The organism is Helcobacillus massiliensis, from assembly GCF_033106145.1.
GTDB classification, from domain to species: Bacteria; Actinomycetota; Actinomycetes; order Actinomycetales; family Dermabacteraceae; genus Helcobacillus; species Helcobacillus massiliensis.
The window spans coordinates 1032116-1089128 of record NZ_CP136959.1; the positions used below are offsets into that span (position 1 = coordinate 1032116).

The following is a 57013-nucleotide window of genomic DNA, read 5'->3' on the forward strand; positions in this document are numbered from 1 at the left end:
AGCGTCGGCCTGTGACCGTCCTGGTCATCGGCGCCGGGCTGATCGGCGGCTCCGTCGGCCTCGCCCTGCGCGCCCGCGGCCGCGAGGTCCTGGTCCGCGACTCCTCACCCGGCACCGCCCGCCTCGCCCGCGAACTCGGCGTCGGTGCCGATGAGGGGGAGTCGACCCCCGGCCTCGTCGTCGTCGCCACCCCACCGGATGTCACCGGGCGCATCGTCGTGGACGCGCTGCGGGAGTTCCCCGACGCGATCGTGTGCGACGTCGCCAGCGTGAAGGAGACGATCCAGCGCGCCGTCCTCGACGCCGCCGCAGCGGACCCGGACCTGGACGCCTCCCGGTACGTCGGCGCGCACCCCATGGCCGGGCGCGAGGTCTCCGGCGTGGTCGCCGCCCGCGGCGACCTGTTCCTCGGTCGCCCGTTCGTGCTCGTCCCGCACAACGGCTCGAGCCGGCGCGCCGTCGATGCGGTTGAGAGGCTCGGCCACGAACTCGGCGGCGTCATCGTCCGCTCCGAAGCCGCCGCGCATGACCTCTCCGTCGCCTACGTCTCCCACGCCCCGCAGCTGGTCGCGAGCCTGCTCGCGCGGCAGCTGCAGTCCGCCGCCGACGGGTCCCTCGCCCTCGCCGGGCAGGGGCTGCGCGACACCACTCGCATCGCCCACTCCGATCCGCGCCTCTGGGTGGAGATCCTCGCGGCGAACGCCCCCGCACTTCGGCCCATCCTGCGGGCCTTCCAGGAGGACCTGGGCCGCCTCGTCGGCGCGTTCGACTCCCTGTGCGACGCCGACGGGCAGGGCACGCCGCGGGCGGAGATCGCCCGCACCATCGCCGACGGCAACCTCGGTGTGGCCCGCATCCCCGGCAAGCACGGCGGCTCCGCAGATTCGTTCGCCGCGTTCACCATCCTCGTGCCGGACAGCCCCGGTGCCCTGGCGCGCCTGCTCAGCGATATGGGCGATGCGGGGATCAACATGGAGGACCTGTGGCTGGAGCATTCGATCGGCCAACCGGTGGGCCTGGCGCACATCAGCGTGCTGAAACGTGATGAGGGGCGCATGGTGGCCATGCTGGAGGAGAAAGGCTGGGCCCGCGCGGGCGAAGAGTAACTATCCTGGAGGCTGTTGCCGAACGAATTGGAGGACCAGTGGACCCCGTAACCATTGCGATCGACGGGCCCGCCGGCTCGGGCAAGTCCACCGTGTCGCGAGAGGTCGCCCTCGCCCTGAGCGGCGGCTATCTCGACACCGGCGCCATGTACCGCGCCGCCGCCTGGTCCTGCATGAAGGCCGGCATCGATCTCACTGACGAGAAGGCCGTCACCGAGCACGTCGGCGAGATGCCGCTGCAGATCATCACCGACCCGAGCGACCCGCGCGTCCTCGTCGGCGAGGACGACATCACCGACGCCATCCGCACCGAAGAGGTCTCCACCCGCGTCAGCGCCGTCGCGACGAACCCGCAGGTGCGGATCATCCTGCAGGAGCGGCAGCGCGCCCTGCTGTTCTCCACCGCTCACCGGCTCGGGTTCTGCGTCGCCGAAGGCCGTGACATCACCACTGTGGTCGCCCCGGAAGCGGACGTGCGCGTGCTGCTGACCGCCAGCGAAGAGGCCCGCATGGCGCGCCGCTCCCAGCAGCTGCAGCTCGAGGACAACGAGGAGACCGCGCAGCGCATGCGCGACCAGGTGCTGCGCCGCGACCGCGACGACTCCACCGTCTCGGAGTTCATGACCGCCGCCGAGGGCGTCACGACCATCGACACCACCCGCCTCAGCATCGACGACGTCGTCAACGCGGTGCTGGAGCTCGTGCCCGGCATCGAACTGGTCGACGACGATGACGACTGGGAGGACGACGACTGGGCGGAGGACGGCGTCGACGCCGACGACGTCCAGCGCACCCAGGCGCTGCGCGCGGGCCTGGACGACTACGACCTCGACGACGAGGACGCCGCCCTGCTCAGCGGGGAGTTCGCGGACTTCCCCACCGAACAGGAGCAGCGCCTCCTGCCCACCCTCGCGATCGTCGGCCGCCCGAACGTCGGCAAGTCGACGTTCGTCAACCGCATCCTCGGCCACCGCGCCGCCGTCGTCGAGGACACCCCCGGTGTCACCCGCGACCGCGTCTTCTACGAAGCGAACTGGGCGGGCCGCGACTTCATGCTGGTGGACACCGGCGGCTGGGAGGACCGGGTCGCCGGCATCGACCACCGTGTTGCCGAGCAGGCGGAGGCCGCGATCGGCCTGGCCGACGCGGTGGTGTTCATCGTGGACGTCCACGTCGGCATCACCACCACCGACGAACAGTTCGTGAAGGTGCTGCGCCGCTCCAAGAAGCCGGTGCTGCTGGTTGCGAACAAGGTCGATGATGAGCGCGCCGAGCTCGAAGCCGCGTCGCTGTGGAACCTGGGCCTGGGGGAGCCGCACATGGTGTCGGCGCTGCACGGGCGCGGCTCCGGTGACGTCCTCGACGCCGTCCTGGAGATCCTGCCCGAGGAGGGCTCCACCCCGGCGAAGCCGGACGGTCCCCGCCGCGTCGCCCTGATCGGCCGCCCGAACGTCGGCAAGTCCTCCCTGCTGAACAAGCTGGCGAAGGAGAACCGCGTGGTGGTGGACAACGTCCCCGGCACCACCCGCGACCCCGTCGACGAGGTCATCACCCTCGCCGGCCGCGAATGGACCTTCGTGGACACCGCCGGCATCCGCCGACGCGTCAACCAGACCGGCGGCGCTGACTTCTTCGCCTCCATCCGTACGCAGGCGGCGCTGGACCGTGCGGAAGTGGCCGTGGTGCTGCTGGAGGCGACCGAGACGATCTCCACGCAGGACATGAAGATCATTGACATGGTCCTCGAGTCCGGCCGCGCCCTCGTCCTCGCCTTCAACAAGTGGGACCTGATCGACGAAGACCGCCGCAAGGAGCTCGAGTGGGAGATCGAGAAGGACCTCGCGCACGTGGCGTGGGCTCCCCGCATCAACATCTCCGCCGAAACGGGCCGCCACACCGACAAGCTGGTGCCGGCGCTGGACCGCGCCCTCGAATCGTGGGATGCGCGCATCCCCACCGCGCGCCTCAACGCGTTCCTCGGCACTCTGGTGGCGGCGCACCCGCATCCGCTGCGCGGCGGCAAGCAGCCCCGCATCCTGTTCGCGACCCAGGCGCGCTCCCGCCCGCCCCGGTTCGTCATCTTCGCCTCCGGGTTCCTCGAGCACGGGTACCGCCGCTTCATCGAACGCCGCCTCCGGGAGGACTTCGAGTTCACCGGATCGCCGATCGAGATCTCGGTGCGGATCCGCGAGAAGCGCAAGCGGCGCTGACCATGACGACCCCCGATTTCATCCTCGCGCTGCGGGAGAAGGTCGGCACGGCGCCGCTGTGGCTGTCCGGCGCCACGGCGGTGGTGCTGACCCCGCAGCGGGACCGCGCCCTGTTCGTGCGCCGCTCCGACAACGGCGAATGGACCCCGGTCACCGGCATCATCGACCCGCTGGAGCATCCCGCGCGGGCGGCCCTGCGGGAGATCGAGGAGGAGACCGGGGTGCGGGCGCGGGTGCTGCACCTGGCTGCGCTGGACACCGTCGGCCCCATGACGTACCCCAACGGCGACGAGGCGAGCTACCTCGACCTCGCGTTCGTGTGCGAATGGAAGGCGGGGGAGCCGCACCCGGCCGACGGGGAGAACACCGAGGCGCGCTGGTTCCCGGCGGATCAGCCGCCGCCGATGAATGATCGCTTCACCCGCGTGTATGCGCGCGCCCTCGAGCAGCTCGAGAACGGCGTCACCACCACGGACCTGCCCGACGACGTCCGCTGACGGCGCGGCGCCGCCCCGGCTGAAGCCCGCGCCTCAGGAGGCGATCTGCGACCGCTTGGCCTCCGCGGCCCGACCCGCTTCCTCAGCGACCGCCTGAGCGCCCGCGCCGGCGGAGGCGGTGACGACCGCACCGATCAGGCCCTCCACCAGCGGCGCATCCGACAGGATCACCCGCTCGGCGACCTGCGGGTCCAGGAACTCCAGCGCCATCTGAGCGGACACCACGGCGGAGCCGATGTCGCACAGCACCACCGCGCCCGGCGCGTCCTCACCGGAGGTGACGGTCTCGATCGCGGCAGAGATGGCGGCGGCGTCGGTGCCGGTGGATCCGTCGGCCGTGCCCGCCGCGATCTCGATCGGCGGGCCCTCACCGCGCACCATCTCCATCGCGAGGTCCACGGCGGCGCGCGCCAGGGCGGGGGAGTGGGACACCACCACGATGCCGGTCATGCTGCTGCTCCCACGGCGGCCTGCAGCGCTTCCAGCAGCAGCACCGCGGACTGCGAACCGGGGTCGATGTGCCCCTTCGCCCGCTCACCCACATAGGAGGCGCGGCCCTTCGTGGCGACCGAGTCGATCACGGCGTCCCGTCCTTCACGCGCGGCTGCGACCGCCGCGGTCAGCATCGCAGTGATATCCGCCCCTTCGGCTGCCGCCTCCTTCGCTGCGTCAGCTGCGGGCCGGAGAGCATCGAGCATCGTCTTCTCCCCGACCTCCGCCTTTCCGCGCTGTGCAACACCAGCCGCTGCGGCGTCGAGGGCAGCGGCGAGCGCTTCGGCATCGAGATCGGCGGCGTCGCCAGCGCCCTGGGCGAAGCGGAGGAAGAACGTGCCGTACAGGGGACCTGAGGCACCGCCGACGGCGGAGACGAGCGACATGCCGACCTTCTTCGCGAGCGCAGCGGGCGTCTCGAACTCAGCGTCGGCGACGGCGTCCGCAGCGGCGCGCATCCCTCGCTTCATGTTGGTGCCGTGGTCCGCATCGCCGATGGCGGCGTCCAGGTCCGTCAGTTCTGCGGCGTGCTCAGCGAGGGAGTCGGCGGCAGTGCTGATCCAGGCGATGAGTTCAGACGTGGTGAGGGTGCTCATCGGGCACCTCCCATCGTGAGTCCGGGCGTGGAGGCGGGGGCGTCCCACAGGTCGGCAAGGTCGTCGTCCAGGCGCAGCAGGGTGATCGAGCAGCCGGCCATGTCGAGGCTGGTGATGTAGTCCCCCACCAGGGAGCGCTGCAGGGGGATCTCCGCTTCGCCCAGGACCGCCGCCGCTTCCTTCGCTACGACGTACAGTTCGATCAGCGGGGTGGCGCCCATACCGTTGACGAACAGCAGCACGCCGCCCTCACCGGGCAGTTCTGCGAGCAGCGGGTCCATCAGGGTGCGGGTGATCTCGGTCGCGCTCGTCAGCTTCTCGCGATGGCGACCCGGCTCACCGTGGATGCCGATGCCGATCTCCACCTCGTCGCTCGGAAGGTCGAAGCTGGGCTTGCCGTTCGCGGGGACGGTGACGGAGGTGAGCGCCATGCCCATCGAGCGGGACGCCTCAGCGGCGCGACGCGCGATCTCGGCGACCTGCTGAAGGCTGTCACCGCGTTCGGCTGCTGCGCCGGCGATCTTCTCCACCAGCACGGTGGCGCCCACGCCGCGGCGCCCCGCGGTGAAGGTGGAGTCCTCGACGGCGACGTCGTCGGCGATGACGACGGTTTCGATCTCGATGTCGGATTCGGCGGCGGCGAGTTCGGCGGCCATCTCGAAGTTCATGACGTCACCGGTGTAGTTCTTCACGATGAACAGGACACCGGCGCCGCGGTCAGCGTGCTTCGCCGCGGCCATGATCTGGTCCGGCACGGGGGAGGTGAACACCTCCCCGGAGCAGGCGGCGTCGAGCATACCCTCGCCGACGAAGCCGGCGTGCAGGGGCTCATGGCCGGAGCCGCCGCCGGAGATGATCCCGACCAGGCCCTCCTTCTTCGGGTGGGCGCGGTGGATCACGCGGTGCTCGGCATCGAGCTGCAGGGAGGGGTGGACGGCCGCCATGCCCGCGAGCGCATCATCGACGATGGTCTGGGGAGTGTTCATCAGGTTCTTCATGACACCAGCCTACGTCTCTGTGACTGTGAGCACAGTGACGCAGGCTGGTGGTGGGCGCCGGTGGCAGCGCCGGATCTCAGGGCTGAGGATCAGTGCTTCTTCCGGCCCTTCCCATTTCCCTTGCCCTTGCCGTGACCGGGCTTGTCCTTGCCCTTGCCGGGCTTCTGATCGGCGTGGTCGGGGCGGTTGCCGCGGCGCGGCAGCACCTGCACCACGGTCGGGCGGGGACCGGTGCCGTTGTAGTCCGGGAAGAAGGAGTGCTGGTCGGCGAAGGTGCCGTCCTCACCGGGGTGCTGGACGGACACGAACACGGACTCGTCGCGGTCGTGGACCACGGGGCCGCAGGTCTCGCCTTCGCGCGGCACGGACAGGAACTGCTCCACACGGCCGCGCTCCTCGCCCTCCAGGGTGACGCGGAAGAGGCCGTCGTTGTAGCCGATGCCGCCGGGGGCGCCGTCGGTGGAGATCCAGAGGTTGCCGACGGAGTCGAAGGCGACGTTGTCCGGGCACGAGATCGGGGAGACCTTGTCCACCGGGAATCCGGAGAAGTACACCGGGTCGCCCTGCGCCGGATCACCGGCCACCAGGAGGATGTTCCACGCGAAGGTCTGCGACGCCTGGTCGCCGAGCTCGTCGATCTCGATCACGTGGCCGTCGCGGTTCTTCGCGCGCGGGTTCGCTTCGTCGGCGGGTGCCTTGCCGGCGGCGCCGCGGTCGGAGTTCTTCGTGCACGCCATGTACACCTTGCGGCTCACGAGGGACGGCTCGACATCCTCCGGGCGGTCCATCTTCGTGGCGCCGACGGCGTCCGCGGCAGCGCGGGTGTTCACCAGCACCTCCTCCAGCGTGAAGCCCTCAACGGCGGACTCGCCGTCCTTCACCAGGACGATCCACTCGCCGGAGCCGTCGAAGGCGCCGTCGGAGGGGAGCTCGGCGCTGCCGGTGATCTCAGCGGCGGGGGAGTTGCCGGTGAAGCGGGCGACGTACAGGTCGCCCTTCTCCAGCAGGGTCATGTTGTGGGCGCGATCGCCTTCGCAGTAGCGGTCAGCGGAGACGAACTTGTAGAGGTACTCGAATGCCTCGTCGTCACCGGTGTAGGCGACGGCGCGGCCGTCCTCACCGATGATGATGTTGGCGCCCTCATGCTTGAGGCGTCCGAGAGACGTGTGCTTGCGGGGTGTGGAGGTCGGGTCCCACGGATCCACCTCGACGATGTAGCCGAAACGGTTCGGTTCGTTCTCGTAGCCGTCGATGCGGGAGTCGAAGCGGTCGTACTTCTTCTCCCAGCCGCGGGCGGTGCCCTCGGTATTGGTGACGCCGTAGCGCTTGTTCGACCCGTAGGAGGCGCTGCCCAGGAAGTAGCTGTGGAAGTTCTCCTCACCGGAGAGGATGGTGCCCCACGGGGTGAGGCCGCCGGAGCAGTTGCCGAGGGTGCCGAGCACGCGGCGCCCCTCCGGATCCTCCTTGGTCTTCACGGCGTCGCTGCCGGCGAGGGGGCCGGTGAGTTCGAAGACCTCGTCGAGGAGGATGCGGCGGTTCAGCGGGGCGTCGACGATGGGGGAGTAGGGGCAGGTGCGGTTCTTGCGCTCCAGCTCCACCACGGACAGGCCGTGAGCGGCCATACCGATCTCGATGACATCGTCGTCGCTGGTGCCCTCGGGCAGCATGATCTGCTCGTTGGTGTATTCGTGGTTGGCGAACATGACGGCCTTCTTCCCGGCCGTGCCCGGCTGCTCCTGGATCGCGGAGTAGTCGTTGTTGTAGCCGAAGGCGCGCTTCTGCTGTTCGGCGGACTGCTTGGCCCAGTCGAACTCGGGTGCGTCGGAGAACAGGCGGTCGCCCCAGCGGATGACGGTGTGCCAGTCGAAGCCCTCGGGCACGGTCAGCTCATCCACGGTGTGCTCGACCGGGGCGATGGCCTCGAAGCGGAGCTTCGAGCCGCCGGGGGCCGACGGCTTCAGACCGAAGGCGGCGCCGGGGGCCTCGGCAGCGGTGGCAGGAGCAGCGCCCTGGGTACCGGCGGCGGCGATGGCGACTGCGGCAGCGGCGCCGCCGCCGAGGAGGGCGCGGCGGGAGAGGGCGCCGGAGGCGACGTCGCGGAAGTAGGAGTTGTCGGAAGTGTTGCACAGTGCGCCGACGCACTGGTTGCCGCACTTGAGCGCACAGGTGACGGCTGAGCGCTTCCCGGCGACGTGGTCCTTCATCAGCAGGGGCAGACGAATGGGCATGGGGGAGAGATCCTTTCGACGGTGACCGGCGCTTCTGCGCACGGCCGCCATCGATGCTGGACCCCGCGGGTGACCCGATGCCCACACTGCGGTGACCGATGGGTAAACAAGCGGCATGAGATCGGCAATGGGTATTGCCTGCCCGTGACGGAACCGCTAGCCCCGTTATCGGAGCGTGACGAAGGGCCCGGGCAGTCGGCATATGCCGCCCGCTCCGGGCCCCGTCGGCTTCCCCCGGTCAGGGCGGGGGAGGCGTGGTCGTCAGTCCTGACGGATCACGATCGCCAGCGGCGTCTGCTGACGCCCCTGGCCCAGCGGGTTGTCCGCGAACATCGCACCGAGGGCCGCTTCGGTGTCGGACACGTCCGAGCCGAGCACGTTGCGGCCGAGGTCGTTGGCGTCCATCACGACAGTGCCCTGGAATCCGGCGAGCACATCCGCGGGCAGATCGAGGCCCCGCACCATGGCGCTGAGGCGGCGGGCCACCGCGTCCGGGTCCTTCGGCGGCAGCTTTGCGGATACGTTGGACGGGTACGCGGAGTACTCGGTGGGGCCGTCGATCGCGCGGACGTTCGCGCCGGCGAGGTCGTAGAACAGGCCCTTGCGGCCCACCAGCTTGCCGACTGCTCCGGCGAGCGCAGCACCGGCGATGCGCGGCAGGCCGGCTTCACGGATCGCCAGCTCCATCGTGAACGGGCTGCCCAGGCCGATGCCGGCGGGGGTGCGGGTCACGAATCGGCTGAGCACGTTTGCGCCGATGGACGGCTTGATCTCCCACGTGAAGTAGGAGCGGCCCTGGGAGATCGCGATGATCTTCTCGCTGATGAACAGATACCAGTCCTTGCCGGCGGGAAGGTCCTCCGGCTTCGCCTGCTGGGCGAAGTCCGCGAGGTACTGTTCGGTGAAGTCCTCGATGCGGGTGTCGCGGTCCACCAGACCGGTCTGGATCGGGTAGCGGCGGTAGGTCTTCTGATCGTGACTGGAGCGGATGTCCAGCTCCTTGCCCGGGTTCGCAACGAACGGGCTCTTGTGCTCGATGACCTTCTCCGCCTTCTTCTCGGCAACGCCGTTCGCGGGGTCGATGAACTGGCGCATCCACAGCTCCACGTTCAGAATGCGCCAGAACAGAAGAGTCCCGTGGTTCTTCGGATGCTTGATGTAGTCCTCGAACAGGGCGATGACGGTCGGAGCATCGAAGTAGGGACGGGAGGCGAACGAATCCGACTTGAAGATCGCGTACAGGGAGTTCTTGATGCGGACGAACCACTCCTGCTCCGGGGTCGTGAAGCCGATCTTGTTGCGGCGCTTGGAGATCATGTCCGGCAGCACCGGGTCCATGGACTCGCGCAGGATGCGCTTGTTCCAGCCGTCGGAGAGGATCGCGTCCTCGCTGAGGGTGAACAGGTAGCGCATGAGCTCCTTGTCCACGAACGGGACGCGGCCCTCGAGGCTGAAGCGCATTGTGTTCTTGTCCTCGTAGCGCAGCAGCGACGGCAGCGAGTTGTGGAACGTGTCCTCGATGAGGCGCATCTTCAGGTTGTCCGAGACGGAGGAGACCTTCTCGTTGCGGAAGCGCTCAGCGAACTCGCTGTTGAGCAGCGGCTCCATGCTGGTGGTGTTGCGCAGACGCATCTTCGCCATGAGCAGTTTGCGGGCGATGTCGCGGGAGCGGAACATCTCCTTGGCGAGGGCGAAGAACTGCTTGCGGGCCTTCAGCTGTCGCCAGTACACGTAGTAGTACGGGTTGTAGCCGGCCATCATCTCGTCCGCGCCCTGGCCGTCCAGCAGCACGGTGACGTGCTTGGTCGCCTCCCGCATCACCACGTACTGGGCGTACGGGCCGGTGGAGATGATCGGCTCCTCCTGGGTGCGCACGAAGTCCTCGAGGTCGGTGAGGAAGCTGCTGGCGTCCGGGTGGATCTTGTGCGCGGCGATCTGGCCGTCGTACCGGTTGAGGAGGGAGTCCACGTAGGCCTCCTCATCGTTGTTCGACTTCGGGAACACGGCGCTGAAGGTGTTCTGGCGGGAGCCGACGGAGTCGTACACGTCGTCGTCACCGCCCTGCTTGAGGTGCTCGGCGATGACGGCCGCCACGGCGGAGGAGTCGAGGCCGCCGGACAGGGACGTGCCGACGGAGACGTCCGCCTGCAGGCGCATGCGGATCGACTCGCGCAGGCGCTCACCGTACTCGTCCCGGACCTTCTCGGAGTAGGGGGTGCCAGGAGTCTTCGCCAGCTCCTTCAGGTCCTCTTCGAGGGTGGTGTACTTCTCGGCACTGAGCCCGCCCTCGGTGATGGTGACGACCTCACCGGAGCGGACGCGGCGGATGTCCTGGAAGAAGGTCTCATCGCCTTCGTCCTGCACTCGGAACTTCAGGTAGCGGTAGACGGCGCGGTCGTTCGGCTGGGGCGTGAACTGCTCAGCGGCGAGGATCGACTTGATCTCGGAGCCGAACAGGAGGCGGCCGCTCTGCTCATCGAACCAGTAGTAGACCGGCTTGATGCCGAAGTGGTCACGAGCGATGACCAGGGTGTCGGTCTGCGTATCCGCGATGGCGATGGCGAACATGCCGTTGAAGCGGTCGAACGCCTCGGTGCCCCACTGCATGTAGGAGTGCAGCACGACTTCGGTGTCGCTCGCGGTGGTGAAGGTGTGGCCGAGGGCGGTGAGCTCCTCGCGCAGTTCGGTGAAGTTGTAGACCTCGCCGTTGTACGCCATGGCGTAGCGCCGGTCCTCGCTGTAGAAGGGCTGGGCGCCGCCTTCGTGATCGATCACCGACAGGCGGCGATGCGCCAGGCCGATCGATCCGCCGGTGAAGGTGCCCTCGCCGTCAGGTCCGCGATGGCGCTGCGCATCGTTCATTCGGGCGACGATGTCGCCGGTTGAGGCACCGAAGCCGAAGCTTCCAGCGATTCCGCACATAGATTGTGGCCTTCCTTAGCAGGACTATCCGATTTCCCGATTCTATCGGGGTGAAACAGCAGAGGCGGCCAGGAAAACTCCTGGCCGCCTCTGCATCCACGGTCGGGCTGACAGGATTTGAACCTGCGACCCCACGACCCCCAGTTGTGTGCGCTACCAAACTGCGCCACAGCCCGTGGTCGAACCTCCGTCAACTATAGCGAAGCCCCTGGCCCGGGGCGAATTGAGCTGACGTGACGCTCAGCACCCGTCGGCCGGCAGTGCGTTCTGGGCCCGATGGGAGGGCAGAATGCCCCGATCGAGGCCGATCAGGGCAAAGTCTCCCTAAAATCGGCCACTGTAAGCGCCTTTGCAGGCCTCGGCATGACAAGATGGAACCTCCCGGGCGTGGATCCGCCCGCTTGGCCGACAGAAGGAGAGAACATGTCTGACACGTTCGATGCACTGGACCCGTCGACGCAGACCACTGCTCTGTCCCCGTTGGCGGATGTCGACTTCCCCGATGAGCAGGAGCGCGGGCTCAGCCCGAAGGAGCGCTCCGCCGTTGACGCACTGCCGGCGGACTCCGCTCTGCTGATCGTGCGCAAGGGCCCGAACCTGGGTGCCCGCTTCCTGCTGGACGCGGAGAAGACCGTGGCCGGCCGCCACCCCTCCTGCGACATCTTCCTCGACGACGTCACCGTGTCCCGGCGGCACGTCGCATTCCTCCGTCACGGCGGCCAGTTCGTCGTGCGCGACATGGGCTCACTCAACGGCACCTACGTGGAGCGCGAGCGCGTCGACGAGGCGACCCTGGTCAACGGCCAGGAAGTGCAGATCGGCAAGTACCGAATGACCTTCCACCAGATCGTCTCGTGAGCGCCGCCCACAAGCATCGCGCCTCAGCGCTCGTCAGCATCGGGCAGGTCCGCGCGCAGCTGCGCGAGGAGTTCCCCGACCTGACGCACTCCAAACTCCACTTCCTCGAAGCGGAGGGCCTTATCGAGCCGGTGCGCACCGCATCCGGCTACCGGAAGTACTCCGCAGCCGACGTCGATCGCATTCTCCTGGTGCTGCGCGCTCAGCGCGACCTCTTCTGGCCGCTCAAGGTCATCAAGGAGCACCTCGACGAACTGGACCGTGACGGTTCGCCCGTGCGCAGCCTCAGTGTGCGCGCCCTCAGCGAGGGAGAGCGACGCCCCGCGGTCCGGCTCAGCCGACGCGAGCTCGCCCGAGAGGCCCGAGTGTCGGCCGCCTTCGTCACGGAGATGGAGGAGTACGGGTTTCTGGTGAAGGATGCGCCCGTCTACGACCAGCAGGACCTCGACGCGGTGACCGCCTGCCGCGACCTGGCCGAGCACGGCCTGCAGCCGCGCCACCTCTCGCTGGTGCGCTCCTCCGCACAGCGTCAGGCCCATCTCATCCAGTCGGTGCTCACCCCCTCCTCGCACCGCGATGACTCCGTGGCCGAAGGCGAGGCCGAGGATGCGCGAGCCAGTATGTCGGCGTCGCTGACCTCCCTGCACACCGCTCTTCTGACCAGCGCACTGAACCGCTCGCACTGAACGCGACACGTCGGCGCTGCGTGATTCCCAAAACGGGCCCGGAGTCGGTAGGCTGAGCCCTGTGCCGACCACCTTCCCCGACGGGCGGCACCACCTGGAGGCACCATGAACAATCAGAAGAATCCGCGGTCGGCTCAGAGCACCATCCCGGCTGCTGAGCAGGGCGTCCTGTTCGATGATCTCGTCGACACCCCCGGTGAGCTCGGCTACCGCGGCCCCGCCGCCTGCAAGGCCGCCGGCATCACCTACCGCCAGCTCGACTATTGGGCGCGCACCGGCCTGGTGGAGCCGTCGGTCCGCTCCGCCACCGGCTCCGGTTCACAGCGCCTGTACGGCTTCCGCGACATCCTCGTGCTCAAGGTCGTGAAGCGCCTCCTGGACACCGGCGTGTCCCTCCAGCAGATCCGTGTCGCCATCAACGCGCTGCGCGAACGCGGCGCTGATGACCTCGCCCAGATCACCCTGATGAGCGATGGCGCCTCCGTCTACGAATGCACCAGCGCCCAGGACGTGTTCGACCTCGTGCAGGGCGGCCAGGGCGTGTTCGGCATCGCCGTGGGCCGGGTGGCCCGCGAAGTGGAGAACGACCTCGCGATCCTGCCCAGCATCGACCCGGCGGACGACGCCGGCGCCCTCCTGCGCGACGAGCTCGCCGCCCGCCGCGCACGCCGCGCATCCTGATCGTCAGCGGTCGCCCGCGAGCGGCCGCGCACAGCAGAAGACCCCCGCTTCCTCCAGGTGCGGGGGTCTTCTCGTTTCGTGAGTGGGGGGAGTGGCGCTGGTCAGGAGTGCTGGCGCGAGTCCAGAATCGTGCCGAGCAGCGCGTCGAAGTCCTCCGTCAGCTGCTGCGCCGAGGCGCCCTCATAGGCGTGCAGCGGAACAGCGCCGCCCTGCGCCTGCTGCAGACCGATGCGCTCTTCGAGGATCGGGTCGATCACCTGATCGCCGAACAGGTCCTTCAGCTCCTGCACGCGGAACTGGTGCTCCACGCTGCGTGGACGGTACCGGTTCACCAGCACGCCCAGCGGCTGCAGTCGTTGAGCGGCGCCCTGCGCCTTCAGCTCGTCACCGAGCTTCAATGCGCGGTCAGCGGCGGACACAGCGAAGAAGCCGGGCTCGGCGACCACAATGCTGCGGTCCGATGCGGACAGCGCCATCTGCGTCAGCCCGTTCAGCGACGGTGGGCAGTCCACGAGCACGATGTCGTACTGCTGGGTGCGCTTGTCGAGGGCGTCGCGCAGTCGGCGCAGCGCCCGCCGGTCCAGGGCGGGGGAGTCCAGCCGGGAGGAGCGGTGCGACCCGGGGATGATGTCGAGGTGGCTGCGGGCACCGGAGCGGGCCCACGGAGTCTGGATGACGGAGCGGTCGATCGTTTCGGTGCGTGCGGAGGCGATCACCTCGGCGATGTCGGGTTCGCCGCCGGGCTCGCCGAGGAGTCCGAGGGTGGTGTCAGCCTGGGGGTCGAGATCCACGACCAGAGCGTTCACCCCGCGATGCAGCGCCGCAGATGCCAGGCCGAGGGTCACAGACGTCTTGCCGACGCCGCCCTTGAGGGAATACAGACTCACAACAAACACGGTGTCAGGATACCAACCGTCGGGTGGGCGGGAGCCGTGATCAGGCGGGGGAGTGGCCGGTGTCCTGCCCACCGCCGGTCGGGCCGTTGTCCTCGTCCTCGCTCATCCGGCGCAGGAACTCCTCCACGTCCTCGCTGAGCTCCTCGGCCCCCGGAATACGGTCGCCGGAGGTGGGGATCTGCTGCAGGAAGCCGTCGAGCCGGGCGTAGTTCGCCTCGAACTCGCCGATCATGGTCTGCAGCTGCTCATTGGACTCCAGTGCGGCATCCATCTGACGGCGGACCCCGTCGGCCTTCTCCTCCAGCTGGGCGGAGGGCTCGATCGCGGGGCCGCCGGCTGTCTCCACCGCGGACAGCAGCGTCAGCACCGCGGGGAAGTACTCGACCTCGTGGGCGTAGGAGGGGATGTGCGCGGCCAGGCCGACGACGGCGTGATCGGCTTCCGCCAGTCGCATCGCCAGTACGAGCGGGAACGCGGAGCGCAGGCCGACGGGCCCCGGCATCGGGTTGGAGATCGTCAGGTCCTCCGGGCGGGGCGCGAACGTGGTGACGGGCGTCGGGCGCGTATGCGGGGTGGCGGTCGGGAAGCCGGAGACCAGCACGGTGCGGGTCACGCCGAGCTGCTCGGTGACGATGCGGATCGCATGCGCGGTCCGCTCCCACTGGTAGTTCGGTTCGGGGCCGCGCAGCAGCAGGAACCGCGGTTTCGACGGCATCGACACCTCATGCAGTTCGATGCGGGGCGCTTCGTAGCCGGTGAGGCGGTCGGCGTCCAGGGTGATGCCCGGGCGCACCGCGGTGTAGTCGATGACCTGGTCGGCGTCGACCGTGCCGATGAGGCGGTGCTCGAACGAGGACAGGATGTGTTCATCGATCGTGGCCTGCACATGCCCGGAATCGGTGTAGGAACCGAGGGTGACGAGCATGGTGGGCGCGTCGACGGTGCGGGCGTCGACATCGCGCTCATACGAGAAGAGCGTGGTGGGATCGAGCATGGCTCCTCCGTTCGTGGGCTCAGCGCCCGCAGGGGCGGGGTCTCGGATTCGCCACCTGCTGGTGGCGCCGGTCGTGTCCGATCCAACGTCCTCGGCGCGCCCGCTATTCCCGGCCCCGGGCAGCGGTGATAATGGCCTCATGAGCATTCGCCAGTTCCTGCCGCCCGGCGGCAGCGCCCAGGACTCCTTCGACGCCGGCCGGGAGATCCGCGCCGTCCACCCCCTGGGCGACCACGCCGAACTGGTGATCAAGGAGAACCGCGACCCGCTCACGGTCATCGAACGCACCCACCGCACCCGCATCGAGGACCTCATCGGTGTGCGGGTGAACCGCATGCGGCAGAGCGCCTACGCCTACTACCGCGGCACCGCGGACATGATGTGCGCGGACCTGCGCTACGGCGCCGATTCCGGCATCCGCACCATCATCGACGGCGACGCTCACCTCGGTAACTTCGGCCTATTCGCCTCCCCGGAGCGCCGCCTCATCTTCGACCTCAACGACTTCGACGAAGCCGGCATCGGCCCCTGGGAGTGGGACCTGAAGCGCCTGCTCACCAGTTATGTCCTCGAACTGCGCGAACAGGGCATGAAGAAGTCCGACATCCCTCAGGAGCTGCGGGACATCTCCCGTGCCTACCGCGACATGTTGCTGGCGCTGTTCTACATGGACGCGACCGACCGGTACTTCGCCTCCGTCGGCGCCCCCGACCTGCTCGCCACCGGATACCGCACGTTCTCCAAGGCGCTGACGAAGGCGCGCCGCCGAACCAGTGAGCAGGTACTCGGCAAGATCGCCGAAGAGGACGAACGCGGCCGCCTCCGGCTCGCGCTGCAGCCGCCGCTGCTCATCCCGTACCCCGAGGGGCGGCGCGAGCGCATCCGCTACCGCCTCAACGAATACCTTGAGACGCTGCTGTCGGACCGCGCCCTGCTGCTCAGCCAGTACCGCCTGGTCGATGTGGCGCGCCGCGTGGTCGGTGTGTCGAGCGTCGGCACGCACTGCTCCGTGGTGCTGCTGCAGGGGCCGCAGGGGGAGCCGCTGGTGCTGCAGGTGAAGGAGGCGCTCACCTCCGTGCTGGAGTCCCACGGCGGCCTCACCGGCGTGACCCCGAAGGGAGCGGAGCACGCCTCCCGCCACGCCTACCGCGTCACCGAATCGCAGCGTGTGCTGCAGTCCACCTCCGACCCGTTCCTCGGCCGCACCGTGGACCCCGACGGCCGCAACTTCTACTGGCGGCAGTTCCGCGACATGAAGGGCAGCTTCAACCTCACCAGCGCCGAACCGGGGGAGGTGCGCGCCTATGCCGCGCTGTGTGCCCGCCAGCTCGCCCGCGCGCACGCCCAGTCGCCCGACGGCACCGCCATCGCCGGCTACCTGTACGAAGCCAAGAAGTTCGACAAGGCCGTTTCCCAGTGGGCCGTGGACTACGCCGACGTCATCGAGCAGGACTTCGAGGCGTTCACCCAAGCAGTCAAGGACGGGCGCTTCCCGGTCACCGACGGGTAGGTTCCGCCGGTAGGATCAGCGCCATGGCCATCCCGAAGATCCTCCTGTTCTACAAGTTCACCCCGCTGCCCGATCCGGAGGCGATCCGGCTCTGGCAGCGCACCCTGTGTGAGGCGAACAATCTGCGCGGACGGATCATCATCTCCGAGGACGGCATCAACGCGACCGTCGGGGGAGACCTCGACGATGTGAAGCGCTACGTGCGCACCACCCGCGAATACGCCCCCTTCAAGGACGCCGACATCAAGTGGTCCGACGGGCTCGGCGACGACTTCCCGCGCCTCAGCGTGAAGGTGCGCCCCGAGCTGGTCACCTTCACCGTGCCCGAGGAAGTGAAGGTCACCGCCGACGGAGTCCAGGGCGGCGGGGTTCACCTCAAGCCCGAGCAGCTGCACGAGCTGGTGGAGGCCAGGGGAGAGGAGGTGGTGTTCTTCGACGGCCGCAACGCAATGGAGGCGGAGATCGGCCGGATGCGCGGAGCCGTGATCCCGAACACGGACACCACTCGCGACTTCATCGACGAAATCGAATCCGGCAAGTACGACGATCTGAAGAACCGGCCGGTCGTCACCTACTGCACGGGCGGCATCCGCTGTGAGGTGCTGAGCGTGCTGATGAAGAACCGCGGCTTCACCGACGTGTACCAGATGGACGGCGGGATCGTCCGCTACGGCGAGAAGTACGGCAACGACGGCCTGTGGGACGGGTCGCTGTACGTGTTCGACAAGCGCATGCACATCGAGTTCGGCCAGGGCGCCGAATCGCTCGGGTCCTGTGTGGGATGCGGCGAGCGCACGCCGGTGTTCGTCAACTGTGCGAACCTCGCGTGCCGGAAGCAGTACCTGCGCTGTGAGCAGTGCACCGAGGCCGGGCGTGTGCCCACCTGCGGGCAGTGCGAGGGCGCTCCGGCCTGAGACGAGGGAGGCGCTGGGCCCGATCAGGTTCCAGCGGTCCTGCGCGGGAGCACCCGCTCCCCACTCTCACTTTACATAACGTACATTATCGGCGTTATGCAGAGGGTGTGTTCTGATCACTCGTACCGGTCAGGATCCCATGGCGCTCCAGATCCTCGAGCAGCTCCGCCGATGCCGCCGGATGCACCGCAGCACTCAGATCCGTCAGAACCCGCACACGTGGCCCAGCAGCCACCAGGTCACGTGCCGTGGCCTGCACGCAGAAGTCCAGTGCCAGACCGGTGACATCGGCCTGTACGTCCTCATGTTCCGCGACCCACTCGGCGAACGACTCCGTCGGCCCGCCGGAGGACGGATCGCCGATCACGCCCTCCATGCCGCTGTACGCCGGCATGCCGTAGCCCTTGCGCACGCGGATCACCTCCAGGTCGTCCGACAGGGCCGCGATCAGAGGATGCAGCTCGCCGCCGCTCGTGCCGGCGACGCAGTGCACCGGCCACGTGTCCTGGAAATCGGGCTCATCAGCGAAGTGTCCGCCGTTGTCGCTGCCCGGCTGATGGAAGTCCTGGGTGAGGACGATGGCGTCGTAGTCGTCGGCGTGGGCGCGCGCATAGCGGTCGATGTGCTCGGCGACCGTGTGGCCGCCCTCAATGCCGAGCGCCCCTCCTTCGCAGAAGTCGTTCTGCACATCGACGATCATCAGCAGGCGGGTCATGGGGCTTCTCCTTCGGTGCGGATATCGGAATGGATGGAACTGTCGGCGGCGCGCATGCGTGCCTGATAGCTCGGATCGGTCCGCTTCATCCAGCGGATCACGGCGGCGGTGGCCGGGACGGCGGCGTACTGCACGAGCACCTTGTAGAGGAATCCGAACGCGGTGTAGTTCGCCCAGTCGCCGAGCGTTGTGATGCCGATCGCGGTGGCGGCGATCGTGCAGAAGATGATGGTGTCCACCAGTTCGCCGAGGCCCGACGCTGAGAACAGGCGCGCCATCAGGCCCTTCTCCCCCATGCGCGCCTTCATGCGCGCCACCACCAGTGAATTGACGGTCTGTCCGGCGAGGAAGCCCGCCAGGGACGCCACCACGATGATCCACACCGGACCGAGAGCGACCTCCAGGCCGTGCTGCTTCTCGATGCCGTAGTCGTCGGTGAAGCCGGGCAGGGCGATGATCACCTGGTACACCAGCACCGCGAGCACGTTCAGCACGAAGCTGGTGAGGATCGCGCGGCGCGCCGCAGCGGGCCCGTACATCTCGGTGATGATGTCGCCCATGATGTAGGCGATCGGGAAGAGGAAGAATGCGGCGTCGGTGATGACCGGTCCGATCAGGACGCCCTTGGCGGCCCCGATTCCCGAGAGGATCACCACCACGGCCTGTACGGCCACGAGGATGTCGAAGTGGGAGTTGCCGCGATCGGCATAGACAGCGGTTCTGCTCATAGCGTCAGCCTACGGTTCAGAGCGGATCCACAAAGGTGTCGAGGATGGCTTCGATGACCCGGTTGGTGGTCTCCACATCGCTGGCGCCGTCGAGCTGTTCACTGAGCATGAGGTTCATGAACACGCCCAGCAGGGTCTCCGCCAGCAGTGTGGGATCGAGGGTGAGGCGCGCCTCTCCCCTGGCCTCCGCGGCGCGGAAGGCGTCCGCCACAGCGGTGCGCAGCCGTCGGCGCTGCACTGTGACATGGCGGGCGAAGGACGGATCCCGCAGCGCATAGCTCACCGCTTCGGAGTGCAGCAGGTACCACGGGATGGCGTTCGGCCGGAGCGCTTTGAGGACGGGGAGGTAGCCGGCCGACGGGTTCTCGTGCAGATCCGGCTTCGCCAGGTGGCCGGCGAGGTCGGCGATCACGCGGTCGGTCACGAGCTCGAACGCTTCGATGAAGACGTCGACCTTGGAGCGGAAGCTCGAGTAGAAGGCGCCGCGCGTGAAACCGGCGGCGCTGGTGAGGGCGTCGACGGTGGCACCGTCCACACCGAAGTCGATGAACACCTGAACACTGGACTCCACCAGCTTCGATCGGGTGTTCTCCTTCGAACGCACGGCACTGGTCGGGTCCTGGACCGCTTCGCGCACTTGGCTCACGTCACTTCTTCCCATCATTGAAACAGGTCTCGATGCATCATAGTATCGAGCCCGATACAGTTCTGTATTGAACGGAAGGTGTTCTGTGTCCTCATCCCTCTACCGCCTCGGACTGCGCGCCTCACACACGCCCAAGCGCATCATCCTGATCTGGCTCGGCATCATCGTGCTGCTCGGTGCCCTCGCCGGCGCCTTCGGCGACCGCCTCAGCGACGAATTCGCCATCCCCGGCACCGAGGCTCAGCAGGGCCTGGACAACCTCGAGACCCGCTTCCCGGAGATGTCCGGAACCTCCGGCGAAATGGTCTTCCGCACCACGGACGGCTCCCCCATCGACTCCCACCGCGACGAGATCACCGCGGTGATGAAGGAGATCTCCACCTACAAGGACGTCGTCGCCGCGCCCGACCCCTACGGCGAACACACCAAGGGCGTCACCAGTGAGGACGGCACCGCCCTCATGGGCAGCGTCCAGATGGACGGCGGGCTCGGCTCCTACGACCCCCACAGCATCGAGAAGATCCAGAAGCTGGCATCGGAGCACACCGGCAACGGCCTCGAAGTCATCCCGTCCGGACAGATGCTGAAGGACCCGTCGGTCCCGATCTCCATCACCGAAGCGCTCGGCGTCCTCGCAGCCCTCATCATCCTCGCCGTTTCGTTCCGCTCCCTCGTGGCCGCGTTCATCCCGATCGTCACCGCACTGGTCGGCGTGGGCATCGCGATGCTCCTCATGTTCGCCGGCACCAGCATCCTGACCGTGTCCTCCACCGCGCCCACTCTCGCCGTCATGATCGGCCTGGCAGTCGGCATCGACTACTCCCTGTTCATCGTGTCCCGCCACATCGACCAGCTGCGGGACGGCATGGCCGTGGACGAGTCCATCGGCCGCGCCACCGCCACCAGCGGCAGCGCCGTGGTGTTCGCCGGTATGACGGTGGTCATCGCCCTGATCGGTCTGTTCATCACGGGCATCCCGTTCCTCACCATCATGGGCGTCGTCTCCGCCATCGCTGTGGCGGCGAACGTCGCCGTCGCACTGACTCTCCTGCCGGCGATCCTCGCGCTGCTCGGTGAACGGCTGCGGCCGAAGTCCGCCCGCTCGTCCCGCACCGCGCAGCAGGCCGACGGCCCCGACCATCGCTCAGGCTCGCACGCCGCGAAGCCCGCCCGCACACCCCTGCGGGAGAAGTGGGTCCGCCTCATCACCCGTGTGCCGGCCCTCACTCTCATCGTGGTGCTCGCAGCAACCGCTGCACTCATCATCCCCGCGAAGGACCTGCGCCTCGCCCTGCCCGATCAGGGCACGGAGCCCGTCGGCTCCGCCTCCCGGGTCGGCAACGACGTTGTGGTCGAGGAGTTCGGCGAGGGCTACACCGCGCAGATCCTCGTCACCGCGGACATCGTCAACTCCACCGACCCCGTCGGCGTGGTCGACGAACTCGCCGCGCGCGCGAAGAAGCTCGACGGTGTGAAGACCGTCCAGCTCGCCACCCCGAACCGCGGCGCCGACATGGGCGTGGTGGTCCTCATCCCCGAGCACGGCAGCTCCGACCCCTCCACCGCGAAGCTCGTGGAGGACCTGCGGGACCACGCCGCCGGCTGGGAGAAGGACCTGAACATCTCCCAGGTCACGGTCACCGGGTCAACGGCCGCCGCGACCGACATCACCGCCCGCCTGTCCGCCGCTCTGATCCCCTTCGGCATCTTCGTGGTGGGACTGTCGCTCGTGCTGTTGGCGATCGTGTTCCGCTCCATCTGGGTCCCGATCAAAGCGGCCCTCGGATTCCTTCTGTCCATCGGCGTCGCGTTCGGCGTCTCCGCGATGGTGTTCGAGTACGGCTGGGGCGCTGACATGCTGAACATCGCCGCCACCGGGCCCGTCATCTCCTTCATGCCGATCATCGTGATGGGCGTGCTGTTCGGACTCGCCATGGACTACGAAGTGTTCCTCGTATCCCGAATGCGCGAGGACTTCACCCACACGCGCGACGCGAAGGGTGCGATCACCCGCGGCTTCACCCACAGCGCACCCGTGGTCATCGCCGCCGCCCTGATCATGCTGTTCATCTTCGCGGCGTTCGTGCCCGAGTCCACCTTCGAAGTGCAGCCCATCGCCCTGGCCCTCGCCGCCGGCGTGTTCGTGGATGCCTTCATCGTCCGCATGACCCTCGTCCCCGCGGTCCTCGCCCTCATCGGCGAGCGCGCCTGGCACCTGCCCGCTTGGCTGGACCGGCTCCTGCCGAACATGGACGTGGAGGGCGAGGGCCTCGCCACCGTCCTGGAGCACCAGGCATGGACCCGCGAACACGGCCGAGCCGTGATCCGCCTCAATGAGGTGACCGCTCCCCTGCTCAGCGGAACCGGCACCCTCGGCCCGATCAGCGAGCACGTCCGCTCCGGGGAGATCATGCTGGTCACTGCCCCCACCGCCGACGAACGCGACACCTTCACCCTTCTGAGCGCGGGGCGCCTCCTGCCCGAATCCGGGCACGTGGTGATCGGCGACCGCATCATCCCGCTGGAGACCGGTGCCGCGCAGCAGAACGTGCTGCTCACCGGTGAGGACCCCGTCGGCGCCCTCACCCGCCACCGGCCCTCCGACCCGACCGCCACCGCGGTGGTTCTGCCCAGCCTCGCCGCCCTCGTGGAGGCCGACGGAGGCGTCGATGCGCTCCTGTCCCGCACCCGTCAGGGAAGTGCCGCCGTCATCGCGGCGGACACCGACCCCGCAGCCCTGCTCGACCAGATCGACGATCTCGCGGACGTCCGCATCCTCGACCTGGCCGATCTGAGAACCCGCCCAACCGATGAGAATGCTGAGGTGCTCGCATGAGCCGCCGCCTTCGAACCATCCTCGTTGTCCTGCTCCTGCCGCTGCTGATCGCCGGCGCCGGCCTCTGGGCCCTGAAGGACCGCGCTGACGCCATCGACAAGGTGCCTGCCGCCGTCGTCAACCTCGACGAGGGCACCGAACTCACCCAGCCCGACGGGAAGAAGCAGTTCGTGCCCTTCGGGCGCCTCCTGACGGGCGCCCTCACCCACCCCGAGACCGTTGAGGGGTCCGACTCCCCCGACACCGCCGGCTTCGACTGGCAGCTCACCACCGAGGAGGACGCCCGTGAGGGCCTGGACAGCGGCAAGTACTCCGCCGTGGTCATCATTCCGAAGGACTTCTCGAAGAAGCTCGGCACGATGGGGTCGAAGGACGCGGTCCGCTCCCCCGTCACCGTGATCACCAACGATGCCTCCGGCATGCTCGACTCCCTCGTGGGCCAGGCGATCGCACAGGTGGCGACCTCCTCCATGAACAACCAGCTCGCCGAGCAGTACCTCTCCCAGCTGTACGTCGGCTTCAACTCGGCCCAGAAGGGCATGCAGGACGCCGCCGACGGCGCCGGCGAGCTCTCCGACGGCGCCGGCGACCTTGCCGAGGGGACGAAGAAGAACGCGAAGGGCGCTCGCGAGTACTCCGAGGGCGTCGACCAGTACACCAAGGGCGTGGACAAGCTCGCCGGCGGTGTCAGTGATGCCGCCGGCGGCGCGGGGGACCTCTCCACCGGTGTCGGTGAGCTGTCCAAGGGCATGAGCGGCCTCGCCGACGGCACCGGTGACCTCGCGAAGGGGTCAGCGGACCTCGCCGCGGGCGCTGACCGGTACGCCGACGGTGTCCGCACCTACGGCAAGGGCGTGGACGCCCTGGCCGCCGGTGCCGGCGACCTCGACAAGGGCGCCTCCGGGCTCGCCAAGGGCGCCGGTGACCTCTCCACCGGTGCATCCGACCTCTCCACCGGTATGGAGGACCTCGTGGACGGATCCGATTCCGTCGCGACCGGCGCGGAGAAGCTGGACGCCGCCGTCAACGGTGAGGACGGGCTTGTCCAGGGCGTCCAGCGAGGCGCCGACATGATGAAGGGCAAGGACGGCCAGCCCGGCTTCGTGGAGGGCGCCACCGCCACGGCCGACGGAGCCGAAGCCTTCGCCGGCGGCGTCTCGAAGCTGCAGCAGAGCACCGGGAAGCTCGCCCAGGGCTCCGACGCCGTCACCGGCGGCCTCAAGGACATGAACGGTGCCCTCAACGGCTCCGGCAGTGCGCAGGACCCGGGCCTGCTGCCGATGCTGCAGCAGATGGAGGCCACCTGCGCCGACTCCGGTGCCTCCCCCGAGTACTGCCAGCAGGTTTCGGCCTCGCTGAAGTACGCGCAGGGCATGGACCAGGGCCTCAACGGCGACGGCGGCAAGGGCGGTCTGATCGACGGCTCCCAGCAGGTCACCGACGGTATCCAGCAGATCGACGGCGCCCTCACCGGGACGTCCGAGAAGCCGGGCCTGGTGGACGGCGCGCAGCAGGTCGCCGACGGCACCCGGGCTCTCGCCGACCACGCTCCCGCCATTGAGAAGGGCTTCCGGGATCTGAACACGCACGTCACGGAGCTCGGTGACGGCGTGCACCAGCTGGCGGTGGGCTCCCGCGGAGTCGCCGACGGTGTCTCCGCCTCCCAGAAGGGCGCCGCGGATCTCGCCACCGGTGCGTCCGGCCTCTCCGACGGAGCCGGGAAGCTCGCCAAGGGCACCGGTGACCTGTCCACCGGCGCCGAGAAGCTGTCCGCCGGCACCGGTCAGATCACCGAGGGCGCCGACGGTCTCGCTGCGGGTGCCCGCGGCGTGTCGGAGGGCTCCTCACAGCTTGCGGAGGGCGCCGATCAGCTCGCCGACGGCTCCGGCAGCGCCGCGAAGGGCGCCTCGGATCTGGCCACCGGTATGGGCGAGCTGGACCGCGGCGGTCAGCAGCTGTCGAAGAACTCCGGGGAGCTGTCGAAGGGCGGGCAGCAGCTCGCTGACGGTGCTGAGCAGATCGATGACGGCACCGGGAAGCTCGCTGACGGCAGCGGTGACCTGCAGAAGGGTCTGCAGGACGGCGCGGACCAGATTCCGACGTACTCGAAGCAGGAGCAGAAGGATCTGGCTGCTGCCTCGACGCAGCCCATCTCAGTGGATTCGCTGCGGCAGAATGCGGTGAACGGCGGTGCGACGGGTGCCTTCCCGTTCGTGACTGCTCTGGCACTGTGGATCGGTGCGTTCGGCATCTTCGTGGTGTGGCCGGCGCTGTCGAAGCGTCGCCTGGATGAGGCGCGTCCGATGTGGCAGGTGGCGCTGCTGTCGCTGGTGCCCGCCGTGGTGATGGGCGCCGCGCAGGCGGTGCTGGTGCTGCTGACGCTGCTGGTGATCGGTGTGAACGCCGCCAGCGTGCTCGGAGTGGTGGCGCTGTCGCTGCTGGCGGCGGTGGTGTTCGCCGCGATCCACCAGATGATGCTGACGGTGTTCGGCACCTCGGTGGGCAGGGTCGCGTCGGTGGTGCTGCTGGTGCTGCAGGTGGTTGCACTGGTGGGCATTCTGCCGCTGGAGACCGCTCCGCAGCTGCTGCAGTCGGCGGCGGGTCTGATGCCGCTGACAGTGGCCACGCAGGGCCTGCTGCATGCGGCGCTCGGCGGGTCGGTGGTGTCGATGTCCAGCACCCTGGCGACTCTGCTGCTGATGGGGCTGGTGTCGGTTGCGGTCACGCTGGTGGCGGCGCGGTCGAAGCGCACGGTCACGGTGGACCCGCTCCCCCGCCGACGGGCACACGCTGCCGCATGACGGTCTGACCGCTTCACCGCTGTATCCTCGGCGCCCGTTCCCCTCCCTCAGCAGAAGTTGCGGGAGGTGGAGCGGGCGCCGAGCGGCATAGCGGCGACGTCATCGGCAAGGACGCTGATCACCCCTTCGTCGCTCTTCTCCAGCCGGCCGCGGATGACGACGGCTGGACAGGTGCGCAGCACGGCCCGGTGACGGCCCCAGAACCCTCGTGAGCAGATGACGTTGAGGATGCCCGTTTCGTCTTCGAGGCTGAGGAATGTGGCGCCGCTGGCGGTGGCGGGCCGCTGACGATGGGTGATGATCCCCGCGGTGCGCAGGCGCGTCCCGTGGTCGTGGTCGCGGAGCCGGGCGATGGGGTGGACTCCGTCGGCCTCCAGTGCGTCCCGCAGCAGCGCGACGGGGTGCTCAGCTGGGGAGATGCCGGTGGCCCAGGTGTCGGCTGCCATCAGTTCGGCGTCGCTCATGCCGGGAAGCATTGGGGCGTCAGCGCCGATGTGCACTCCGGGAATGGTGCCGGGGCTCTCGTGGGCGGCGATGCCGGCGGCCCACAGGGCGGCCCGTCGGGACCCGGCGATCTCGTCCAGCGCACCGGCGGTGGCGAGGGCTTCGAGTTGGGCGAGGCTGAGCCGCACCCGCCGGGCGAGGTCGATGACGGAGGCGAACCTCCCTCCCCAGGCGCGCTCGTCCACGATCCTCTCCGCCACGGCGGTGGAGATGCCGCGGACACTGGACAGGCCGAGTCGGATCGCGGGGCCCGCGGCGGCTCGCTCTCCCTGCACCTGCTCCCCCGGTGCGAAGCGGTAGGGGCGGTGGTCGTCGGTGAGCTCAAGGGTGGTGAGGGCGTCGCTGGCGTGGAGGTCGGCGCCGAGGGTGACGACGCCGTGGCGGCGCGCATCCGCGACGAGGGACTGCGGGGAGTAGAACCCCATCGGCTGGGATCGCAGCAGTGCGGCGGTGAACGCCGCCGGGAAGTGCGCTTTGAGGAACGCGCTGGCGTACACGAGGTACGCGAAGGAATAGGCGTGGGACTCGGGGAAGCCGTAGTTCGCGAACGCGAGGATCTTGCGGTAGATCATCTCCGCTGCTTCGCCGTCGATGCCGTTGTTCGCCATGCCGTCGAACATGGCGGCGCGCAGCGCCATCACTTTCGCGCTGGAGCGCTTGGATCCCATGGCGCGGCGCAGCTGGTCGGCCTGGGCGGCGCTGAAGTCGGCGACATCGACCACCATCTGCATCAGCTGCTCCTGGAACAGCGGCACCCCGAGTGTGCGGCCGAGTGACTTCTCCAGCCGCGGGTGGGCGAAGGAGATCTCCTCCTCCCCCATGCGCCGACGGATGTAGGGGTGGACGCTGCCGCCCTGGATGGGGCCGGGACGCACGAGCGCCACCTCCACCACGAGGTCGTAGAATTCGCGGGGCCGCAGCCGCGGCAGGGTGGAGATCTGCGCCCGTGACTCCACTTGGAACACGCCGACGCTGTCACCGGCGCACAGCATGTCGTACACCGCCGGGTCCTCCTGCGGGAGGGTTGCGAGGGTGTAGTGCTCGCCGTGGTACTGGGAGAGGATGCGCAGGCAGTGGTCGAGTGCGGTGAGCATGCCGAGGCCGAGGAGGTCGAACTTCACCAGGCCGGCGTCGGCGCAGTCGTCCTTGTCCCACTGCACAACGGTGCGGTCGACCATGCGGGCGCGCTCCACGGGCACCACGTCGATGACGGGGCGGTCGCACAGCACCATGCCGCCGGAGTGGATGCCGAGGTGCCGTGGGGCGTCCCGCAGGCGCCGCGCCATCCGCTGAACGTCCTCGGGCAGGTCGGCGGTGCCGAGGGAGGTGAAGGAGCGTTCGATCCGTCGCGCGAATGCGTCCTGCTGCCCGGGCGCGTATCCGAGGGCGCGGGAGGCGTCCCGCACCGCCATCCGCGCCCGGTAGGTGATGACGTTGGCGACCTGTGCGGCGTTCTGCCTCCCGTACTTGCGGTACACGTACTGGATGACCTCTTCGCGCCGGTCGGAGGCGATGTCGATGTCGATGTCGGGTGGGCCGTCGCGTTCCGGTGCGAGGAACCGTTCGAACAGCAGCCCGTGCATGACGGGGTCGACCGCGGTGATGCCGAGCGCGTAGCAGACGGCGGAGTTCGCCGCTGAACCGCGCCCCTGAGCGAGGATCTCGTTGTCCCGGCAGAAGCGGATGATGTCCTCCACGATGAGGAAGTAGCCGGGGAAGTGCAGGTCGGTGATGACGCGCAGCTCATGCTCGATCTGCGTCCACGCCCGTTCGTTGTCACTGCCGCGCGGTCCGTAGCGCTCCTGCGCCATCTGGTGGGTGAGCTCCCGCAGCCAGGTCGCTTCGGTGTGCCCGTCGGGCACCTCGCAGGGCGGCAGGTCGGGGGCGAGGAGGGTGAGGTCGATGGCGCAGTCGCGGCCGATGATGGCGGCGTTCGCCACGGCCTGCGGGTACCGCCGGTGGATGTGCGCCATCTCTTCGCCGCTGCGCAGGTGCGCGAGGCGGCTCGGCAGGTGCGGGTCGGCGTCCTCGAGGCTCTGCCCGGCGCGGAGGCTGGCATGGACGTCGGCGAGCTGCTTGTCGGTGGGGGCGGCATAGTGGACGTTGCCGGTGGCGACCAGCGGCAGGTCCGCCCCGGTCGACTCCCTCGCGATGCGGGCCCCTTGGGCGAGGGCGTCGTGCAACTCGTCCTGGAGGCCGCTGTGCTCCAGCGGAAGCTCCACCACCACCGCATCCGTCCCGTACTGGTCGACGAGGCGTTCGATCTGCTCCGCGGCGGCCAGTGCCGCCTGCTCGATATCGCCCGTGGCCAGGTGCGGCAGCACGGCTTGCTGAACGGCGCCTTTGCGGCAGCCGGTGAGGATCAGCCAGTGCCCGCCCCGGGCCGCGTCCTGCAGTTCGGTGCGGTTGTAGCGGGGTTCGCCTTTGTCGGCGCCGTCGAGGTGGGCGCGGGCCATCGCAGCGGACAGCCGACGGTACCCGTCCTGACTGCGGGCCAGCACCAGCAGGTGTTCGCCCTGCGGGTCGTGGCTGCCGGTGCGGGGCGCCGACGCGGCGCTCGGCGGGGAGCCGGCGACGGGCAGGGTGAGCTCTGCGCCGTACACGGTGCGCAGGTTGTGCTCGCGGGCGGCCTGCGCGAACCGGATCGCCCCGTAGAACCCGTTGTGGTCGGTGAGGGCGAGCGCATCCAGTCCGAGCCGGTGCGCTTCGGCGACGAGGTCTTCGGGGCTGGAAGCGCCGTCGAGGAAGCTGAAGTGACTGTGGGCGTGCAGTTCCGCGTACGGAACGGCCCGCTCCGGCTCGTAGGTGGGAGTGCTGTCCTGCTCACCGGTGTGCTCGATGTGGATCTGGGGCCCGACCGGCACCGACCGGTCCGACAGCACCGCTTCGAGGTCCCGCCAGCTGGGCGGCCCGAGGAACCATCTAGTCATACAGCGCCTCGATCCGCCAGGTGCCGCGTTCGCTCAGCAGCACGAGCGCGAGACCGCTCTCCAGCAGCACCTGCATCCGTGCACCGCGGTGAGCACTGGCAGCGTCCGCGCTGCGCCACCATCCCTGGTCGAGGATCTCGGGGGCGCTGAAGCCGGTGAGGCCGACGGGGGCCGTCCCCGCCAGGTGCGGAGGCAGGCCCTGCTCGCTGGTGAGGTGGGTGGGGTCGGCGCTGAGGACACCGCGGGCGGTGACGACGACGTCGGCCCCGTCAGCGTCGGTCAGCTGCACGGGGATGGTCTCAGCGAACACGGTGGCGGGCAAGGGGGCGGCGGGCCTGCCGGGCCAGGGACCCGTCGGCACCGCGGGTGCTTCGCTCTTCCACGGGATGGTGGCGCTGAGGTCCCGCAGGAGCCGGCCCGTCGCGTTCGGCGCGGGGATCAGCACCGCCTGCTCCCCCGCGATCGACTGGGCGCGAGTGAACGCGCGGTGCGCCCGCAGCGCCTTCTGCCCGGTCTGTCCCCACAGGGCGGGGGCGTGCGTCCCGGCGGGCACCACCTGTTCGGGCAGCAGCTGCAGGTGGGTGAGGGCGCCGGTGCGGATGTCGGTGCGCAGTCGGGCGGTCTGGATCCAGCCGTCGCACTGCCAGCGGACCCGGTCCACGATGTCGGCGGTGGTGAGGGCGCCGTCGTGCCGCCAGGTGCGGGCGGTCTCATGCCCGCCGTCGGCGCGGGCGATGACGGTCAGGCGCGTGCACACCGCCCCGTGCCGGCGCAGCTGCTCCTGCAGCTCCTCCGCCATGGGCTTGGCCACGAACGCCGCCTGGTCCACTCGTTCCAGCGGCGGGTCCAGCACTCTGTCCACCTGGATCGGCTGGTCGAGCCGAATGTGCACAGGCGCTGTCGGTTCCTGCCCGTTGGCCAGCAGGTGCAGCAGTGCCACGGCAGGACCGAACCGGTCGGTGACCGAGCGCACCGGCAGGGCGGCGAAGTCGCCGAGGGTGTGCATGCCGAGGCGCTGCAGCAGGTCAACCGTCTCCGGGAGGGACACATCGGTGGTGAGGAAGCGGGAGCTGTGCCCGATCGGCGCCTCCAGCAGCGTCGCGATGGGGTGCGGCGCGAGGTAACGGGCGGCTTCACCGGGGCGCACGATCCGGCCGGTGCGGGCGGCGAGGATCGCCGCGAGTGGTCCATCGGCGATGCCGACGGTGCATTCGAACCCGGTGAGGTCCGCAACCGTGTTGATCAGCGCTTCGGCGAGCTCCTCTTCACTCCCGGCGTGCCGGGCGGGTCCCCGTGCCGGCATCAGCAGCGCCCCGGGTCGCAGCGCCTCGACCCCGGCGGCGACGGTGTCCACAGCAGCCGCCACGGTTTCGAACAGGGCCGCTTCGGCATCCTCGCTGCGGTCCACGAGAACGAGGTTCGGGCAGGTGGCCTGCGCGGACCGCTTCTTCATCCCCGCATGGACCCCGAGAGCGCGGGCGCTCGCGGACGCGGTGAGGACCCGATGGTGGTCCATCACCGCCAGGAGAGCTGCTGCGCGGTCTGTCTGCAGGGTGTGGTCCCGCTGCGCTTCGAGGGCAGTGAGCAGCGGCCAGTCGGGCACCTGGACGCAGACGGTGCGGGTCGCGGTCGTGGGGGTGGCCACGGTGCTGGAAGCGGGTGCGGACATCAGGCGGACCGCACGATCGACAGGGCCGGGCGCTTCGACCGCGACGGCGCGGAGGAAGCAGGCGCAGACGCTGCGGTGGTCAGCGGCGATACGACCATGGCGCCGCTGACGCTGGGCAGAGTGATGTCGACACGGCCCGAGGGGAGGCCACGGTTGGTGACGGCAACGGCGACGTCGTGGTGACGAAGCCGCCCGGAGCCGCGGCGCAGGCCGCGCCAGCGCACATGGTCGGCGCTGATCCGCAGGTCGGCACGGCCGGGCGGGTCCGCCGCGAGCAGCAGAGTGTCCTGTGCGCGGGCGCGGGAGATCGCGGCGCGCCACAGCTGGTCGGAGACGGCGCTGCCGATGACGACGACGTCGACCCCGTCGATCATGGCGGAGACGAGCTGGGAGATGCTGGCACCCGGGTCGGGCAGCAGGGCGAGACGGGCGGGATCCACACCGAGGTCGGCGACAGCGCCGAGGCCGAGGTGCGGCATGCCGATGACGGCGCACCAGGACTCCTCCCCCATGGCGGCGCCGGCGAGGGCGAGCAGGAGCGATGTGCTGCCGGTGACGGCGACGCTGCTGCCGGGCCGCAGGCCGGCGAGCACTGAGGCCAGGGCACTGGGGACGGGCAGGGAACCGGTCTCCACGGGCCGACGGATGCCGCCGGTGAGACCGCTGACGCGCGCTTCGGCCGTGCTGAGGACGGCCTGCGCGCGGGCAAGCCGGTCATCGAACGCGATGCTCACTGCAGTCCACCCCTTCCCCGGATTAGAACGTGCGTCCAATCTAGTGGGGCAAGGCGTGTTCGATCAACCCTGTGTTCGAATGTGGTGGTGTGGATGCGGAAGAAGGCGCGGGCGCAGATACGGGTGCGTATCCGGTACCACCACGCTCAACTGCTTTCGATCATTGCGGAGCAGGGGGCGCTGGGATGCTTGCTGCTGCGCATTGAGAGCAATGCGGCAACCGCGTTGAGCAGGCCAGCGGAACCGATGACGGACCCCAGCACGACCGAGCGGGTCACGACAAAGCCCCAGGTCGATGTCGCCGAAGCAGACTGCGATCCCGAGGGTTGCGATCGATAGTCCAGCGATGAGGTTCTGCGCGGACCGGAAGCGAGCTTGGGGGGCGTGCGCTGTACCTCATGTTCGCCTCTTTCGAATGGCGTCGAGGTGGACCGGGACTGGACCCACGGGCTCGTCGATGGTCCGGGCCGCTGGCTTCCCTCGACTCCCGCCCCTCCTGACTCGAGGCGCCCCCTGAGCCTCCGGGCCCCGGGGTGGGGGGCGATTCGTCATGCCCGGCCGGCGCGCACGCCCTCACGCTTCGGGACCGGCAACCTGAACAGGAACGACTCCGACAGCCGCGTCAGCGCCAGCGGGACGCCGATCCCGACCACGAGCAGCAGCGGGCCCAGGACCCACCACGTCACGTCTCCGATCAGCAGGTACGCGACACCGATCGCAGGGAAGTGGGCGAGGTAGAAAACGATGGACCGCTCACCGATGAACTGCAGGCCCCGAGACCGGGGCGCACGCGGAGCGATCCACACGGCAGCGAGGATCCCCGCGAGTGAGACGAGGAAGCCGGCGATCGACTCATCCGATCCTTTCATCCAGACGGCCGCCGCAACGGCAGCTACGGCGAGCAGACAGGGGGCCCAGGCGCGGACGCCCTGCCATCGGTCCAGCCACCGCGCGAGGGCCGCGCCGGCAAAGAAGAACGAGCCGAACCAGAGCACTCGAACTACCGCGTTCGTGTCCGGGAACTGCGCCAGGATCACCATGGGGATCGGCCACACCCATGCGGGGATCCAGCGGGTCATCGGTGCGACCAGGTAGCAGGCGAGAAGGACAGCCAGGAACCAGAGGTGCCACGCCCCACCGGCCCAGGCCCAGATAGAGACCAACGTCGCGGGCGACAGCAAGACGATGCAGCTGATCACCATCCACAGCACGTACGGCCAGAGGATCCGCTGAACCTTCCCGGCGTAGAAGTCGCGCAGGGGTTTCGCCACAGACCGTGGGAGAAGCAGGCCCGAGAGTGCGAGCATCACAGGCATCCGGAACGGGAGCAGGAAGTCCATGACGGGCTGCCACGCTGGGGACGCACCGCCGAGGACGGCGGGGACCGTGAGCACGTGGTGGACGATGACGAGGATGATCGCCAGCCCGCGGAGCTCATCCATCCATTCGAGTCGCTTAGCCATGTGCGGATCCTAGCCTGACCTCGCGGTATGTGCGCATCGGTCCCGGGTGGGGGTCTCGGGATGGTCAGTACGCCAAACTGTCGCGGAGTTCGGCCGCGCACTCGTCGGACTCGCAGATCGGGCTCCGCGGGGCGGCAGGGTGGTCGCTGCACATCATGCACCAGCGGGTGCGCGGCGGGAGCCCTAGCAGCGTCCGAATCCAGTTCATGCCCGCATCGCAGCGGCCGGGGTCATACCCGCGTCCACTGCCCACCGATCGTCGGCCCGGACCCGCACGCGCATGTCCGCCAGCCGAGCATCGCCCGCGTCGCCCCGCACGGGCACGGCGTGGGGAGCGGCTCCGCCCAGCCCACACGGATCCGCCGGAGCCACGGGTCGGGGGCCGGGATCGCGGTCATGCCGGCTCCCAGCAGCCGGCGTCCTGCGACTCCTCACCGACTGATGCGAGAGGATCCACCGGCGTGGCCGCGTTCCGCTCGAACCAGGGGATCGGCTTGATTCCGGTCTTCATCTCCTCGACGGCGAGGCGGATACCGTAGGCCCAGTCGCGGTCTGCTTGACTGCTCATGGGCAAGAGCCTGCCGCATCCCTCCAACACTCGAGCATGCGTTCGAGAAAAGGCGGCTCAGGGTTTGAGGCTGATGGCGACGGTGACGCCATCGGTGAACCGGGTGATGGCCTCCAGGGATGTGCGCCGGCCCAGCTGGCGGAGCGCATCCTCCACGTCCGCTCCGGCACGGATATCCGCGACAGTGCGGCCGGGCTCATGCGCCAGGGGGCCGCTCGTGCTTCTACTGCCCCTCTCCATCGCCGCAACAGTGCCTTCACCGGCGCCGACCGCGAGAGCGAGCAGGTCCGCAACCGTCGGGAAGGGGAACAGTCGTGCCCACGACCCCAACCAGCTCACCAGCACCCGCGGGCATGATTCACAGAAATTATGGACAGACCGTGACATCCGGCAGCCAGGCGTCCGACGCCGCGGGGCGGTCTCAGGCCAGTGCGAGCTCCGCCTGCCGCTGCCAGAACACAACAGCGCTCGCCGCCGCGACGTTCAACGAGTCCACTCCCCCGCTCATCGGGATGATGATCGTGCCGTCCACTCGCGACAGGGTGGACCGCTTCAGCCCGTGCCCCTCGGTGCCGAGGATGAACGCGACCTTCTCCCCGGGGCCGAGCTCGGCGTCCTGCAGCGGCACCGACCCCTCTTCCAGCGCCAGCGCGTAACTGGTGAACCCGTGCTCGCGCAGCACATCCAGGCCATGCGGCCACGCTTCCAGGCGGGTCCACGGCACCTGGAACACCGTCCCCATGGAGACCCGAATGGACCGCCGGTACAGCGGGTCCGCGCTCGACGGCGTCACCAGCACCGCATCCACTCCGAGTGCCGCCGCGGAGCGGAACATCGCGCCCAGGTTCGTGTGGTCCACGATGTCCTCGAACACCGCCACAGTGCGTGCACCTGCGAGGACCTCCGCCACCGTCGGCAGCTCGGGGCGGTGCATCGCCGCCAGTGCCCCGCGGTGCACATGGAAACCGGTGGTCTGCTCGAGCACGTCCTCGCTGGCCACGAACACGGGGACCGATGGATCCTTCTCGAACAGCGGCGCGAACTTCTCCAGCCACTTCTCACTCATCATGAACGACCGCGGGCGGCACCCCGACCGCAGCGCCCGGTCGATGACGTTGAAGCTCTCCGCCATGAACAGACCGCGCTCCGTCTCCAGAGCACGGCGCAGGTTCACGTCCGTCATCGAGTGGTAGTCCCGCAGGCGCTCATCCTGCGGGTCCTCGAAGCGGATGATCACGAGAGGGTGAGGGCCCGCGCAGTGAAGCGCTCCCCCTTCTTCTCCGCCACCAGGGGCAGGCCGAACGTCTTCGTCAGGTTCTGGGAGGTCAGCACGTCGCTGATCGCGCCGGCCTTCACGATCTCGCCGCCGCGCAGCAGGACAGCGTGCGTGCAGCCCGGCGGGATCTCCTCCACGTGGTGCGTCACCAGCACGGTCACCGGGGTGGCGGGATCCTTCGCGAGGATGCCGAGGGCGCGCACGAGGTGCTCACGGCCGCCCAGATCGAGGCCGGACGCGGGCTCATCCAGCAGCAGCAGCTCCGGGTCCGTCATCAGAGCGCGCGCCGAGAGCACGCGCTTCTTCTCCCCGGTGGACAGCGTGCCGAAGCGCCGATCGGCGAGCTTCCCAGCGCCGAACACGGTCAGGAGGCAGCGCGCGCGCTCCACATCGGAGTCCTCATACTCTTCGCGCCAGCGGCCCACCACCGAGTACCCGGCGGTGACCACAACGTCCAGCACACGCTCACCGGCGGGAACGGAGTCGGCGAGGGCCTGGCTGGCGAGGCCGATCATGGGGCGCAGCTCGAACACGTCGGTGCGGCCCACGCGCTCATCGAACAGGTCCACGGTGCCGGAGCTGGGGTGCATGCGCGCCGCCAGCAGGGAGATCAGGGTGGACTTCCCAGCGCCATTGGGGCCGAGCACCACCCAGCGCTCCCCCTCGCTGATCGTGAGGGAGACGTCCTTCAGCAGGTGCTTCTCACCTCGGCGAACACTGACGCTGTTCAGCTGCGCAACAGGAACCATGCCACCAACCCTACCGCCCGCTCCCCCCACCCTGGAGGCAGGGCGCGCCCGTACACTGGCGCGCATGACGAACCGAACGGTGAGACTGTCCGCCCACGGCGTCGCGGCCGATGAGATCCGCGCCGCCATCGATGTCCTGGTCGCCGCCAACGAGGTTCCGGTGGAGTTCCCGCCCGCCGTCCTGGAGGCCGCTGAACGCGCCGCCGGCTCCTGGCAGAACGGCGAGGTGGAACGCGAGGACCTGCGGGACATCCCGTTCGTCACCCTCGACCCCGCCTCCTCCACCGACCTCGACCAGGCGCTGCACATCGACCCCGATGGGGACGGCTTCCGCGTCCGCTACGCCATTGCGGATGTGCCCGCCTTCGTGCACCTCGGGGACGTGATCGATCAGGAGGCGCGTCGGCGCGGCGCCACCGTGTACCTCCCGGGCCGACGGGTTCCGCTGCACCCCGAGGTGCTGAGCGAAGGAGCGGCATCCCTGCTGCCGGACCAGGACGCTCCCGCATTCGTGTGGGACATGCGCCTGGACGCGGCCGGCGCCGTCACCGCCTGCAGCCTCACCCGTGCCGTGGTCCGCAGCCGCGAGAAGCTCGCCTACGACGCTGTCCAGCACGACCTCGACGCCGGCCAGGGCCACCCCATGATGCTACTCCTGCAGCAGGTCGGCGACCTCCGCATCGAACAGGAGAAGCTGCGCGAGGGCGCCTCGCTGAACACGCCGGAGCAGGAGGTGGAGGAGAACGAGGACGGCAGCGTCCGCCTCGCCTGGCGCACCCCGCAGCCGATCGAGGACTCCAACGCGCAGATCTCCCTCATGACGGGCATGGCCGCAGCGCAGATGATGATCGATGCCGGTGTCGGCATCCTGCGCACCATGCCCGCCCCCACCGATGAGGCCCGCACCCGTTTCCGTCTGCAGGCGGAGGCCCTCGGCATCACCTGGGCCGACGGTCAGCCGTACGGGCAGTTCCTCCGCACCCTCGATTGGCGCAATCCCCAGCATCTCGCGCTGCTCAACCACGCAGGGGTGCTGTTCCGCGGTGCCGGATACCTGCCGCTCGGGGCCCCGCCGGCCGACGACGACGCGGACGAGGCGCCCAGCCTGGAGCAGGCCGCGATCGGCGCCCCGTACGCCCACGTCACCGCGCCGCTGCGCCGCCTCGTGGACCGCTTCGGACTCCTCGTCTGCTGGATGATCAGCACCGACCGCGCCATCCCCGCTGAGCTGCGCGCCGCCCTCGGCGAACTGCCGGAGATCATGAAGTCCACCGGTTCCGTCGCCGGGAAGCTGGAGCGCGAAGCGGTGGATCTCGTGGAGGTGCTGAGCCTGAAGCCGTTCGTGGGCCAGGAGTTCACCGGCACCGTCATCAAACGCTCCGATGGGGAGAAGCCGCGCGTGGAGGTGCAGCTCGTGGAACCACCCGTCACCACGTGGGTGGCCGCCGACGCCGACCTCGGCACGCACGTTCGACTCCGCCTGGAACGGATCGCTGAACCGGAGAAGGACGGCGCGATCCCCACCGCCGAGTTCAGCCTCCTGACGTGACGGCGATCCCTGTGCCGCGCCTGGCGGTGCTGTCCTCCTGGGCGCACGGTCTGCTGCGCGGCCGCCTCTGCGCCGACGGGCTCCTCGACCAGCTCGACGGCCCCGAGTTCTTCTTCGCTCCCCCGTTCGACCCGGCGGCGTGGCTGCTGGACCTGCAGCTGATGCACCGCCCCATCGTGAACCTCGTGCTGCCGCAGCCCGGGCGGATCGCCGGCCTCATCGGCCCGCCCCCGGCGATCGCGGCGGCGCTGGGCACGGGGCAGGCGCTCGTGGTCGCCGACGGGCCCCTCGCCCACCACACCCTCACGGTCCACCGCCAGGATCCGCACCACCGCACCCTCGTGGTGGATCGGCACAACGCCCCACCGAACCGGCCCGTCACGCCGCAGCGGACCGACGGGGCCCGGGAGCACCTGTTCCGCTGCCTGCAGGACGCGGCTGACCGCGCGCAGCGCCTGGACATCGTGCTGGAGGAACCCGTCGGCCCCGCGGAGCTGCCCGACGACTGGTTCCTGATGGAGCCCCACCCCGGGATCGACGCGGGGCATGTGGAAACCGCGCGGATCGCGGGCCGCGCCGCGGTGCAGTGCGAGCGGCTCCTGGAGGACCCGGACCTCGATACGGCGCGACGGGAGTTGGTGCGGGATCTGCATGATGCTGCCCGCAGCGCCCTCAGCGCGGTCCTCTCCTCCTCACCAGTGTGAGCGCGGCTAGACTGCGCAGACGAGAGCCCCGTCGAAAGGACATGCTGTGGTTGACACCGCCTACCGCGGACTGCTGATCTCCGACGTCGACTCCACCTTCCTCACGCAGGAGGTGATCGAACTGGTCGCCGACTACGCCGGCGTGCGCAACGACGTCGAAGAGGTGACGCTGCGGGCGATGCGCGGCGAACTGGACTTCGCCGAGTCTCTGCGCCACCGCGTCGCCGCCCTCAAGGGCCTGCCCGCCACCGTCATCGACGAGGTGCGCGAGCAGCTCGTGCCGACCCCTGGCGCGGTCGAACTCGCCTCCGAGGCGATCGAGCGCGGCTGGCTGGTGGCGCTGGTGTCCGGCGGCTTCGAGGAGATCATCACTCCGCTCGCGGAGCAGGTCGGCATCCAGTCGGTGCTGGCGAATCGCTTCGAGGTGGCCGACGGGCACCTCACCGGCAGGGTCGACGGCCCGATCGTGGACCGCGAAGCGAAGGCGATGCAGGCGCGGTTCCTGTCCGCCGCGCACGGTGTGCCGCGCGAGCGCATCATCGCCCTCGGCGACGGCGCCAACGACATCGACCTCATGGCGGAGGCCGGCCTCGCGGTGGGGTTCCACCCGAAGCCGGCCCTGCGGGAGGTTGTGGACCTCGTGATCGACGGCCCGTCCCTCGACCCGGTGCGTGAGCACCTGGCCCGACTCGACGGGTTCTGAGCGACGGCCCGGCCGTTCGCTGGGCCGTCAGCCGCGCAGCAGCGCGTGCAGGCTCAGCGAATCCTCACCGAGCTCAGCCCACGAGCCGAGGCGGCCGCTGAAGACGCTGACGGACCCCGTCGGCATCCCCAGCCGCACCTGTGCGGTCGCACCCGAATCGGACGACTCCTCATCGGCGAGGTGGGAGGCGAGCGAGGACATGACCGGCTCGTGGCCTATCACCAGCACCACCGATTCGTCGGCGGGCAGGCGGTGGAGCTCCTCGAGCACCTCAGCAGGTCCGGTGGCGTAGAACTCGTCGTGGACGCTGACGTCCCCGTCGAAGTCCGGAAGACCGGGGCGCAGCGCATCCCACGTGTCGCGAGTGCGCTGCGCGGAGGAGACGAGGACTCGGGTCGGGCAGATGCCCTGCGAACGGAGGTAGTCGCCGACGGCGCGGGCCTGAGTGACGCCCTTGGAGGCCAGAGGGCGCTCCTTATCGGTGGGGGCGGAGTTCTCCGCCTTGCCGTGGCGCATGAGCAGAAGCATCCGACTCGGAGGTTCGTCGTTCACAAGTCCTCTTCCTGTGTGATGGTGACGGTCCGAATCAGTGTCCCATACCGAGGCCGCCGTCGACCGGGATGACAGCACCGGAGATGTAGGCGGCGTCATCGGAGGCGAGGAACGCGGCGACCTTCGCAACCTCCTCCGGCTGGGCGAAGCGGCCCGCCGGGATCGCCTTCTGGTACTCCTTCTTCAGATCGTCGCTGAGCTGCTGGGTCATCTCCGTGTCGATGTAGCCGGGGGCGATGACATTCGCGGTGATGCCGCGGGAGCCGAGCTCACGGGTGATGGAGCGCGCCATGCCGACCAGGCCGGACTTGGAGGCGGCGTAGTTGACCTGGCCCGGGGAGCCGTACAGGCCCACCACGGAGGAGATCAGGATGATGCGGCCCTTCTTCTTTCGCATCATGCCTTTGATGGCGCGCTTCACGGAGCGGAACGCACCCGTGAGGTTGGTGCCGAGGACGTTCTCGAAGGAGTCGTCGCTCATGCGCAGCAGCAGCTGGTCGTCGGTGATGCCGGCGTTGGCGACCAGCACCTCGATCGGGCCGTTCTTCTCCTCCGCCTCAGCGAACGCGGCGTCCATGGAGGCGGAGTCGGTGACGTCCGCAGCCACGGTGAGCGCGCCGTCGGGGCCGCCCGTGCCGGAGCGGGAGGTGACGGCGACCTTGTCGCCGAGGGACAGGAAGTGCTCTGCGAGGGCGTAGCCGATGCCTCGGTTGCCGCCGGTGATCAGGACGCTGCGTGCGGTCACCGCGTTCTCCTTCGATGGGGTCATGAATGGGCCCCGCTACCCTATCGCGGCCGCCTGGTGCGCTGATCGCCCCCGCAAACCCGGCACGGTCGTACACTGGTGGCCGCACCCACTGACCGATGCATCCCTGCAGCAGGGGAAGGGACACGACCACTATGGCACTGCGCTTCAACCCACCGCCCAACTGGCCGCCGGCAGAACCGGGCTGGACACCGCCCGAAGGCTGGCAGCCGGACCCCGCGTGGGGCGAAGCGCCCGCCGACTGGCAGTACTGGGTGGAGGACGACGCGGACGACTCCGCCTCCCACGCCGGTGCCGCAGGCTCCGCGTCCGAAACAGGTTCGTCCGCGACGGGCTCCTCCGCGGCGAGCGCCGCCCCCGCGCCGATGTTCGGCGCCGGTGACAGTGAGCCCTCCGGCGCGACCACGCAGAACTGGACACCGATCCAGGCGCAGGGCGTGCCGGAGAAGAAGGGCTTCTTCGCCCGGTTCTGGTGGCTGACCTGCCTGGTGCTGCCGCTGCTGCTCGCGATCCTTGCCGCAATCGCCCTGTCCTTCTACTTCTTCAAGGGCGACGACGAGGCGACAGCTGACCCGTCGCCCAGCCCCAGCTCCAGCTCCAGCGCACCGGCTGACCCGACCACCACGTCTGAGGCCCCGTCACCCACTGAGACTGCTGAGCCCACGCCGAAGGAACCGCTGGTCAAGCCGGACAAGAACGCTGAGAAGAAATCTGTGGTCACCTTCTCCGGCTCCGGTGAGGTGGTCCTCTCCACCCGCTGGTCCGACGGCAGCGACATCAAGACGAGCGACGGCGAACCGGTGGACAAGCCCACCAACGGCACCTACCTCGTGGTGACGGTTCAGACCACCTCGAAGTCCGGAAAGATCCACCAGAACCCGCTGAACGTCCGGGTCAACACCCCGTACGGCGGTGTGGTGGATGTCGCGCGCACCTCCTACAGCCAGTCCGATGAAGCGGGCCTGAACACGTTGGACTACGACCTCGAAGAGGGCGAGTCCGGCACCATGCGCATCCTGTACGACATCAAGAAGGTCCCGGACCTCACCATCACCTGGAACGGTGACAAGTCCGGCGCCAAGTGGGCAGTCCCCGAGAAGTGACCGTGTCCCGCTTCAACCCCGCCCCCGCCTGGCCGGAGCCGCCCAGTGCCGACTGGGAGCCTCCGGCCGGGTGGGTGCCTCCCGCTGACTGGCCCACCCCGCCGGCGGGGTGGCGCTGGAACGCGGAGGAGCTGCCGACGGATGCTCCCCTGGCGCCGAGCGGCTCGCTGCGCGCCAGCGGAGCCCGCCTCCAGCGCGGCACCGACCTCGACTATCCCCTGGCCGTGACCGCACCGGGCGTCCTCGCCGATTCCCCCACCGCCCAGGACATTCCCGAGGCTGAGATCCGCCGCCCATCCCGCCGCGTGGACGCGGTCATCGCGGTGATCAGCACCGGGATCGTGGGCGGCACCGTGTACCTGTTCCTGCGACTCCTCGACCACGCGGCCGTGCTGCCGCAATGACCGACCAGTTCGCCGCTCCCCCGCCTCCGGCTCCGAAGGCCCGCTCCGAGGACGTCTCGCACCGCCTGCGGATCTACTCCATCAACATGGCGATCCGCATGATCTGCTTCGTGCTGATCCTCATCGTGCCCGGCTGGTGGAAGCTCGTGATGCTGGTCGCTGCGGTCCTCATCCCCCTGTTCGCGGTGATGTTCGCCAATGACCAGGACCGCGAGGGGCAGAGCTCCCCTCCGCCCGAGCCGTCGGGCGGACCTCTGCTCCTGGAGTCATCAGCGCCCGTGGTTATCATCGACTCCGACGGCCGCATCATCGACGAGGACAGCACGACCAGCGAAGAATGAAGACCCTGCTCACACCCCGGTGGGCGCTCGCCCTCCTCCTCGTGCTCGCCGCCGTCACCGCGTGCATCCTGCTCGGCCGCTGGCAGTTCCACCGCTACGAAGCGAAGGCTGAGGCCGTCGCCACCATCGAACGCAACTACGACGCCGCACCCGTCGACCCCGCCGGTCCACTCCCCTCCCCGACCTCTGCGCTGCGGGCTGAGGACGACTACACCCAGGTCACCATGACCGGGCAGTACCGGTCCGAGGACACCCTGTTCGTGCGCAACCGCACCCGTGCCTCCCAGGTCGGGTTCCTGCAGCTCGTCCCCTTCACCGACGGCGAGCGCACCCTGCTGGTGGTGCGCGGCTGGGTACCCGCTGCGAAGGTCGAGTCGACACCGGCGGGCTCACCCCCGCTGCCGGACGGCACCGTCACCCTCACCGCCCACCTGAGGCCGACGGAGCCCCGCCTCGGCCGGGCGCAGACCGACGGCCAGGTGCAGTCGATCAACGTCCCCGATGTCCAGGGGCAGACCGGGCCGCTGCCCGGAGTCATGACGGGCGCCTACGGCACGATGATCAGTGAGGACCCGTCGGCACCACCGGCCGATGCGTCCGCGCCGCTGATGCCGGTGGAGCGGCCCGAGACCGACACCGGACCACACCTGTCGTACGCGTTCCAGTGGTGGGTGTTCGCGGCGTTCTTCCCCGTCGGATTCGTGGTGGCGGCGCGCCGCGCCGTCCTGGATGAGCGCGATGCCCGCGCCGAGAGCGGTGACCCAGACGCGGAGGCGGCCGACGGATCTCGGACCGGTGGCCCTTCCGCCCGCAGCGCCGGCGCGAAGCGGCCGCGGCGACGACTCAGCGACGAAGACGAAGAGGACATGCTGGTGACAGGAGAAGGACTGTGAGAAGCGGGTTCATGCCCGGTGAGCTGCCGCGCGGCATCGCCCACCGCGGCTTCGCCCCGGACGGTGACGAGAACACGCTGGAGGCCTTCCACCGGGCCGTCGCAAACGGCGCGGACGTCATCGAAACCGACGTGCACGCCACCGCCGACGGCATCGCCCTCACCGTGCACGATCCGCAGATCCGCTGCGGCGCCACGGGCGACGAGCACACCGTCGCCGAGAGCCGCCTGCAGGACCTGCGCGGAGTGCGCGTGGGCGGCCTCAGCCCCATTCCCACCCTCGAGGACGTCCTCGGGGACCTGGACGTCCCGGTCAACATCGACATCAAAGCGGAGCAGGCGATCCTGCCGACCGCCCGAGCGATCGTCCGCGCCGGCGCGCAGGACAGGGTGTGCCTCGCGGGCTTCACCGGTGCCTATCCGCGGCGGGCGGCGGCGATGATCACCGGCATGACCGGGGTGCGGGTGAGGCGCAGCCCGTCACTCGCGCCGATGGCGGCGATCCGCCTGGCCGACGCGCTCGAACTGCCCGGCACGGATACCCTGCTGCGCCGCTGGGACGCACTGCAGGTGCCGGAGCAGGTGCGGGGTGTGCGGGTGGTGACCGAGCGCCTCATCGCGAAGGCGCACCGGGCAGGCTGCGAGGTGCACGTGTGGACGGTGGATCACCCCGGGGACATGCGGCGCCTGCTGGAGATGGGGGCGGATGGTATTATCACTAACCGCATCGATCTGTGGAATACACAGGTCAGCCCGCGCGTTGACCGGGTGTGAGCAGATCGCCACACGCACCGAATCAGTGGAAGAAGGCTGGAACTAGATGAGCTCTCGCTCGCTGAGAGGAACCCGGCTGGGTTCGCTGTCCATGGAGACCGACGAGGGCGTCCTCGCGGCACCCCGCCAGGAGTCGCCGTACGACTGCCCCAACGGCCACACCACGATCCTCCCGTTCTCCGTGGAGGCGGATGTTCCGCTCGTGTGGGAGTGCCGCTGCGGCGCCACCGCCGTGCTGCGCGACCACGAGAAGCCCGATGAGAAGCCGGGTCGCCCCGTCCGCACCCACTGGGACATGCTGCTGGAGCGCCGCTCCGAGGAAGAGCTGCAGGTCCTCCTGGACAAGCGCCTCGACCTGCTGCGCCGCGGCCGCCTCCACTCCAACCGTCACTTCCTGTGACGCTGTGAGGCTCCGCGCACGCTGAGATGCGCACGCGGTCCGCAGCCTCAGGCGCGGGGGTCCTCCCCCTTCTCACGCACCACGCCGCCCTCGATCATCGGGGGCGGCGTCTGCGTTGCCGCATGCGACCCAGTGGAGGACGCCCGGTCATCCGAGGTCACCACGATCTCCCCCTCGATCACCCCGCCGCGGCCCCGGAAGAACAGCTGCCGACGATTCGCGGACCCCAGGCCCGCCTTCTTCATTGCGGAGTCCTGCACCGGGGTCAACAGCAGAGCGAGGCCCGCCAGGTCCGTGAGGATACCGGGGAAGAAGAACAGCAGCGCCGCCATCAGAGTGAACACGGGACGGGACCGGCGCGAGGAGGAACGGGAGCCGTCGCGCAGCGTGCGGATCAGCGCACCGAGGCGACTCATCGACTGCTGCGTGGCCAGCACCAGCAGGGCGATGCCGATCAGCCAGCCGATCACCACGATGAGAACCGGCCACCAGAAGCTCGTGTTGACCCCGATCGCGATCAGGATCGCGAGCTCCGCCAGGCCGATCAGCAGAATCCACAGCGGCAGCAGGGACATTGCCTTCTCTTTCACCGTCGACTCCTTCGGGCCTGGACGATACGGTCGGCCCATCCTCCCACCGTGGCCTGGAGGCGACGCCCATGATGGGCCGCGCCCCACTGAGTGACCCGAACGAGCGCCTCGCGGACGATCGCGGAGCTCATCTTCGAAGCGCCCTCGGTGCGCTCATCGAAGTCGATCGGGACCTCCACGATGCGGGCCCCGGCACCGTCGGCACGACGCGTCATGTCGACCTGGAAGCAGTACCCCTGGGACGCGACCGCATCCCCGGCCAGGACAGTGCGCAGCAGGTCGGCGCGGAATGCTCGGAATCCCGCGGTGGCGTCGTGAACGGACAGGCCGAGCATGAGGCGTGCGTAGATATTGGCGCCGCGGGACAGCACCTCCCGGTGCGCCGGCCAGTTGTGCACGCGCCCGCCCGGCACCCACCGTGACCCGATGGCGAGGTCCGCGCCGGCGTCCACGGCATCGAGGAGCCGATGCAGCTGCTCGGGGCGGTGGGAGGCGTCTGCGTCCATTTCACCGATGACCTCGTAGCCGCGCTCCAGCGCCCACGCGAATCCCTCCAGGTAGGCGGGGCCCAGGCCCTGTTTGCTGGCCCGGTGCAGGACATGGATCCGTCGGCGGCCCTCGGCGGCCTCATCGCGCAGCGCTTCCTGTTCGGCCCAGGTGCCGGTTCCATCGGGTGAGCCGTCGTCCACGATGAGGGCGTCCACGTGCGGCAGCGCGGTCAGCAGGCGGCGCAGGGTGCCCGGCAGGGCCTCGCGTTCGTTGAATGTGGGGGTGACGATGATGGTCCTCATCGGGTCTTCCTCCTGCGTGGGGGCATCGTGCGTGAGGGCTGTGCGGGGGCGGGGCTGCGCTCCGGAATAAGGGCGAGCAGCACGAGGACGGCGGCGGAGCCGACCACGGGAGCCCACCGGATCAGGGTGCCGAACCGCATCGCCGGGGTGATGCCGGTGTGCAGGGGAACATCCGCCTGCATCGACCCGGCGACCCAATGGTCAAGGGAGGCGATGGTGCGGCCGTTCGGGGTGAACACGGCGGAGTGCCCCACGGTGGAGATGTGCACCACTGAGCGGCCGGAGACCACCGCCATCACCTTCGCTTCGGCGAGCTGCTGGATCGCTTCGTCGGAGTCGCCGAACAGCGCGTTGTTGGACTGCACCACGATCATCTGTGCATCATCGGCGACGACGTCCTGGACAAGGTTCTCGTAGGCGATCTCGAAGCAGATGAGGACGCCGACGGGTGCCCCCGCAACCTGCATCACCCCGACTTCACTGCCGGCGACCATGTCGGTGGCGACGAGTTCGACCTTGTCGGTGATGCGGGAGAAGAACCCGCGCGCCGGAATGTACTCCCCGAAGGGCACGGGGTGGCGCTTCGCGTACTGCTGGGCGGTGGGGCCGTTCTCGTCCACGAGGATCGCCATGTTCCTGCGGTTGTCGCGGCCGTGCGGCACCTGCGCGCCGATGAGGATGGGTGCACCGGCCTGCCGGGAGAGGTCGGCGACCTGAGCCATGCGGGACGGCTGCGAAGGCGCGTTCCAGCCGGTGGAGTCCTCCGGCCACACCACGAGGTCCGGCTCATGCGCGGGCCGGGTCCCGGACGCTGCTGCTCCGCTGTTGGACAGCGCGGTCCGGGTCGCCGCGACATGGTTGTCGAACATCTCCTCCGGCAGGTAGTACGAGCCCGGTGGCGGCGGCTTCACGTTGCCCTGCACCGCGGTGACCGCAAGGCTGCGCGGCTCGGTGGCCGACGGATTCCGCGGAAGCGGCACCACCACGGATGCCGCGATGACCAGAGCTGCCGTCAGCAGCGGCAGGAGAGCCCCGAGCCCGTCGAGGCGGTCACGGCGGCGACCGGCGAGCCCCAGCAGACAGGACGCGACCGCGGCCCCCATCCAGCCGAGCACGACGGCGAGCCCCGGCACCCCGATCCACGGGCCGAGGTTCAGCAGCGGCGAATGGGCGAGGGAGAACGCCGACGCCGCCCACGGCAGGCCGCCCCACGGCACATGCGAGCGGACCGCTTCGGTGCCCGCCCACAGCACACCGATCGCAAGGGCGGGCAGCAGCCCGTGGCCCCAGCGGGCGAGGACCGCGCGGGAACCGAGGGCGAACAGCAGCAGGTAGCAGGCTTCGAACACCGCCAGTGCCGCCCATGGTCCGAGCCCGGCGTAGATGTTCGCCCACGCGAACAGCGGGAGGAAGGCGCACACCCCGAACACGATGGCGACCACTGCAGCGATCGACCGGCGCTCCGTGTGGGAGGCGATGACGAGCAGACCGATCGCCACCGGCAGCAGGAACCACAGGTCCGCGGGTGGGAACGACTGGCTGAACAGGACCCCGCCGACGGCCGCGAGGATCATGGCGACGCCGCCGGGGGTGCGCAGCGAGGTGGGGCGGGAGGTCACTCCCCCGGCTCCAGTGCCTGGGGGGCGTCGAGCTCCCCGGCATCGAACACGACCTCGCCGTCCTTCATGGTGAGCAGGGCGCGCGGTTCGCCGTCGGTGAGGTCCGGCAGCATCGGGGTGCGGGAGCGGGGGTCCGTGGACCAGGTCTGGATGCGTTCGTCATTGCCGCGGACCGTCAGGTCCCACGGCTCCCACACCACCAGGTCAGCGGGCGCGCCCGGGTTCAGGGACCCGGGATGGTGCTGCCCGAGGAGGCGGCGGCCGCCGCGGGTAGCGGCGAGGAACGCGGCCCTTTCGGAGATGCGCTTGTCAGGGTCAGCGTCGATGCTGGCGGCGCGCACCCAGCGCCAGGGTGAGCCGTCCTCCCCTCCGGAGCCGAACGCGATGGCGGTGCCGCCGGAGGCCTCCGCGAGGTAGTCCACCGCGATGTCGATCATCGGCACGATGATGCGCACCCCGTCCTGCATGCCGCGGCCGGAGGCGGCGGGGCCCACATCGGTGATGCCGAGCGCGGCCCGCGGCGCGGCGTACCCGTCGCCGGCGGCGGGGACCGACGGGTCCTCGTGGCCCTCGGCGGAGGCGCCGGAACGACCGGCGATGGTGCGGCCCACCGGCAGGGCGTCCACGAACGACGGGGAGACCAGGCACCCGTCGGCCCGAATCGCGGGTGTGCCGGTGAACAGGGCGCGCGCCGTGGAAGCGGGGCCGGTCCAGGCGATGACGCCGTCGTCGATGAGGACGGCGCTCGCTTCGGGGTCGTCCGAGCTGTACAGAACGATGTCGAGCAGCAGAAGGGGCATGGGCTCTCCTCACATATCCTGGGCGACGATGCCGCGCTGCAGCAGCGAGCGCGCCTGGCGGGCGGTGACGGCAACGGTCAGGGCGTCATCGGAGCCTCCGATGTGCTCCATGTGCTCCAGCAGGTCGATCACCTGCCGCACGTGGCGCACGAAGTCGCCCGGCGCGGCGCCCATCTCCCCTACCGATGACGCGAAGCCCTGACCCAGTGCCCACCGATGCACCGCGCCGGCCATCGTGGCGCACGGCTCCTGGGTGACGTCGAGTCCGCGGGGCCGCTCCTGGGCGTTGATCTGGTCGGTCAGCACGCCGAGGGCGTGCAGAGCACGGCCGAATGCACGGTCGGCGATCTCCTCCGGCGCAGAGTCGTCCCGGCGCGGCTCGTAGCAGAGGGACGAGGCGACAGCGGCCAGCATCGGCGGCTTCAGGCCCGTGAACACCCCCTCGGTGATGCCCTCGCAGATCACGAGGTCGCGGTCGGAGAAGATCCGCTCCAGCAGATGCCCCTTGTCAGTGATCCGTGTGGAGCCGTTATCGGCGCGTTCCACATAGCCGAGGGCATGGAGCACCTCGAGCACCCGATCGAACTCCCGCGCCAGGTAGGAGGTGCGCTGCGTGATCGACCGCAGCGCCTTGTCGCGCTGGCGGGCGGCCTTGCGGTAGCGGGAGATCCACCGCATGTGCGCGTCGATGTCCTCGCAGGAATGGCAGGGGTGCTCCCGCAGGCGGGACCGCAGCTCCAGCAGCACCGTATCCTCAGCGGCGGTGGACGGTTCGCGCTTCGGCGGGCGCGCTGCCGCACCGTGCCCCGCGAGCTGCTTCTTCAGCGCGGCGCCGGTGTCGCGCCGCACCTTCGCCGCCCGCAGACGGTCCGGGTCAGCGGTGCGCATCGTGCCGATCACCGCGGGCCGGGTGCGGAAGTCATCCGCCCGGTACTCGCGGAACTGACCGTCGGTGGTGACGGCGGTGATGTGGGGGCCGTCCACGCGGCGCTCGTTCCAGATCACCACGCCGTAGCCCTGGCGGCGACCACCGGGCAGCTGCACGATGTCACCGCGGCGCAGTTTCTTCACCGCCTGGCGCGCACGGGTGCGCTCCCGCTCCGCGCGGTCCCGACCGAGCGCCTTCTCCCGTTCGGAGATCTGCTCCAGCAGGTCCGCGTACTCGACGATGTCGCCCTGCTCGCAGGTGATCGCCTGGCGGTACTGCTCCGCGGTCTCCTCCAGATCGCGGGCACGGCGCGCCTGGGAGACGACGCTGCGGTCCGTCTGGAACTGCGCGAACGAACTGTCGAGGGTGTCGCGGGCGTCCTCGAGGTTGAACCGGTCCAGCAGGTTCACCGTCATGTTGTACGTGGGGCGGAACGCCGACTTCAGCGGGTAGGTGCGCTTGGACGCCAGACCCGCCACCTCCTGCGCGGACGTGGAGTTCATGACGGCGACCACCGCGTGGCCCTCCGTGTCGATGCCGCGGCGACCCGCGCGGCCCGTCAGCTGCGTGTACTCCCCCGGGGTGATGGGGGCGTGCTCGGTGCCGTTGAACTTCTTCAACTGGTCCAGCACCACTGTGCGGGCCGGCATGTTGATGCCGAGCGCCAGGGTCTCGGTGGCGAACACCAGCTTGATGAGGCCCTCGGCGAACAGGTCCTCCACGATCGTCTTCACCATCGGCAGCTGCCCGGCATGGTGGGAGGCGACACCGGCGAGGGCGGCTCGTTCGATGCGGTGCATGCCGAGGGCGTCGGCGTCAGGCCCGGCGAGGTCGGCGAAGCGGGCGCGGAAGGCGGCCCGGATGCGTCGGCGCTCCTCCGGCGTGGTCAGCTCCACGTTGGCGCGCATCAGCTGCCCCACCGCCTGATCGCAGCCCGCGCGGGAGAAGATGAAGAAGATCGCCGGCAGCAGGTCCGCTTCGGCGAGGGCGTGGACGATGTCCGCTCTGCTCATGCCTCGCGGACGCATCCGCTGCTCGTGGCGGCGCTCGCGGAAGGAGCCGCGGCCCTTCCGATTCCTTCCCCGGTACACGGGGCGCTCGTGTCCGCCGAGGCGCTGCAGCGCGGGGTTGATCTCCCGGTAGCGGGTGTTGACCTCGGGACCGTGGGCGGGTGTCGGGTTGCCGTCGAGGTCGAGGAAGACGTCGACCAGGTCGTGGTCGAACAGGACGTGCTGCCACAGCGGCACGGGGCGACGGTCCGACACGATCACTTCGGTGGTGCCGCGCACCTCATCGACCCAGGCCCCGAACTCCTCAATGTTGGACACGGTCGCGGACAGGGCGACCAGCGCCACGGTGCGCGGCAGGTGGATGATCAGCTCCTCCCACACGGGGCCGCGGAACCGGTCGGCGAGGTAGTGGACCTCGTCCATCACGACGAACCCGAGGTCCATCAGCGCTGGGGAGTCGGCGTACATCATGTTGCGGAGGATCTCGGTGGTCATCACGACCACGTCCGCCATGGGGTTGATGGAGGTGTCGCCGGTGATGAGGCCGACCCGGTCGTGCCCGAGCCACTCCACCAGCTCCTGATGCTTCTGGTTCGACAGCGCCTTGATCGGCGCGGTGTAGAACACCTTCACGCCTTGGGAGATGGCGCGGTGCACGGCGTATTCGCCGACGATGGTCTTGCCGGCACCCGTCGGCGCCGCCACCACGACGGAGGAGCCGCGGTCGATGGCGTCCATGCCGTCGATCTGGAACGGGTCGAGGTCGAAGCTGAAGCGGTCGAGGAATTCGCGGCGGGTGCTCATCAGGTCTCCTGCTCCACGAGGATCCGCACCGCGCCCTTCTTCAGCCGTGCGTTCATCGGCAGGAAGCAGCGGGGTTCGCCGTCGGAGAAGGCGCGCAGCACCGCCCCGCTGGCGGCGGCGGTGTCCTGCAGCCCGATGCGGAGTGACTCGGTGACGGGGATGGTGCGGAACTCAGGACGGTCGATGTGGGTTCCGCGGTACACGCGGGGCAGCAGCCGCAGCAGGCGCGCGCGGCTGAGAGGCGAGACCACGGCGAGTTCGAGGCGGCCGTCGAACGGGTCGGACTGAGGGGAGAGACGCAGGCCGCCGCCCATGGCGCCGGAGTTGCACAGTGCGATCAGCGGGGAGGTGATCTCCTGCCGCTCCCCGCCGTCCACTTCGATCCAGTAGTCGAACGTGCCGTAGGTGAGCGCTTCGCGCAGCACCGCCGACGGGTACCGCAGAGCCCGGGGCGCCGCGGAGACGGCAGCGCGGGCGTTGACGCGGGCATCGAAGCCGAGGTTGACGTTGCCGACGGCGAGGGAGACCTGGTCGCACTCATCGCAGGTCACCGCGATCGCGTCGATCGGAGTGACGGGGCGGGAGAGGGCGTGCAGGAGGATGCGGACCGCTTCGTCCGCATCGCCGATGGGAAGGCCGAGCGCGCGGGCGAGGTCGTTGCCGGATCCGGCGGGCACGATGCCGAGGCGGACGGGGGTGTCCGCGACGATGGAGGCGCCGAGGGCGACGGTGCCGTCACCGCCGACGACGACGAGGGCGGCGAGGTCGTGGGCGACGTCCTGCACGCGCAAACGGGCGACCTCGGCGCTGGGGCCGGAGAGGTCCACGACGGACAGGCCCGCCATCGTCAGCAGATGGTGGACTCGGCGGCCGATGCGGCCGGCGGAGCCGGAAGCGGCGGTGGGGTTCGTCAGCAGGCCGACGCGCAACCGGCTCACCGGTCCGACTCCCGGTAGGAGTCCTCCACAGACTCCGGGAGATCGATGGGAGCGGGGGCGTCCACAATGGTGGACGCGGTGCCGGCGTCCAGGTCCGCCTCCAGCGCGGCTTCGCGCTTGGCACGGCGGCGGTCGTTGACGGCCGAGATGCCGACAGCGGCGAAGAACAGGATGATCAGCGGCACGGACATCGCGATCAGGGTGATCGGGTCCGGGGTCGGCACCAGGACGGCCACGAACACGAACGATAGGAAGATCGCCCAGCGCCAGCCCTTGATCATCGTGCGGGCCGGCAGGACCCCGACCATGTTGAGGGCCACCAGAAGCACCGGATAGATGAACGCCAGCCCGAACGCGAGGACCACCTTGATGACGAGATCCAGGTACATCCCGAACTCCACCAGCTGTGAGACCTCCGAATTGGGGCGGAAGCCCAGCAGCACGGGAACCAGCTTGGTGGTGGCGAAGTATCCGGCGGCGCAGCCGATCAGGAACAGCGGCGCGGAGGCGCCGACGAAGCCGATGGCGTACTTCTTCTCGTTCGTGTGCAGACCCGGCGTGATGAACCGCCAGATCTGGTACAGGACGATGGGGCTCGCCAGGCCCAGGCCGATGTAGACGGCCAGACGGATGTGCACCTCAAGAGTGGTGCCGATGCCGCCGAAGTTGAGGTTGACGTTGTACCCGTCCTTCGCGAGCTGCGCGAACGGGTGGTAGATGGCATCGAAGACCGGGTAGTAGATCCACCAGCCGGCGATGGCGCACACGAGGACCGCCGCGGCGCTGATGAGCAGTCGGTTGCGCAGCTCAAGGAGGTGCTCACCGAGCGTCATCCGCCCTTCGGGGTTCTTCGGTGTTCTCTGCTTCTTCGGCTTCGCGTTCTTCGCCACGCCTCAGGCCATCCTTCATCTCCTCTCGGGCCCGACCATGAGGCCGGGCCCGAGAAGCATGTCAACAGTTGTGGGGTTCAGCGACGGAGGTCGTCGTCCTCCCGACGCGTCTGAACCCGCTCGGTCTCCACGGTGCGCTCGGAGCGGGGATCGTACTCGCGGGTGCGCTCACGCTCCACAACCTGGTCGCCGTCGCGGACGGCGTCGTCCTTGGCGGCGTTGGGGCCGCGGCGCTCATCGTCGTTGCGCAGCTCCTCGACCTCACTCTTGAAGATGCGCATGGACTGACCCAGGTTGCGCGCGAGGCTCGGCAGCTTGCCGGCACCGAACAGCAGGATGGCCAGGACGATCAGACCGCCGATGATCCACGGACTCTTGGGACCCATGATTGATTCTCCACTTGTTGTCGAGCAGGTGTTGCAGTGCCCCTATGCTCGCACAGGCGAGGAGAAGGGACTGCGGCTGTCAGCTTACAGCGTCGCGGCACCGATCACGCTCTCGGAAACCCGGCGGATGCGCTCCCTCAGCTCCGGCGGGTGCAGCGCTTCGGCTGCCCCGGCCGCTTCCAGCACCGCGGTGACGATCGCCTGCTGCGAGGACGAGGTGATCCGCGCGATCACCTCCTGCTCGCCCGGCACCTGCCGCTCATCACGGACGGTGAACGCCTCGAGGATCCACTGCGCTGCGGGATCCAGGCGCAGCCAGATCGGTGCGGCCTTCTCCCACGGGCGCAGCCCCGCCTCGACGGCGGCATCGGTGCCGTCGTCTTCGCGGGCGCCGCTGCCGATCGCGGTGGGTTCGGGTGAGGCGTCGGCGTCGGCCCACGCCTCCACGATTCGGTCGGTGCGGAAGCGCCGTTCGGCCCCCGCGGACTCACAGAAGGCGGTGACGTAGGCGGCGCCGTTCGCGACTGTCACCCCGCGCGGACGGATGCGCCGCACCGATGTGCCGCGCGCGTCCGGCGGCGAGTATCGGATCACCACGGGGCGCTGCCGTGACTGGGCGTCGGTCAGCATCTCAGCGATGCGCCGACGGTCATCGCTGGGTGCCGTCGGCCCCGCCCCCGCCTCTGCGGCAGGCACCGACCCCTCCCCCGCCACCGAGGCGAGGACCTTCCGCGTGGAGGCCACGGCCGACGGGGCCAGGCCGAGCGCGTCTGCGTCCACGAGGTCGAGGCCGAGAAGAAGAGCTGACGCATCCAGCGGCGTCAGCGTCAGCGGACGCTGCAGGGCGTCGGCGCGCTCCACATGGACGCCGTCCTCACTGCTGGTGACGATGAGGTCGCTGTACCCGGCGGAGTAGTCGCCCACGAACATCAGAGCGGTGAGATCCTCCTGCAGCTGCGCCTCAGTGATCCCGAAGTGCGCCGCCATGTCCTCAACAGCGGCACCGGGATTGCGCTGGGCGTACTGCGCCTCGGCGGCGAGCCGCGCCGCCTCGGTGGCGCCGGTGGCGAGGCTGCGCTGCTTGGGCAGTGTCCGTTTCGGCAGCGTCCTGATCTGAGAGGGAGTGAGGTCGGCCTCGCCCTCGTGCAGCGTGTGCACGAGGGCCACCATGGCGCGGATGTCCTCGACCGCCGCAGGGCCGCCCGCCGGCAGGTGCACCCAGGGTGCCGCGGCGAGGACGGCGCGGCGCAGCTCCGTAGGGCGGATCATCCCGGTGATGGTGGGCTCGTGAGCGGACGCGTGGAAGCGGTCGCGCAGGGTGAGCGCCTTGAACGGCTCCACTTCGAGGAGGACCGTGACCGGTGCGTCGTCACCTCTGGTGCCTGCGAGCACCTCCTCCAGAGTGATCGCCGCGGGGCGCGGCTCATCCGCGGCCCGCCCGAGCTTCGGTGTGCTGGTGATGCGGGACAGGCGGAACAGGCGCGGTGCTCGGCGGTCGAGGTCGAACCCGTACACGTAGGTGGCCGGGCCTGCGGCGCCGACCAGCCACGGTTCGATGATGCGGCGCTGCGGGGACGCGGCCCCAGGAGTCCGGTACGCGAACTCTGCGGTGCGGCGCTCCAGCACTGCCTCCAGCAGGGCGGTGGCGGCGGGGGCGGAGCGCAGATCGGTGCGGCCGAGGAGGGATGTGGCGGGCTCAATGCCGTGGGACAGCAGCTTCGCGCGGATCCGTGAACCGATGCCGCCGGTGCTGCTGGAGTCCCAGGCAGAGAGCGCCGCGGCGATGACGGGCTTCTGCGCCGCTGTGAAGGTGACTGCGGTGGTGGCGCTGTCCGTGTCCGCGGCGGGAGCTGAGTACCGGACGGTGGCCGGGTCGAACGGCTCAGAGCCCTGCTGGACGGCGAACCCGGCGGCACGCAGCTGCTGCAGGTCCCGTTCGAACTGGCGCGCCACCGTCCGGGGTGCACCGTCATAGCCGGGGATGAGGTCGAACAGTTCGGCACGGGTGAAGCCGCGGCGGCGGGAGGCGAGAGTCATCATCAGCGACAGGACGCGCTCAACATTGCTCGTGGGCGGCATACCCTCAGCGTAATCTAGGCTGGGTCCATGATCCGATGGGAGACGGGGCGCGTCCTCGAGGAACGGACGCGCTGGCCCGGTGTGCAGCAGCTGATCGTGGACGTCGACGGCGAGCACGTGCGTGCCCTCGTCTACACCGACATGCTGGGCGAGGTCTCCCCCGGGGAGCACCTGGCTCTCAACACGAACGCGCTGCGGCGCGGCCTCGGCACCGGCGGCGACGCCTTCGCTGTGGCCCGGCTCGATGATTCGCCCGGCGTTGGCGGCGCCGCTGACGGTGCGCCGCAGCAGGACGATCCGCCGCTGGGCGGGCACATGATGAAGGCCCGCTACACCCCGATGCAGATGATGGTGGATGCGATCGACGACCCCGAGAGCCCCCATGCGACCGTGATCGATGCCGCCGACTCCCTGCACGGGACCCCCGTGGTGGTGGCGGACCTGCACTCGAGCCTGCCCGCGATCATCGCCGGCATCCGGGCCGAGGCCCCTGCCGCGCGCATCGTCGCGATCCACACCGACTGGGCGGCTCTGCCGGCGCAGTTCTCCCGCGCCGCTGCTGAGCTGCGCGCCGCGGGCCACCTCGCCTCCGTCATCTCCACTGGGCAGGCGTTCGGCGGGGACTGGGAGGCGGTCTCGCTGCCGTCAGCGCTCATCGCCGCGGTGCACGTCCTGGAGGCCGACGCTGTCATCGCGGTGCAGGGCCCCGGCAACCTCGGCACGGGCACCCGTTGGGGCTTCTCCGGCATCCACGCCGCCGAAGCGATCAACATGGCCCACGCGCTGCACGGCCGGGCGATCCACGCCCTGCGCGTCAGCGAAGCCGATCAGCGTCCCCGCCACCGCGGGCTCTCTCACCATTCCCTCACGGTGCTGGAGCGGTTCACGCACGTTCCCGTCGGCCTGCCGGTGCTCGCGGCCGACGACGCCCTCGCCGCCCCGATCGACCAGGAGGTGCGGGAGGCGCTCGCGCCGCTCGGGCGGGAGGTCATCGCGGTGCGGGCCGACGGGCTCCTCGATCAGCTGCGCTCGAGCCCCGTGCGCCTGTCCACGATGGGACGCGGGTTCGCCGAGGACTTGCGGGCGTTCCTGTACCCGGCGCTCGCGGGTCGCTACGCCGGGTCGCTCTTCTCGTAGAGCAGCGCCTGGAACTCCTTCGCTTCGGCGATGCCGCGGGCACCGTCGGTGCGCTGGAACGCCATCAGGCTGAGGGTGTCGCCGGTGTTGAGGTTCGCGGTCGCCCACGGTGCGCCCTCCATGAACGTGAGATCAACGATCTGCGCCCATTCCAGGCGGGTGGTGCTGAACAGGTTCCGCACCGTCACCCGGTCCGGTTCCGCCTTCACGCACACACTGGCCTGACGCCAGCAGAACCAGGAGATGATGGCACCGAGGATGAGGAAGCCGACCCGGTCCGAGATCGCGAACTGCGGGTACGGCAGGATGATCGCCATCACGGTCATCGCCAGCATCATGACCGAGCCGATCGCAAGCGCGTAGATGCGGGCGATGCGGGGGCGGAAGATGCGGATGGGCGACGCGGTGGGCATTCAGATCCTGCAGGCCTGGATGTCGGTGACGAGGATGGCGCGGGCGCCGGCCTCGTAGAGCTCATCCATCATAGCGTTCAGGCCCCTGCGCGACACCATGGACCTCACGGCGTACCAGTCGCGTCCGTGCAGCGGCGACACGGTCGGGGATTCGAACCCCGGGGTGATCTCCACTGCCCGGTCGAGGTTCTCCGCGGCGATGTCGAAGTCCAGCAGCACGTACTCGCGGGCCACGAGGACACCGCGGATGCGGCGCCGGAGCACTTCGAGGGTGTGGGCGCGGGCAGGATCGAGGTCGAGCCCCGGGCGGGAGAAGAGCACCGCTTCGCTGCGGACGATCGGGTCGCCGAAGGTGGCGAGGCCGGCTGCGCGCAGGGTGGAGCCGGTTTCGACCACGTCGGCGATGACGTCGGCGATGCCGAGCTGGATGGAGCTCTCCACAGCGCCGTCCAGGTGCACCACCTCGGCGCTGATCCCAGCGGCCTGCAGGTGGTCGGTGACGAGTCGGTCGTAGCTGGTGGCGATGCGCGCACCCTCCAGCTGGGGGTCCTGGACGTCGCGGGGAGCGGCGAACCGGAACGTGGACACGGCGAAGCCGAGGCGCATGAGGACATCTGCCGGGGTGCCGGAGTCCATCAGCATGTCCTCACCGGTGATGCCGACATCGACCGTGCCGGTGCCGACGTACACTGCGATGTCGCGGGGGCGAAGGAAGAAGAACTCGACCTCGTTCGCCTCATCGACCAGCACCAGTTCCTTCGAGCTGGAGCGCTGCACGTACCCGGATTCGGCGAAGAGTGCGCTGGCGGGTTCATGCAGGGCGCCCTTGTTCGGCAGGGCGATGCGCAGCAGGCGCTTCGGCTCAGAGCTTCCGGTAGACGTCATCGAGACTGATCCCCTTCTTCACCATCATGACCTGGACGTGGTACAGCAGCTGCGAGATCTCCAGGGCGGCATCGTCATCGGTCTCGTATTCGCAGGCCATCCACACTTCGGCGGCCTCCTCCACGATCTTCTTGCCGATGCCGTGCACACCGGAGTCGAGCTCCCGAACGGTGCCGGAGCCCTCCGGGCGTTCGGCGGCTTTGCGCTGCAGTTCCTCGAACAGGGTCTCGAAATTCTTCACGTGGACAGCGTATCGACCCGGTCCCGGCGGTGACGGATGCGCCACCATACGAAAAAGCCGACCAGGGTGAACGCCCCGTAGAACACGTACATGAACGCGCTGGCGAA

54 protein-coding genes and 1 tRNA gene (2 of these 55 cut by a window edge) are annotated in these 57013 nt (G+C 69.4%); 21 read left to right on the forward strand and 34 right to left on the reverse strand.

Going from position 1 to position 57013, the window contains the following annotated elements; translation table 11 throughout:
• The 4 genes in view from R3I40_RS04765 to R3I40_RS04780 are tightly spaced (at most 38 nt apart) and all read left to right on the forward strand, a layout consistent with a single transcriptional unit that may run on beyond the window.
• Positions 1-15 carry the final stretch of a pseudouridine synthase gene (locus R3I40_RS04765; protein WP_285261586.1) on the forward strand. Its footprint begins 879 nt before the window's first position, so 15 of the gene's 894 nt are visible here — the last part of the coding sequence; the start codon falls outside the window, past its left edge; its stop codon occupies positions 13-15.
• Complete coding sequence (locus R3I40_RS04770) at positions 12-1106, forward strand: prephenate dehydrogenase (protein ID WP_285261587.1); 1095 nt, start codon at positions 12-14, stop codon at positions 1104-1106. Before R3I40_RS04765 ends, R3I40_RS04770 begins: the two co-directional genes overlap by 4 nt.
• Positions 1107-1144: 38 nt before the next feature.
• Positions 1145-3316 (forward strand): bifunctional cytidylate kinase/GTPase Der, encoded by a 2172-nt coding sequence (gene der / locus R3I40_RS04775; RefSeq protein WP_285261588.1) that lies wholly within the window; start codon positions 1145-1147, stop codon positions 3314-3316.
• Between the two features lie 2 nt (positions 3317-3318).
• Complete coding sequence (locus R3I40_RS04780; RefSeq protein ID WP_285261589.1) at positions 3319-3813, forward strand: NUDIX hydrolase; 495 nt, start codon at positions 3319-3321, stop codon at positions 3811-3813.
• A gap of 33 nt (positions 3814-3846) precedes the next feature.
• Here the strand turns inward: R3I40_RS04780 and dhaM are convergent, their stop codons facing one another.
• From dhaM to R3I40_RS04810, 6 genes are all read right to left on the reverse strand, one after another.
• The gene (dhaM, locus tag R3I40_RS04785) at positions 3847-4263 is read right to left on the reverse strand and encodes a dihydroxyacetone kinase phosphoryl donor subunit DhaM (protein WP_285261590.1); all 417 of its coding nucleotides are present in this window, start codon (positions 4261-4263) and stop codon (positions 3847-3849) included.
• Positions 4260-4901 carry a dihydroxyacetone kinase subunit DhaL gene (dhaL, locus tag R3I40_RS04790; RefSeq protein ID WP_285261591.1) on the reverse strand — a complete coding sequence of 214 codons (642 nt, stop codon included), beginning with the start codon at positions 4899-4901 and terminating at the stop codon, positions 4260-4262. The genes dhaM and dhaL overlap by 4 nt, the downstream gene beginning before the upstream one ends.
• A complete protein-coding gene (gene dhaK / locus R3I40_RS04795; RefSeq protein WP_285261592.1) occupies positions 4898-5899 on the reverse strand; it encodes a dihydroxyacetone kinase subunit DhaK in 1002 nt (333 codons plus the stop codon). The genes dhaL and dhaK overlap by 4 nt, the downstream gene beginning before the upstream one ends.
• 89 nt (positions 5900-5988) lie before the next feature.
• Complete coding sequence (locus R3I40_RS04800; RefSeq protein WP_285261593.1) at positions 5989-8127, reverse strand: PhoX family protein; 2139 nt, start codon at positions 8125-8127, stop codon at positions 5989-5991.
• A gap of 261 nt (positions 8128-8388) precedes the next feature.
• Positions 8389-11049, reverse strand: coding sequence for an asparagine synthase (glutamine-hydrolyzing) (gene asnB / locus R3I40_RS04805; protein WP_183374389.1), 2661 nt, complete (start codon positions 11047-11049; stop codon positions 8389-8391).
• Between the two features lie 102 nt (positions 11050-11151).
• Positions 11152-11225, reverse strand: a tRNA-Pro gene (locus tag R3I40_RS04810).
• Between the two features lie 247 nt (positions 11226-11472).
• On the opposite strand from R3I40_RS04810, the gene R3I40_RS04815 reads away from it, so the two are divergent.
• The 3 genes from R3I40_RS04815 to R3I40_RS04825 all read left to right on the forward strand — a co-directional run bounded on the left by R3I40_RS04815 (position 11473) and on the right by R3I40_RS04825 (position 13274).
• Positions 11473-11907 (forward strand): FHA domain-containing protein, encoded by a 435-nt coding sequence (locus tag R3I40_RS04815; RefSeq protein WP_183374391.1) that lies wholly within the window; start codon positions 11473-11475, stop codon positions 11905-11907.
• On the forward strand, positions 11904-12593 hold the full coding sequence (ftsR, locus tag R3I40_RS04820; protein ID WP_285261594.1) for a transcriptional regulator FtsR: 690 nt from the start codon (positions 11904-11906) through the stop codon (positions 12591-12593). Before R3I40_RS04815 ends, ftsR begins: the two co-directional genes overlap by 4 nt.
• 105 nt (positions 12594-12698) lie before the next feature.
• A complete protein-coding gene (locus R3I40_RS04825; RefSeq protein ID WP_183374395.1) occupies positions 12699-13274 on the forward strand; it encodes a MerR family transcriptional regulator in 576 nt (191 codons plus the stop codon).
• 101 nt (positions 13275-13375) lie between these two features.
• Here R3I40_RS04825 and R3I40_RS04830 read toward each other — a convergent pair whose 3' ends face one another.
• Together R3I40_RS04830 and R3I40_RS04835 are read right to left on the reverse strand one after the other, a co-directional pair.
• Positions 13376-14170 (reverse strand): ParA family protein, encoded by a 795-nt coding sequence (locus tag R3I40_RS04830; protein ID WP_183374397.1) that lies wholly within the window; start codon positions 14168-14170, stop codon positions 13376-13378.
• Between the two features lie 40 nt (positions 14171-14210).
• Positions 14211-15164 (reverse strand): PAC2 family protein, encoded by a 954-nt coding sequence (locus R3I40_RS04835; RefSeq protein WP_183374399.1) that lies wholly within the window; start codon positions 15162-15164, stop codon positions 14211-14213.
• A gap of 139 nt (positions 15165-15303) precedes the next feature.
• Here R3I40_RS04835 and R3I40_RS04840 point away from each other — a divergent pair, with 139 nt between their 5' ends.
• Positions 15304-16674: a DUF2252 domain-containing protein gene (locus R3I40_RS04840; RefSeq protein WP_183374401.1), complete on the forward strand. Its 1371-nt coding sequence runs from the start codon at positions 15304-15306 to the stop codon at positions 16672-16674.
• A gap of 23 nt (positions 16675-16697) precedes the next feature.
• Positions 16698-17588 carry an oxygen-dependent tRNA uridine(34) hydroxylase TrhO gene (trhO, locus tag R3I40_RS04845; RefSeq protein WP_183374403.1) on the forward strand — a complete coding sequence of 297 codons (891 nt, stop codon included), beginning with the start codon at positions 16698-16700 and terminating at the stop codon, positions 17586-17588.
• 94 nt (positions 17589-17682) lie between these two features.
• On the opposite strand, the gene R3I40_RS04850 is transcribed toward trhO, so the two are convergent.
• Genes R3I40_RS04850 through R3I40_RS04860 form a run of 3 tightly spaced genes read right to left on the reverse strand, consistent with a single transcriptional unit; the run spans position 17683 to position 19677 of the window.
• The gene (locus R3I40_RS04850) at positions 17683-18303 is read right to left on the reverse strand and encodes an isochorismatase family protein (RefSeq protein ID WP_285261595.1); all 621 of its coding nucleotides are present in this window, start codon (positions 18301-18303) and stop codon (positions 17683-17685) included.
• Complete coding sequence (locus R3I40_RS04855) at positions 18300-19031, reverse strand: queuosine precursor transporter (RefSeq protein ID WP_239375331.1); 732 nt, start codon at positions 19029-19031, stop codon at positions 18300-18302. Before R3I40_RS04855 ends, R3I40_RS04850 begins: the two co-directional genes overlap by 4 nt.
• Before the next feature lie 16 nt (positions 19032-19047).
• Positions 19048-19677, reverse strand: coding sequence for a TetR/AcrR family transcriptional regulator (locus tag R3I40_RS04860; RefSeq protein WP_285261596.1), 630 nt, complete (start codon positions 19675-19677; stop codon positions 19048-19050).
• Positions 19678-19762: 85 nt separating this feature from the next.
• On the opposite strand from R3I40_RS04860, the gene R3I40_RS04865 reads away from it, so the two are divergent.
• On the forward strand, positions 19763-22513 hold the full coding sequence (locus tag R3I40_RS04865; RefSeq protein ID WP_285261597.1) for an MMPL family transporter: 2751 nt from the start codon (positions 19763-19765) through the stop codon (positions 22511-22513).
• Entirely contained in the window at positions 22510-25314 is a 2805-nt protein-coding gene (locus tag R3I40_RS04870) for a YhgE/Pip domain-containing protein (RefSeq protein ID WP_285261598.1), read from the forward strand. Before R3I40_RS04865 ends, R3I40_RS04870 begins: the two co-directional genes overlap by 4 nt.
• Before the next feature lie 47 nt (positions 25315-25361).
• Here R3I40_RS04870 and R3I40_RS04875 read toward each other — a convergent pair whose 3' ends face one another.
• The 8 genes from R3I40_RS04875 to R3I40_RS04910 form a co-directional block, all read right to left on the reverse strand.
• Entirely contained in the window at positions 25362-28748 is a 3387-nt protein-coding gene (locus tag R3I40_RS04875) for an error-prone DNA polymerase (RefSeq protein WP_317700122.1), read from the reverse strand.
• Entirely contained in the window at positions 28741-30417 is a 1677-nt protein-coding gene (locus R3I40_RS04880; RefSeq protein WP_285261599.1) for a DNA polymerase Y family protein, read from the reverse strand. The genes R3I40_RS04875 and R3I40_RS04880 overlap by 8 nt, the downstream gene beginning before the upstream one ends.
• Complete coding sequence (locus R3I40_RS04885; protein WP_183374420.1) at positions 30417-31151, reverse strand: DnaE2-dependent mutagenesis accessory factor ImuA'; 735 nt, start codon at positions 31149-31151, stop codon at positions 30417-30419. Before R3I40_RS04885 ends, R3I40_RS04880 begins: the two co-directional genes overlap by 1 nt.
• A 548-nt stretch (positions 31152-31699) precedes the next feature.
• Complete coding sequence (locus R3I40_RS04890; RefSeq protein ID WP_183374422.1) at positions 31700-32614, reverse strand: acyltransferase family protein; 915 nt, start codon at positions 32612-32614, stop codon at positions 31700-31702.
• A gap of 394 nt (positions 32615-33008) precedes the next feature.
• A complete protein-coding gene (locus R3I40_RS04895; RefSeq protein WP_239375316.1) occupies positions 33009-33182 on the reverse strand; it encodes a hypothetical protein in 174 nt (57 codons plus the stop codon).
• A 57-nt stretch (positions 33183-33239) separates the two neighbouring features.
• Positions 33240-33521, reverse strand: coding sequence for a type II secretion system F family protein (locus tag R3I40_RS04900; protein WP_221187092.1), 282 nt, complete (start codon positions 33519-33521; stop codon positions 33240-33242).
• Positions 33522-33603: 82 nt separating this feature from the next.
• Positions 33604-34365 (reverse strand): TrmH family RNA methyltransferase, encoded by a 762-nt coding sequence (locus tag R3I40_RS04905; RefSeq protein ID WP_239375404.1) that lies wholly within the window; start codon positions 34363-34365, stop codon positions 33604-33606.
• A 50-nt stretch (positions 34366-34415) separates the two neighbouring features.
• Complete coding sequence (locus R3I40_RS04910; RefSeq protein WP_285261600.1) at positions 34416-35207, reverse strand: ABC transporter ATP-binding protein; 792 nt, start codon at positions 35205-35207, stop codon at positions 34416-34418.
• A 64-nt stretch (positions 35208-35271) separates the two neighbouring features.
• On the opposite strand from R3I40_RS04910, the gene R3I40_RS04915 reads away from it, so the two are divergent.
• Genes R3I40_RS04915 through serB form a run of 3 tightly spaced genes read left to right on the forward strand, consistent with a single transcriptional unit; the run spans position 35272 to position 38163 of the window.
• Positions 35272-36756, forward strand: a complete 1485-nt coding sequence (locus R3I40_RS04915; protein WP_239375314.1) for an RNB domain-containing ribonuclease — start codon at positions 35272-35274, stop codon at positions 36754-36756.
• A complete protein-coding gene (locus R3I40_RS04920; protein WP_285261601.1) occupies positions 36753-37460 on the forward strand; it encodes an Rv1486c family protein in 708 nt (235 codons plus the stop codon). Before R3I40_RS04915 ends, R3I40_RS04920 begins: the two co-directional genes overlap by 4 nt.
• 46 nt (positions 37461-37506) lie before the next feature.
• On the forward strand, positions 37507-38163 hold the full coding sequence (gene serB / locus R3I40_RS04925; protein ID WP_285261602.1) for a phosphoserine phosphatase SerB: 657 nt from the start codon (positions 37507-37509) through the stop codon (positions 38161-38163).
• Between the two features lie 27 nt (positions 38164-38190).
• Here serB and R3I40_RS04930 read toward each other — a convergent pair whose 3' ends face one another.
• Together R3I40_RS04930 and fabG are read right to left on the reverse strand one after the other, a co-directional pair.
• Complete coding sequence (locus R3I40_RS04930; RefSeq protein ID WP_239375310.1) at positions 38191-38679, reverse strand: SixA phosphatase family protein; 489 nt, start codon at positions 38677-38679, stop codon at positions 38191-38193.
• A 70-nt stretch (positions 38680-38749) separates the two neighbouring features.
• Entirely contained in the window at positions 38750-39484 is a 735-nt protein-coding gene (gene fabG / locus R3I40_RS04935) for a 3-oxoacyl-ACP reductase FabG (RefSeq protein WP_183374449.1), read from the reverse strand.
• 131 nt (positions 39485-39615) lie between these two features.
• Here fabG and R3I40_RS04940 point away from each other — a divergent pair, with 131 nt between their 5' ends.
• Genes R3I40_RS04940 through R3I40_RS04965 form a run of 6 tightly spaced genes read left to right on the forward strand, consistent with a single transcriptional unit; the run spans position 39616 to position 43395 of the window.
• Positions 39616-40584: a hypothetical protein gene (locus R3I40_RS04940; protein WP_183374450.1), complete on the forward strand. Its 969-nt coding sequence runs from the start codon at positions 39616-39618 to the stop codon at positions 40582-40584.
• A 2-nt stretch (positions 40585-40586) separates the two neighbouring features.
• On the forward strand, positions 40587-40988 hold the full coding sequence (locus tag R3I40_RS04945; RefSeq protein WP_183374452.1) for a hypothetical protein: 402 nt from the start codon (positions 40587-40589) through the stop codon (positions 40986-40988).
• Positions 40985-41329: a DUF3099 domain-containing protein gene (locus R3I40_RS04950; protein ID WP_183374454.1), complete on the forward strand. Its 345-nt coding sequence runs from the start codon at positions 40985-40987 to the stop codon at positions 41327-41329. The genes R3I40_RS04945 and R3I40_RS04950 overlap by 4 nt, the downstream gene beginning before the upstream one ends.
• A complete protein-coding gene (locus R3I40_RS04955; RefSeq protein ID WP_285261603.1) occupies positions 41326-42222 on the forward strand; it encodes an SURF1 family cytochrome oxidase biogenesis protein in 897 nt (298 codons plus the stop codon). The genes R3I40_RS04950 and R3I40_RS04955 overlap by 4 nt, the downstream gene beginning before the upstream one ends.
• Entirely contained in the window at positions 42219-42995 is a 777-nt protein-coding gene (locus R3I40_RS04960) for a glycerophosphodiester phosphodiesterase family protein (protein ID WP_239375308.1), read from the forward strand. The genes R3I40_RS04955 and R3I40_RS04960 overlap by 4 nt, the downstream gene beginning before the upstream one ends.
• 46 nt (positions 42996-43041) lie before the next feature.
• Entirely contained in the window at positions 43042-43395 is a 354-nt protein-coding gene (locus R3I40_RS04965; RefSeq protein WP_183374458.1) for an RNA polymerase-binding protein RbpA, read from the forward strand.
• A gap of 47 nt (positions 43396-43442) precedes the next feature.
• Here R3I40_RS04965 and R3I40_RS04970 read toward each other — a convergent pair whose 3' ends face one another.
• The 9 genes from R3I40_RS04970 to R3I40_RS05010 all read right to left on the reverse strand — a co-directional run bounded on the left by R3I40_RS04970 (position 43443) and on the right by R3I40_RS05010 (position 54230).
• Complete coding sequence (locus R3I40_RS04970; protein WP_183374460.1) at positions 43443-43985, reverse strand: FxsA family protein; 543 nt, start codon at positions 43983-43985, stop codon at positions 43443-43445.
• Complete coding sequence (locus R3I40_RS04975; protein WP_183374462.1) at positions 43982-44776, reverse strand: polyprenol monophosphomannose synthase; 795 nt, start codon at positions 44774-44776, stop codon at positions 43982-43984. The genes R3I40_RS04970 and R3I40_RS04975 overlap by 4 nt, the downstream gene beginning before the upstream one ends.
• Positions 44773-46395 carry an apolipoprotein N-acyltransferase gene (lnt, locus tag R3I40_RS04980; RefSeq protein WP_285261604.1) on the reverse strand — a complete coding sequence of 541 codons (1623 nt, stop codon included), beginning with the start codon at positions 46393-46395 and terminating at the stop codon, positions 44773-44775. Before lnt ends, R3I40_RS04975 begins: the two co-directional genes overlap by 4 nt.
• Complete coding sequence (locus R3I40_RS04985; protein WP_183374466.1) at positions 46392-47195, reverse strand: amidohydrolase family protein; 804 nt, start codon at positions 47193-47195, stop codon at positions 46392-46394. Before R3I40_RS04985 ends, lnt begins: the two co-directional genes overlap by 4 nt.
• Before the next feature lie 9 nt (positions 47196-47204).
• Positions 47205-49937: a DEAD/DEAH box helicase gene (locus R3I40_RS04990; RefSeq protein WP_239375302.1), complete on the reverse strand. Its 2733-nt coding sequence runs from the start codon at positions 49935-49937 to the stop codon at positions 47205-47207.
• Entirely contained in the window at positions 49937-50875 is a 939-nt protein-coding gene (locus R3I40_RS04995; protein WP_285261605.1) for a diacylglycerol/lipid kinase family protein, read from the reverse strand. The genes R3I40_RS04990 and R3I40_RS04995 overlap by 1 nt, the downstream gene beginning before the upstream one ends.
• Positions 50872-51765: a twin-arginine translocase subunit TatC gene (gene tatC, locus R3I40_RS05000; RefSeq protein WP_239375296.1), complete on the reverse strand. Its 894-nt coding sequence runs from the start codon at positions 51763-51765 to the stop codon at positions 50872-50874. The genes R3I40_RS04995 and tatC overlap by 4 nt, the downstream gene beginning before the upstream one ends.
• Before the next feature lie 77 nt (positions 51766-51842).
• Entirely contained in the window at positions 51843-52151 is a 309-nt protein-coding gene (locus R3I40_RS05005; protein WP_183374472.1) for a Sec-independent protein translocase subunit TatA, read from the reverse strand.
• Positions 52152-52235: 84 nt separating this feature from the next.
• Complete coding sequence (locus tag R3I40_RS05010) at positions 52236-54230, reverse strand: WYL domain-containing protein (RefSeq protein ID WP_285261606.1); 1995 nt, start codon at positions 54228-54230, stop codon at positions 52236-52238.
• 27 nt (positions 54231-54257) lie between these two features.
• On the opposite strand from R3I40_RS05010, the gene R3I40_RS05015 reads away from it, so the two are divergent.
• The gene (locus tag R3I40_RS05015; protein WP_259922946.1) at positions 54258-55367 is read left to right on the forward strand and encodes a DUF3866 family protein; all 1110 of its coding nucleotides are present in this window, start codon (positions 54258-54260) and stop codon (positions 55365-55367) included.
• On the opposite strand, the gene R3I40_RS05020 is transcribed toward R3I40_RS05015, so the two are convergent.
• The 4 genes in view from R3I40_RS05020 to pnuC are tightly spaced (at most 10 nt apart) and all read right to left on the reverse strand, a layout consistent with a single transcriptional unit that may run on beyond the window.
• Positions 55343-55780, reverse strand: coding sequence for a PH domain-containing protein (locus R3I40_RS05020; RefSeq protein WP_285261607.1), 438 nt, complete (start codon positions 55778-55780; stop codon positions 55343-55345). The genes R3I40_RS05015 and R3I40_RS05020 overlap by 25 nt on opposite strands.
• Positions 55781-56632, reverse strand: coding sequence for an ATP phosphoribosyltransferase (gene hisG / locus R3I40_RS05025; RefSeq protein WP_183375331.1), 852 nt, complete (start codon positions 56630-56632; stop codon positions 55781-55783). It lies immediately after the preceding gene.
• Between the two features lie 10 nt (positions 56633-56642).
• Positions 56643-56906, reverse strand: coding sequence for a phosphoribosyl-ATP diphosphatase (locus tag R3I40_RS05030; RefSeq protein WP_183374480.1), 264 nt, complete (start codon positions 56904-56906; stop codon positions 56643-56645).
• Positions 56903-57013 carry the end of a nicotinamide riboside transporter PnuC gene (gene pnuC / locus R3I40_RS05035; protein ID WP_285261608.1) on the reverse strand. It continues 558 nt past the right edge of the window, so 111 of the gene's 669 nt are visible here — the last part of the coding sequence; the start codon falls outside the window, past its right edge; its stop codon occupies positions 56903-56905. Before pnuC ends, R3I40_RS05030 begins: the two co-directional genes overlap by 4 nt.

What these genes read in the sequence shown, in the direction of transcription:
- dhaK (WP_285261592.1), bottom strand. Translation starts at nt 5,899, where the DNA reads ATGAAGAACCTGATGAACACTCCCCAGACCATCGTCGATGATGCGCTC.
- R3I40_RS04825 (WP_183374395.1), top strand. Translation starts at nt 12,699, where the DNA reads ATGAACAATCAGAAGAATCCGCGGTCGGCTCAGAGCACCATCCCGGCT.
- R3I40_RS04905 (WP_239375404.1), bottom strand. Translation starts at nt 34,365, where the DNA reads ATGACGGACGTGAACCTGCGCCGTGCTCTGGAGACGGAGCGCGGTCTG.
- R3I40_RS04800 (WP_285261593.1), bottom strand. Translation starts at nt 8,127, where the DNA reads ATGCCCATTCGTCTGCCCCTGCTGATGAAGGACCACGTCGCCGGGAAG.
- R3I40_RS04875 (WP_317700122.1), bottom strand. Translation starts at nt 28,748, where the DNA reads ATGACTAGATGGTTCCTCGGGCCGCCCAGCTGGCGGGACCTCGAAGCG.
- R3I40_RS04880 (WP_285261599.1), bottom strand. Translation starts at nt 30,417, where the DNA reads ATGTCCGCACCCGCTTCCAGCACCGTGGCCACCCCCACGACCGCGACC.
- R3I40_RS04955 (WP_285261603.1), top strand. Translation starts at nt 41,326, where the DNA reads ATGAAGACCCTGCTCACACCCCGGTGGGCGCTCGCCCTCCTCCTCGTG.
- R3I40_RS04890 (WP_183374422.1), bottom strand. Translation starts at nt 32,614, where the DNA reads ATGGCTAAGCGACTCGAATGGATGGATGAGCTCCGCGGGCTGGCGATC.
- R3I40_RS04930 (WP_239375310.1), bottom strand. Translation starts at nt 38,679, where the DNA reads ATGCGCCACGGCAAGGCGGAGAACTCCGCCCCCACCGATAAGGAGCGC.
- R3I40_RS04840 (WP_183374401.1), top strand. Translation starts at nt 15,304, where the DNA reads ATGAGCATTCGCCAGTTCCTGCCGCCCGGCGGCAGCGCCCAGGACTCC.
- R3I40_RS05020 (WP_285261607.1), bottom strand. Translation starts at nt 55,780, where the DNA reads ATGCCCACCGCGTCGCCCATCCGCATCTTCCGCCCCCGCATCGCCCGC.
- R3I40_RS04915 (WP_239375314.1), top strand. Translation starts at nt 35,272, where the DNA reads ATGACGAACCGAACGGTGAGACTGTCCGCCCACGGCGTCGCGGCCGAT.
- trhO (WP_183374403.1), top strand. Translation starts at nt 16,698, where the DNA reads ATGGCCATCCCGAAGATCCTCCTGTTCTACAAGTTCACCCCGCTGCCC.
- R3I40_RS04940 (WP_183374450.1), top strand. Translation starts at nt 39,616, where the DNA reads ATGGCACTGCGCTTCAACCCACCGCCCAACTGGCCGCCGGCAGAACCG.
- R3I40_RS05015 (WP_259922946.1), top strand. Translation starts at nt 54,258, where the DNA reads ATGATCCGATGGGAGACGGGGCGCGTCCTCGAGGAACGGACGCGCTGG.
- R3I40_RS04910 (WP_285261600.1), bottom strand. Translation starts at nt 35,207, where the DNA reads ATGGTTCCTGTTGCGCAGCTGAACAGCGTCAGTGTTCGCCGAGGTGAG.
- R3I40_RS04965 (WP_183374458.1), top strand. Translation starts at nt 43,042, where the DNA reads ATGAGCTCTCGCTCGCTGAGAGGAACCCGGCTGGGTTCGCTGTCCATG.
- R3I40_RS05010 (WP_285261606.1), bottom strand. Translation starts at nt 54,230, where the DNA reads ATGCCGCCCACGAGCAATGTTGAGCGCGTCCTGTCGCTGATGATGACT.
- dhaL (WP_285261591.1), bottom strand. Translation starts at nt 4,901, where the DNA reads ATGAGCACCCTCACCACGTCTGAACTCATCGCCTGGATCAGCACTGCC.
- R3I40_RS04780 (WP_285261589.1), top strand. Translation starts at nt 3,319, where the DNA reads ATGACGACCCCCGATTTCATCCTCGCGCTGCGGGAGAAGGTCGGCACG.
- R3I40_RS04815 (WP_183374391.1), top strand. Translation starts at nt 11,473, where the DNA reads ATGTCTGACACGTTCGATGCACTGGACCCGTCGACGCAGACCACTGCT.
- R3I40_RS04855 (WP_239375331.1), bottom strand. Translation starts at nt 19,031, where the DNA reads ATGAGCAGAACCGCTGTCTATGCCGATCGCGGCAACTCCCACTTCGAC.
- R3I40_RS04835 (WP_183374399.1), bottom strand. Translation starts at nt 15,164, where the DNA reads ATGCTCGATCCCACCACGCTCTTCTCGTATGAGCGCGATGTCGACGCC.
- R3I40_RS04850 (WP_285261595.1), bottom strand. Translation starts at nt 18,303, where the DNA reads ATGACCCGCCTGCTGATGATCGTCGATGTGCAGAACGACTTCTGCGAA.
- R3I40_RS04870 (WP_285261598.1), top strand. Translation starts at nt 22,510, where the DNA reads ATGAGCCGCCGCCTTCGAACCATCCTCGTTGTCCTGCTCCTGCCGCTG.
- R3I40_RS04975 (WP_183374462.1), bottom strand. Translation starts at nt 44,776, where the DNA reads ATGAGGACCATCATCGTCACCCCCACATTCAACGAACGCGAGGCCCTG.
- fabG (WP_183374449.1), bottom strand. Translation starts at nt 39,484, where the DNA reads ATGACCCCATCGAAGGAGAACGCGGTGACCGCACGCAGCGTCCTGATC.
- R3I40_RS04950 (WP_183374454.1), top strand. Translation starts at nt 40,985, where the DNA reads ATGACCGACCAGTTCGCCGCTCCCCCGCCTCCGGCTCCGAAGGCCCGC.
- R3I40_RS04985 (WP_183374466.1), bottom strand. Translation starts at nt 47,195, where the DNA reads ATGCCCCTTCTGCTGCTCGACATCGTTCTGTACAGCTCGGACGACCCC.
- R3I40_RS04990 (WP_239375302.1), bottom strand. Translation starts at nt 49,937, where the DNA reads ATGAGCACCCGCCGCGAATTCCTCGACCGCTTCAGCTTCGACCTCGAC.
- asnB (WP_183374389.1), bottom strand. Translation starts at nt 11,049, where the DNA reads ATGTGCGGAATCGCTGGAAGCTTCGGCTTCGGTGCCTCAACCGGCGAC.
- dhaM (WP_285261590.1), bottom strand. Translation starts at nt 4,263, where the DNA reads ATGACCGGCATCGTGGTGGTGTCCCACTCCCCCGCCCTGGCGCGCGCC.
- R3I40_RS04895 (WP_239375316.1), bottom strand. Translation starts at nt 33,182, where the DNA reads ATGAGCAGTCAAGCAGACCGCGACTGGGCCTACGGTATCCGCCTCGCC.
- R3I40_RS05005 (WP_183374472.1), bottom strand. Translation starts at nt 52,151, where the DNA reads ATGGGTCCCAAGAGTCCGTGGATCATCGGCGGTCTGATCGTCCTGGCC.